This window comes from Flavobacterium zhoui (assembly GCF_042787235.1).
In the GTDB taxonomy this organism is placed as follows: Bacteria; Bacteroidota; Bacteroidia; order Flavobacteriales; family Flavobacteriaceae; genus Flavobacterium; species Flavobacterium zhoui.
This window is the reverse complement of record NZ_JBHZPY010000001.1, coordinates 576,714-634,384: the sequence shown is the minus strand read 5'-3', so window position 1 is coordinate 634,384 and position 57,671 is coordinate 576,714. Positions and strand designations below refer to the sequence as shown.

The following is a 57,671-nucleotide window of genomic DNA, read 5'->3' as shown; positions in this document are numbered from 1 at the left end:
TAAAAAAGAGTTTTAAAAAACACATCTGTCTGACAACTATTAAATTACAAATAAATTAAATTTAAAAATTTAATTAAGGATAAATTTGTCTTTTATTGAAAATAATGATTATTTTTGCTTAAATAAATTTTAATCGAAAACAGATATTATGGAAACTTTAGAGAAAATAACAATCGGAGAATACGTTGCAAAAGATTTTAGAACAGCAGCAATTTTTTCAAAATACGGAATAGATTTTTGCTGCAAAGGCAATCGAACAATCGAGGAAGCCTGCGAAAAAAAGGATATTGATATGGATCAATTAATGGACCAGATCAACACGGTTTTGGCAACCAAAAATGACAGTGCCATTGATTTCAAAACATGGCCTTTGGACTTATTGGCCGATTATATTGAGAAAACGCATCACCGTTATGTACAAGAAAAAACGCAAATTTTACTTCCTTTTTTAGATAAACTGTGCAAAGTACATGGCGCAAATCATCCTGAATTATTCGAAATCAATGAGCTCTTTATTGGTTGTGCAGGTGAATTAGCGCAACACATGAAAAAAGAAGAACTGATTTTGTTTCCTTTTATCAAAAAAATGGCAAAAGCGGCGCTTACAGAAGAACACATTGCGAAACCACAATTTGGAACCGTAAAAAATCCGATTGCCATGATGATGGAGGAACATGAAGCCGAAGGAGATCGTTTTGTTAAAATAGCAGCACTGACCAATAATTATACACCACCGGCAGATGGTTGCAGTACGTTCCGAGTGACTTATGCCATGCTAGCTGATTTTGAGCAGGATTTACACAAACACATTCATTTGGAAAATAACATTTTGTTTCCAAGTGCGATGCTTTTAGAAAAAAAATTCTCCGAACAAGAATAAAACATTGCAATAACCTAACCTTAAATCATCACATGCTATGGAAAAATATGTTATCAAAAGAAACGGCGAATACAAACCTTTTGAGAGTTTTAAAATAAAAGACGCGATTGAAAAAAGCTTTCAGAGTGTTTCCATAGCATTTGATGAAATTCTTTTTGAAAAAATTATTCAGGATTTACAATCCAAAGAAACCTGGGCCGTTGAGGAAATTCAGGATTTAATCGAGAAAAATCTTTTTGAAAAACAGTATTTCGAAGTTATGCGTTCCTTTATGTTGTTTAGACATACGCGCAAATTGCAACGCGAACATGTAAATGGTTTAAACGAAGACACCACTTATGTTGACAGCACGCAAACCATCGAAGAATACATAGAACAAACGGATTGGCGCATCAATGCAAATGCCAATACCAGCTACTCTAATGCGGGATTGGTCAACAATGTTGCCGGAAAAATCATTGCTAATTATTGGCTCGACAAAGTATATACAAAAGAGGAAGGATATGCGCATCGCAATGGCGATATCCATATCCATGATTTGGATTGTTTGACCGGATATTGCGCCGGTTGGAGCCTGCGGGTGCTGCTCAACGATGGTTTTAATGGCGTTCGCGGACGCGTGGAAAGCAAAGCGCCTTCGCATTTCAGAGAAGCTTTGGGACAAATGGCGAATTTCCTTGGGATTTTGCAAAGCGAATGGGCCGGAGCGCAAGCCTTCAGTTCGTTTGATACCTATTTGGCGCCTTATGTTTTCAAAGATGATTTATCTTTTGAGGATGTCTTGAAAGCCGTTCGCAGTTTTGTTTACAATTTGAATGTTCCAGCGCGTTGGGGACAATCACCTTTCACAAATATCACTCTCGACTGGGTTGTTCCCGATGATTTGAAAACCCAAATTCCGACGAAAAATGACTATCATTTTTTCGAAAATAATTTTGATTACGATCTCTTATTGCGGGCCAGAGAAAGAGGCGTTACAAAAGTAACCGAATTGCGTTACGAACATTTTCAAAAGGAAATGAACCTCATCAACAAAGCGTATTACACCGTAATGACCGAAGGCGATGCCAACGGACAGCCGTTCACCTTCCCTATTCCAACGGTAAACATCACCGAAGAATTTGATTGGGATGGAGAAAATACCGATTTACTTTTTGAAAACACAGCCAAAATCGGTTCTTCTTATTTCCAAAATTTCATTGGAAGTCAATATGTTTTGGATGAAAACGGCAATAAAGTAGAAAATGAAAACGCGTATAAACCCAATGCAGTTCGCAGCATGTGCTGTCGTTTACAATTGGATTTAAGAGAACTGTTAAAACGTGGAAACGGACTTTTTGGAAGTGCAGAAATGACAGGAAGCATTGGCGTAGTAACCATTAATATGGCGCGTTTGGGCTATTTATTCAAAGGAAATAAAGCAGAATTATTCAAACAATTAGATCGCTTATTATATATTTCTAAATCTACCTTAGAGAAAAAAAGAGTGTTTATCCAAGAAATGTACGACCGTGGTTTGTATCCGTATACCAAACGGTATCTGCAGCATTTCAGAAATCACTTTTCGACTATTGGTGTAAACGGAATGAACGAAATGATTGCAAATTTTACCGGAAATCAAGACGCCATAACCTCTTCAACAGGAATCGAATTTGCTGCTGAAATCTTGGAGCATATTCGGAATCGAATGAAAGAATTCCAAGAAGAAACCGGGAATTTATACAATCTGGAAGCCACACCAGCCGAAGGTACTACCTACCGTTTTGCCAAAGAAGACAAAAAACGTTTCCCAAACATTTTGCAAGCCGGACAGGGCGACAATATTTATTACACGAACAGTTCCCAGATTCCGGTGGATCACACCGAAGACCCTTTTGAAGCGTTGTTTTTGCAAGACGAATTGCAATGTAAATACACCGGAGGGACGGTTTTACACTTGTATATGAGTGAAAAAATCAGTTCTCCGGAAGCCTGCAAACAGTTTGTAAAGAAAGTAATATCCAATTTCAAATTGCCTTACATCACCGTTACACCAGTGTTTAGCGTGTGTCCAGTTCATGGTTATTTGAATGGTGAACACGAATATTGCCCGAAATGTGATGATGCTTTGGTTGAAGAAAAAAAGGTAGCCCGCAAGGATTTAATATAAAGACATATCATTATTTATAATCTCGCAAAGACGCGAAGACGCAAAGAAAACGGTTTTAAACTTTGCGCCTTTGCACCTTTGCGAGAAAACCTTTTTGCAGAACGTAATTTAAACTTTAAACCTTTTAAAAATATGAAAACAACCAACCCGATTTTAGAACAAAACCAACATTTGAGAACCAAATGTTTAGTGTACACAAGAGTAATGGGCTATCACAGACCCGTAGAAAGTTTTAATATTGGAAAAAAAGGAGAACACAAACAGCGAACTCATTTCAATGAAGGAAAATGTTAGCAATCCCATTTACAGCATAACGCCTTTCACTTTATTAGATTATGCGCATAAATCGGCTTGCATTCTTTGGTTTGCAGGCTGTAATATGCGTTGTTTGTATTGCTACAATCCTGAAATTGTGCTTGGAAAAGGAACAATTTCATTCGAAAAAGCGCTTACTTTTCTTCGTTCCAGAAAAAATTTATTGGACGCAGTGGTTTTTAGCGGAGGTGAATGCCTGTTGCATAAAAACAGTATTCAACTCATAACTGAAGTCAAAAAAATGGGCTTTTTAGTAAAAATTGACACTAATGGTTCTCGACCTGATATTTTGCAGAAATTACTTGAAAATCAATTAATCGATTATGTGGCGCTGGATTTTAAAGCCATGCCTGTACATTTTGAAAAGATAACGCAGTCCAATCTTTTTCTGTCTTTTGAAAAATCGTTGCATTTATTATTAGAAAGTGGGCTTCCGTTTGAAGTTCGCACCACGGTACATTCAGATTTGATAAATAAGAACCACATGAAAGCCATGATACGATATTTAGAACAGCAAAACTATCAGGGAAATTATTACATACAGCATTTTGTAAATGGAGCGAATACGTTAGAAAAATTGGGCTATTCTGTTAGGGAATTGGAAAAGGAAAATCTTTCTACCGGACGCATTAAAGTACATTTTAGAGGTTGATTCTAAAGTAAAGTTGCTGACAAAAGCGTATCTTTAAAAACAAATAAAATTTTACATGAACCATCATTTTTTGTTAATTATCCATCTTTTAAGTGCCACAGTTTGGGTTGGCGGCCATTTGTTGCTGGTCTTTGGTCATTTGCCACAAGCCCTTAAAGAGAAAGACCCGAGCATCATTTTAAATTACGAAAAAAAGTATGAGCCTGTAGGAATGACGGCCTTGGTTTTACTGGTAATTACCGGAATTTTAATGGCGTACAAATATGGCGTTACCATCGAGTATTGGTTCCAGTTTGCCACTCCTATTGAGAAAGTGGTTTCTACAAAATTACTTTTATTGTTTTTGACGGCAGCCTTCGCCTTGAGCGCACAGTTTAGGGTAATTCCCAAACTTAAAAATAATCCAGACAAATTGCCTGAAATGGCTTTTCACATACTATCCGTAACGACAATTGGTGTATTGATGCTCATTTTTGGCTCTTACATCCGTTTTGGCGGGTTTTAAATTTATACATTATGATATCAAATAAACCATTAAAAAGAGCTCCGGAATTACAACCTTTAAGCCACGATCATCATCATGGTTTGCAATTGTGTTGGAAAATACGAACGGGTTTTTCAAAGCAAATTGAACCCCATCGCATCAAAAAATATTCGGACTGGTTTTACAAAACGCATTTAAAACCGCATTTCGAATTGGAAGAAAAATACGTCTTTCCCATTTTAGGTGCAGAAAATGACCTTGTAAAAAGATCGTTGACGGAACATCGTCGTTTGAAACGTTTATTCAAGCAAACTACCAATATAGAAAAGTCTTTAGTACTCATCGAAGAAGAATTGGAATCACACATTCGTTTTGAGGAACGCATTTTATTTGTTGAAATACAAAAAATAGCTAACCAAGACCAATTGGCTAAAATTAAAGAAATTCATATTGAAGAATCTTTTAGAGAGAATAACGATGATCCTTTTTGGATTTAAAAAAATAGCCAACCCAAAGAATAAAGGATAGCAGTTATTTCTCTAAATTTGTAAAAAAACAACTATGTTTTCTAAAACCTGTGAATACGGAATTCGGGCCACCATTTTTATAGCATCCGAATCCTATCAAAATAATAGAGTTGGACTTAGAGATATTGCAAAAAAAATAGATTCTCCCGAGGCTTTTACGGCCAAAATTTTACAGATATTATCCAAAGCTAATATCATCCATTCCATTAAAGGAGTTGGTGGCGGATTTGAAATTCCAAAAGAAACTATGAGCCAAATAAAACTATCCCAAATTGTTACGGCATTAGATGGAGATCGCGTTTTTACCGGTTGCGGTCTGGGATTAAGTTACTGCTCCGAAGATCACCCTTGCCCGGTTCACGATAAATTCAAGTCCATCAGAAATGAATTGGCTTTCATGCTCGAAAACACCAATCTGGAAGAATTAGCAATGGGAATAAAATCAGGCGATACTTTCTTGAGGTATTAATCAATAGTAATCTTATATTTACAAAAACTATTTTGTGAGGCAAAGTCTACCTAAAGTGGGTAGATTGGAGCCATTTTATGGCACCTATAGACAAGTTATGCGCAAAACCAAAAATAATACCAAAGTCATCAATTAAAACATATGAAAAAGATTATTCAGATTATAGGATTTTGCCTTCTATTTTTTAACTTAACTGCTTTTAGTCAATCAGTTAGAATGGAAAAAGATTCTCTTTGGACAATAGACGAAATTTCTAATATGTCTGTTTATCTATATCAAAAAGTCACAGATACATCAGGAATAGGTGGAACTGGAACAATAATTAATCACAATAAACGATATTTTCTTTTGACCGCAAATCATGTAGCAAAGGAAATGAAATTAAATTCTCAAATTGTTTTTCGCATAACTGGTGATAAACCTATAATTTTAAATCTTTCCTTATTTACTCCTAATCATAAAATTGATTGGATTAATCACAACGAAGCAGATTTATCTATTATTGAACTTTTACCTTTTAATAATGATGTTCAAAAACGATTTGATGAATCATCATTTTCATCAAAGTTTATATACAAGGGACAAGATACTCTACCGAGAGATAATGATGTGACATTTTTTGGTTATCCATTACTTGATTTAGATCTTAAACATTTTTCATCGCTTAGTTTTACTGCATATCTTGCGAGTGGATTAATTACCAATAAAAGATATGATACTAAATCAAAATGCACTTTTTATTATTTAGATCAACCGAGTATGCAAGGAGCAAGTGGTGGTGGCGTATTTTGTTCAGTCAAAAAAGCAATGTATATGGGTTCTGGTAGGACTTTATTAATTGGAGTTGTTCACGGAACAGCTGGAGATAATACTGGTGGAAAATTAGCTGCAATTACACCATCATTTTACATTTGGGATTTATTAAATAAATTAAATTAAACTGCACACAACAGCTACAATTGATTTGGAAAATTGGCTTAATTTAAGTTGGTCTTGAACCTGAATTAAACTCTTTACAGACACATAAAAAAAAAACCTCTCCACCTTTCGAAAAACGAATGTGAAGAGGGTTTATTTTTAAACCTAAATATGCTTTATACCAATTCCAGTTCCGGAATTTTAATGCCAAACAATTCTTCTTTATAAAAGTGCAACAGATATTGTGTACTTTGATTCTTGTTTTCAGCTGAATCCGATGAAGAGAATAACGATTGATAATACGCGATTCCTTCCGCCAAATTGTTCTTGAACAAGTTCCATTTTTTTATTTGCGGAGCCGTAATTTCGGTAGAAACCGTTGCAATTTCGTTCTTCAAATAATCCAGATACATTTTCAATTCTTTGACAAACATATTCGGACGATTTTGAACAGTCAACACCGAAGTGTTTCCATAAATGTGCTGCACCATTTCAGAAAGTGAAACTTCATGGTCAAAATAAGCCATATTAGGCCCAGGACAAATGACAACACCTTGCGCCTGACCTTTAATCTTAATGCCATTTTCCAGATAAGAAGCATTGGCTAAGCCAACACAGAGACAAGATTTTTCGGTGATTTTGTTTTTTGCGTTTTCGAACATTTCAGCCGTCAAAGTATCTTTCTTGCTGTCCAATTCCTCTAATTTTAAATCTTGGAATTTTTTGGAAGCAGAACAAATTCCTTTTACTCCGTATTCTTTGCTTAACGCCAAAAACTTTTTCGGACAAGAACTTCCCGCATTATTATCGTGAATACGTTTTTGTTTCAAGTGCTCGTTGGTTGTTCCTCTCAAGGTATTAAAAGGAATTCCCAAAGGAGAAATATGACTCAGGTATAAATCTTCTTCTCTGGCTTTTGCCAATAATTTACGCGTGGCTTCATCTACAGAAGTGGCTTCGGGAACTAATAAAAATGGAGATCCCCAACCTACAGAATCCACATCATAATAATCTAATAAAAAGTCATGTTCTTCGGCTGTACCTACTCCGCCCTGAACCGTTATTTTTAATTCCAATGGATTTTCAGGAACGTGTAATCCTTTTTGCACTAAAGCTTTCACCATTAAATCGTGCGCAGACTGAATCAATTGTTCTTTTTTCTGTTTGAATTCTTCCAAAATAGGACCTAACAAATAGCCATCAGTGGCAAAAGCGTGTCCGCCACAGTTTAATCCGGATTCAATTCGGTATTCAGAAACCCAAAGTCCTTTTTTGGCCAAGAAGTTCCCTTGTATCATTGCCGAACGGAAATCGCTCACTTTAAGAATTATCTTCTTATTTAAAGTATTGTTGCTGTCTGGAAAAAAGACCTCGAAATTTTCGAAATAACTGTACAATCTTGGATTCATTCCAGCCGAAAGTACCACCGATGAAGTTAAGTTGCTATTAGCAAAACCACGAAGTGAAGCATGAGCATCATTAAAAGCTACCGGTAATTGTTCGTCTTTAATGAAATTGTCCTTATCGATTTTGGTCATAATATTTACATCAATCGCACCCGCACTCAGGTTATTTTCAAGATAATTTTTGATGTTTTCTTTAAAGGCAATTCCGTCATCCATTAGATTCTGAAGTCCTTTTTTTATCTCCGACTTGTTGGGCAACATGGCGATATAATTCTCTAATGCTAATTTACTTTCAGCCAGTTCATTCTTAAAACTTTCGAATTTATCTTTTACGATTTTGTCTACCAAATTTAGATACGACGTAATCCGCTCTGCTCGATAATCGTGCATTTTTTGAGAAATCTCCTGGTATGGAAGGCTGAATTTTTCGCTGTAAAAAGCATTCATTTTTTCTATCAGATCATCATCTATTATCGAAATTACGGAGGATATCCCATATTTTGCCACTCGAATAGGACTGTCTATGGTGTAAGCAAGTCCCATCACGGGAATATGAAAAGTATGTAACGGTTTAGTTGTTGTCATCATTATATATTTATTAAACAGGCAACAAATATCGCAAAATGGAATAGTTTAAAAGCTGATAAATATCATATCCAGTAGCCCGGTATTAAGGTACTTTTATAGATTTTAAAGCAACTTAAAATCAGAAAAATAAGAAATCCTTTCTGTAAGCATATAAATAGTAGAATCAGAAACATTAAAAAGTATGAATAGTCTCAAAAAACGAATATTGGCATTAAAAAAAGAGAAAAATGCGGTTATTTTAGCCCATTATTATCAGGAAGCCGCAATTCAGGATGTAGCAGATTATGTGGGAGATAGTTTAGGATTGTCAATAGAAGCCATGAAAACGGATGCGGATATTATTCTTTTTGCCGGTGTCCATTTTATGGCCGAAACCGCAAAAATTTTAAACCCAGCTAAAAAAGTAATTCTGCCCGATTTGAAAGCAGGATGCTCTCTTGCCGAATCCTGTCCTCCTGATTTGTTTCAGAAATTTATTGACCAGCATCCCGATCATATTGTCATTACCTACGTAAATTGTTCTGCCGAGATTAAAGCGTTAAGCGATATTGTTTGCACGTCATCTAATGCGGTAAAAATCGTAGAATCTGTACTAAAAGACAGGCCAATTATTTTTGCTCCAGATAAGAATTTAGGAAAATATATCATCAGCAAAACAGGGCGTGACATGTTACTTTGGGATGGTTCCTGTGTGGTGCATGAAGCCTTTTCTTTGGATAAATTAATAGAAGTCCACAAACTTCATCCCGATGCTAAAATCATTGCGCATCCCGAATCTGAAACGCATATTCTGGAAACCGCCAGTTATATTGGTTCGACAGCAGGAATGATTGATTATGTAAAAACAAACCCAAACAACAAGTTTATTGTCGCTACCGAAGCTGGAATTCTTCACAAAATGCAACAGGAAGTTCCTCATAAAATTCTGATTCCGGCACCAGCCCAAGAAGATAACACTTGTGCTTGCAGTGAATGTGGTTATATGAAAATGAATACTTTACAAAAAGTATATGACTGTTTGCTTAATGAAACCCCCGAAATTATTGTTCCGGAATACATTAGAGAAAAAGCATTACTTCCTATTGAACGAATGCTAGAATTATCCAAATAATGATCACAACAAACTATTTAGTCATTGGTTCAGGAGTTGCCGGATTGACTTTTGCAATAAAAATTGCAGACCGTTTTCCCGACAAAAAAGTGACTATTGTAACGAAGTCAAATGCCGATGAATCCAACACTAAATATGCGCAAGGCGGCATTGCCATTGTTACAGATGAAACCGAGGATTCGTATCAAAAACACATTGAAGACACCCTAATCTGCGGTGATGGATTGTGCGATGTTGAAGTCGTTAAAATGGTCGTTACCGAAGGCCCAAAACGATTGAAAGAACTCATAGCATGGGGCGCCAAATTTGATAAAACCGCCAAAGGAAATTTTGATTTAGGCAAAGAAGGCGGGCATTCCCAAAACAGGGTTGTACACCATAAAGACCAAACCGGCCATGAGATTGAACGTGCTATTTTAGACCAAGTGCATCAAAAAGAAAATATTACGGTTTTAGACCATCATTTTGCACTGGATCTGATTACAGAAGACAATCAGTGTCTGGGAGCTTTTGTTTTAAATCAAAAAACGAATGAAATTATCACCTTCCAATCTGACTTTACGTTGCTTGCCACTGGTGGAATTGGGCATCTTTATGGACACACCACCAATCCGATAATTGCGACAGGCGATGGAATTGCGATGGCTTTTCGTGCGAATGCGACCATTAAAGACATGGAATTTATTCAATTTCACCCTACCGCATTGTATGATAATTCCACCGGATCAAAGTTTTTAATTTCGGAGGCAGTTAGAGGTTTTGGAGCATATTTACGCACTAAAAACGGTAACCGATTTATGCTTGATTATGATAACAGAGCGGAATTGGCTTCCCGGGATATTGTTTCCCAAAGTATCGATTTGGAACTTAAAAAATCAGGTGACAAATGCGTTTATTTAGATTGCACACATTTGGATTTAGAGGCTTTTATAAAACATTTTCCTATGATTTATAAGCGATGCAAAAGCATTGGGGTTGATATTACAAAAGATTGGATTCCCGTGGTTCCTGCCCAACATTATCTCTGTGGCGGAATTGTGGTTGACAAAAACGGAAAAACGGCAATCGATAATTTATTTGCCTGTGGAGAATGTTCCCGAACGGGTTTGCATGGCGCGAACCGGCTAGCGTCAAACTCTTTGCTGGAAGCTTTAGTGTACTCGGACAAAATTTATAATTATTTGACAGATACAACTTTAAAAAAAAAGGGCTCAGACCCTATTCTTTCCGATTGGATATTAGTCGAAAAGCTTGAAATTAGTTACGATTATATTGCTAAGATCAAAGCGCAATTACAACTTGTAATGCGTCAAAATGCCGGAATTGTACGTTATGACAGTGATTTGTTAAAAACACAAGAAAAATTGATACAATGGCAAGACGAATTGAAAACAGTCCTTAAAAATTCTCTAATCAGTACAGAACTGTACGAATTGTACAACATGATTACTATTGCAAATCTAACCGTTCAACAATCTATAAAAAGAAATGAGAATAAAGGAAATTTTAAGAAAAAAATTCATTAAAAATACCATATTACTAAAAAAACAAATTAAAAATTACTAATTACACTTTTTTATGATTTAAATCATATTGAAAATTATTGTATATTTATAGGATCATTGGTCTATTTTAAATTTATTTATAGTTCAAAATAAAAAAAATTATTCAAAAAAACCATGCAAATAGACATAGATTTACTTTTCTCGTGGGGTGCAGTAGCCAAAAAATACAAAAAAAACGAAATCATTTTTGATGAGGATGAAGTGGCTCATTTTTATTACCAAATTATTGAAGGAAGCGTGAGAATGTTTAATTCCAATGATGAAGGAAAAGAGTTTACACAAGGTCTTTTTTGTAAAGGAAACAGTTTTGGAGAACCTCCATTGTTTATTGAAGAGCCTTATCCATCAAAAGCTATTACGATCCAGGACAGTACAATCATAAAGTTATCAAAAGACAAATTCTTGAAAATTCTTGACGAATATCCGTCCATTCAAAAATCCTTTTTGATTTTATTGGCAAACAAAATCCACTCTAAATCAAACACTTCAAAAGAGATTATAAATCAAAAACCCGAGTTTAGAATTGTCGCTTTTTTGAATACCCACAAGAAAAAATCCGAATGCTGTAACGAAAAAGTATTGATTCCTTACACGCGTCAGGAAATCGCGAATTTCACCGGTTTGAGAGTAGAAACAGTCATTCGCGTTTTATGCAAGATGAACACTTGCGATAAACTAGAGATTGTCAATCATAAAATATATTATTAAAATGAAATTAAATATAAAGTTTTGGCTAAAATTATCCTTGTTGAATCTATGTATTGTTGCCACATTAGGCCTTTTGATGCGTTATAAAATTGGTTTCGAATTTCCGTATTTAGACCAAAAACACCTTCAACATTCCCATTCTCATTTTGCTTTTTCTGGCTGGGTCAGTCACACTTTGATGACTTTGATGGTCTATTACCTTCAAAACAAAACAGTTGATTTTCAAGTAGAAAAATACCGAAAAATAATTATCGCCAACTTGATTATTTCTTATATAATGTTGATCTCTTTTATTATTGAAGGCTATGGACTTATTTCTATAATAGCTTCTACAGCTTCTATTTTAATTTCTTATGTTTTTGGCTATTATTACATTAAAGATTTAAGAAAAATTGACAGCGATTTATTATCGATAAACTGGTTTAAAGCAGCTATTGTATTTAACATTATCTCCTCATTCGGCACGTTTTATTTGGCATATATGATGGCAATTAAGGATATTGTTCAAGATTATTATTTATCATCTATCTATTATTTCCTGCATTTTCAATACAATGGCTGGTTTTTCTTTGGGTGCATGGGTCTAATTTTTGGTTTTTTAAACTTAAAAAAATCAGAGCATTCCTTTTATGAGACGTCCTATAAACTCTTTGCATTTTCCTGCATTCCGGCTTATTTTTTATCGACGCTTTGGTTACATTTACCAGTTTTGTTATATGTAATCACTGTTATTGCTGCAATAATTCAGGTTTTTGCATGGTTTAAACTTCTTTCTATTTTAATACCGGCGAAAAAGGAGTTTTTGAAAAACTTCTCCCCATTATTGCGCTACATTTTGCTCATTGCAACTGTAGCGTTGAGTATAAAATTATTGCTTCAACTGGGCTCTACCGTTCCGGTCATAAGTGATTTGGCTTTTGGTTTCAGGCCCATTGTAATTGCTTACCTGCACTTAGTTCTATTAGCCGTTATCAGCTTATTTCTATTATTCTACATTTATGCGAACCACCTGATATTTATCAGCAAAAGAATAAAAATTGGATTGCTCGTGTTTTCTATTGGCGTTTTATTAAACGAGTTAGTTCTGGCCGTTCAAGGTGTTGCATCGTTTAGTTACACCATTATTCCTTATGTAAATGAGCTTCTTTTTGCGGTAGCAATCATTTTGCTTTTCGGAATAGGATTCACTGCCTATTTTTCTGTAAAAAAAGTTAAAAACAACCCTCCTTTATGATTGAACTCATAAAATAAAGCGTTGATAATAAAGTGCTTTGTTATACAAAACTTAAGTAACCTTATTATGAAAAAATCTATTCAATTATTATTAGTTGTTAGTTTCTTAACCGCTTTTAGCTGTAAACAAAACAGTGAAACAACGGCTCCAACTACCACAGAAGAGGCACCTTCACAAAGTGCTGGACAATCCGCTGTAAAGGATGAATCATCAAGTCCAAACATCGTTCAAACCGCTTCCGTAAGCAAAGATCACACTACGCTTGTAACGGCAGTAAAGGCAGCCGGTTTAGTTGACGTTTTAAGCAATGCAGGTCCATTTACCGTTTTTGCTCCAACAAATGCAGCTTTTGAAAAACTTCCAAAGGGAACAGTTGAAGGATTATTAAAACCCGAAAAAAAAGATGATTTAAAAAATATATTGGAATACCACACTTATGTAGGTGCACTAAAAACAGAATACATGCAAGACGGCCAAGAGTTTGAACAAGTGAACGGCGGTAAAGTAAAAATCACAAAAAAAGGAGACAAAGTGTATGTAAATGGCTCCGAAATCGTAGCCTCAATCCCAACATCAAATGGAATTATTCATGTAATAAATGATGTATTACTTCCTAAATAAAATCATTAATTCTTCTTACTAATTTGAAAAAAGCGTGAACTACAGCAGTTCACGCTTTTTTTTATAAAGTATTTTTAACCTAATGTTTTATACATCATAGCAGTTGCAATATTTGCTGCTCTTTGTTTAATTTCTTCTGCTTTTTCCCCTAAAAATAATTCATTAACCGTTTCATCAAACAAGGCATTCCAATGCTGAAAATGAGCTTTGGTCATTGCACTTTTCTGGTGTAATTCCTTGTGTTTAGCCATAGGATTCCCGACAAAATCACCGGTAGAAAACATAATATTTTCCCAGAAATCATACATTCTAGGCAAATGTTTTTCCCAATTCACATGAGCTACTTCTGTAAAAAAATAACCAATTTTGGTATCGGTTTTTATTTTATCATAAAAGGCATTTATGAGTTTCTCAATGTCGGATCTGTTCTTTATATCTGTTTTCATTTGGAAATTTTATCCTTTAAACAATAGACACAAACTGTCTTCGATAGCTTCAACGGAATGAAGAACTGCTACCGGAATATCTTTTTCATCATATAAAAAGAGTTCTTCTTGTTGATTTTGCTCTTTATAGATCACATTTCCTTTTATCACTAATAATTTAGCGGGAACATCTGTTTTATGTTTTTTGAGTATCATTCCTTTTTTGAAAGCAATAACCATCACTTTGCTGCAAGAGGTGTTCTGCACAACCTGCGCTACCGGATTTACGGCCTTTTCTAGTTTTTGAAGAATTTCTTTAAACATTATAAATCTTTGTTTTTAAATTTTATTAATGAAATAAAAAACGGAACAACTACCCAGGAACACAATAGCAGAAATGAAATCAACAATCCCAATGAAGTGCCGAAAGAATCCTTGAAAATAGCTCCTGTATACCCCATCATTGCTGATGCGTCAAGCTGTAATAGAATTTGAATTCGCGCTAAATCAATTGGACTTAGCGCCGTAACGGCAACCATTGCTTTTTCTATAGGATAATCCGAAAATTGGAACAATAAAAACAATACAATTCCATCAAAAAGCAAAGCAAAATACAACCAGCTCATTATGGCAATCCCAATTCCTTTTGATTTATCTCTTGTAAGGATAGAACTCAAGAAAGCCAATGCCACGAAAACCAAAGAAATCAAACATCCTACAACCAGCATCATTATCCCAACGGAATCTGGTGCATAAACTAATAGCGGTATTCCAGCACCAATAAAAAAGGCCAAAACCATTGACAAAGACAATCCCAGAAACAAACTCAACCATATCTTTTTTCGCTTTACAGGCTGGCTCAACAGAAGCTCTATAAACTCGGAACTATTGTATAAATAGATTGTCGCAAAAAGGATGGAAACTAAAGGAACTGTAAATAAAACTATATTCAAAATGGTAAGCAATCCTTTGGCAGAATTATCTTCTAAACCAAATGAACTCCATGAAAGTATGCCTAAAATTATAGTGTAAGCCAATACAATTTTGTTTTTTAAAATATCTAAAAAAATAATTCTAATAATTCTATTCATTGCTTTGGTTTTTTAGAATTTTTGCAATTGCTTTCGATATTTTTTGTTCCTTAGTCGATTCCAGTAAATCAGCAATCGTTTTATGAAAATACACTTTTCCGTCCTGCATGAAAATAATCTGCGTAATCATATCGTCTAATTCGCTTAAAAGATGGGAGGTAATCAAAATGAGTTTTCCCTTTTCTTTCTCTTTAATAATTTTATCTTTCAATATTTCGGAAGCCAAAGGATCTAAACCCGCCGTTGGTTCATCTAAAATCAACACTTCAGGATCAAATAAAAAAGCCAATGTAGCACTCACTTTTTGGGTCGTTCCTCCGGAAAGTGTCCGCATTTGTTTGTCGAATATTTTTTCGAGATCAAACGCTTTCAATAAATCTTCGTCCAAAGTCTGATTTGAATTTCGGATTTTTTTAATCATTTCGATAATTTGACCAATAGTCATATAATCCGGATAACGCCCTATTTGTGGCATATACCCAATTTGTTCCCGATACAGATACTCCTTTAGAATAGACTTTTGATTGAATAAAACATCGCCTTTAGTAGGTATGACCATTCCTAAAATACTTTTTATCAACGTCGTTTTTCCACAACCATTAGGTCCAATTAGTGCGATGCATTCTCCTTTTTTGAAAGTAAGATTCACATCGCTCAAGACTTCTAATTTTCCGAACTTTTTGTTTAAATTTTTTATTTCAATCATAAAGCTAAAGAATGCATTAAAGGCGAATTATCAATGAAATTATCGGGTGTGATGCTGGGCAAAATTTTTTCTGATTTATCTAAAAGTGTGATCATGAAACTTCGAAAAAGCAACATGGCCGAAGGATTATTTTCGGTTAGCACGGCAAATAAACTCAGGGGATGAAATGGGACATCGCCCACTCCATTTTTGTCTAAATCATAGCCCTCATATTTATCCCAATAATTATTGTTGAATGTATTGAGCACCAAACTTCCATTGGTACTGATATCAAAAGTATTTCCTAAAAAATTATTATTTTTTATTACATTATCGGAGCAACTCGCCAGGATTTTCATACCCCAACCATTGGCTTCAAAAACATTTTTTTCCACTTGAATTCGGTTGGTTCCTTCCATGTGAATTCCTGAAGTATTTTTGCTGAATTTGTTTCCAATAATATAACTATCTGAGATTTCTTTAAGGAATAATCCGTAAGCTGCATCGCCCCAGTTTTCTTCAAAAAAGTTATTGAACATCTTCACATTTTTGGTAAACATTACGGCTACACCAGCACCGTTATTCTTAAAAATATTAGTAATATAAGCATCGTCATTAGAAAACATGAAATGCAATCCGTAGCGAATATTTCTGGTTGAAATGTTCCTCCATATTATCGAATTAGTTACAAATTCAAAATAAATCCCATCCCGATGTCCCGAAATAGTGTTTCCAATAATTTGAAGGCTGTCACTTTTCCAACAATGGATTCCATTTCCTAACTGTTGTTCTTCTGTTCCGTAAGCAACAAGTCTATTATTTTTAATGATACAGTGGCTTCCGTTTTGAATATAAATTCCAAAGAAATTATCATCCAGAACATTGTTTTGAATCACAACATTATTCCTGTTATATACTTTTATCCCGCAAGGATCTTCGAGTGTCGCATAACCCGATTTTATTACTTTAAAACCATCAATAACGACACTATCCGCTTTAATAGAAAGTACTTCATATTTTTTTTGACCATCTAAAACAGGTAAACCTTGACCTAGAAATACAATTCTTTTATTGATGATTATATTTCCTTCCTTATACAATCCTTTATAAACCAAAACCGTATCTCCAGCTTTGGCTAAAGAAATGGCTTTTTTAATTGATTTTATAGGTTTATTGGGCCCCACTTCAATCACATTGGCATGAAGCAAAGAAGAAAACAACAAACAGATATAGAGTACTATTTTCATTATTTCTTATCGAAAATTATATTAATAATAATGCATTTACTTTTTCAAAATAGCATCCCAGGTAATGAATTCGGCGTTTAATTTAGATCCAAATTCCTTAGCATCTTTCTCTGATGAAAAAGCAACAACTCCTCCTCTCATTGGAGTTGTTATTGTCCTTCCTGAAATGAAATGAGCAGTTGGAGCGGGAATTAAAACATTATCCTGAGTAAAATCATGAACATAATAAGCACGAATTTTTATGTTTGAATTCTCTTTACAATAATTCATCATACACATAATATCGTCAAATTTATAGGTTCTTCCTTTTTCGGTTACAACTTCTGCACCATATTTACCATCAGCAATGCTCATTTTACAAAAATCGCAATTATCTACATTTAATTTTATGGGAACCGCGTTAGTATTATTCGAACAAGACAAAAAGGACAAAGACAATAAGAATAATAGAACTGTTGCTGTTTTAGGTTTTCTAAATTTTTGCAAAAGATTGGATTCTTTAACAACAATAATAAACAACAATAATCCAGAACCAATCAACAGCCATCCGCCAACATCAGGAATAGAATAAGCCCCAAAATTAAGTAGCTGCTTGTATCCTATTAATGGTGGCTGGTAGGACATTCCGGGCACTTGTATCGCCGCATTCGGGTCTAAATTATGTCCGTATTCATAATTCCATCTGTAAAAATCGACAGCTGCTAATACTCCAAAAAGAACAAGAGAAACAAATAAAACATAAAGTACTTTTTTCTTTGCAATAATTGCTGTTGCCAAAGCAAATACAGCAAAAAAAACAAATATATAGGGTAACACAGTGAACTCAACAAAATCTTCTTTATGCAGGGTTTTCATTCCTATATAATGGTTTAATCCATTGATAATATCAACATCTCCTGCAATTTTATCAGCATGTAATTTAAGCACCAATCCTTCTGGATATTGTGGTGCGGATAACTCAATTCGCCACATTGGAACAAAAATAGAAGATACTAATAGTACCATCACTAACAAAAGCACGCCTTTTGAAAGTGTTGAAATTTTTAAATTGTTCATGTTTGTTGATTTAAAAAAGGGAACATAGTTATTATGTTCCCTTTTTATTTAAAATTAATAATTACTTGGTGGCAGGCAAGTTCGTTCCCAGACTAAAAGTTAGCGGAACATTGCTTCCTGCAGGAGATACTCTCACATATCCTGACATTTCCTGGTGCAATGCACTACAAAAATCAGTACAATAAAAAGGAGAAATTCCTACTTTTTTAGGTATCCATTTCAAGGTGGTAGTTTCACCTGGCATAATCAAAAGTTCAGCATTATCAGCGCCTTTTATAGCAAAACCATGCGGAACATCCCAATCTTGCTCTAAATTGGTAACGTGAAAATAAACCTCGTCACCCAACCTAATTCCTTCAATATTATCAGGTGCAAAGTGAGAACGAATGGAAGTCATGTACACATCTACTCGATTCCCTTGTCTAACCACTTTTGACTCTTTCTCTCCTTTGGTTACAAAAGGATTATTATTTTCTTCAATTTTGTAAAATTTCAATTGTCCATTATTCCTGATTAAATCAGCTGGCGCTGCCTGAGCGTAATGAGGTTCTCCAATAGTTGGATAATCCAATAACAATTTCATTTTATCACCGCTAATATCAAATAACTGTGCGCTTTGAGCTAATTCTGGTCCGGTGGGTAAATAACGGTCTTTGGTAATTTTATTGTAAACAATCATGTATTTACCAAACGGTTTTCTGCTGTCTCCGCCAGGAATACAAAGGTGGCCTGGAGAATAATAGGTTGGCGCACGGTCTAAAACCTTCAATGTTTTGATATCCCATTTCACCACTTCTGAAGAAACGAAGAAAGTAGTGTACGCATTTCCACGTCCATCAAATTCAGTATGCAATGGCCCTAAACCTGGTTTTTTAACTTCACCATGTAAAGCAGCTTCGTATTTAATAACTGGAATACCCTCGTATTCGCCATCAAATTGTTTAGCAGCAATCGCTTTTTGTATTTTATCAAAACTAAATACTGGAATTAAAGCAGCTAATTTTCCACTACCTACAATGTACTCTCCTGTAGGATCAACATCACAACCATGAGGAGATTTAGGACATGGAATCATGTAGCAAATGTCTTTCAACTCTTTAGAATCAAGCACTAAAACTGATGTTCTAATTTCTGATTTTGCAGTATGCGTTTTTTCATCCCAAGTATTGTGGGCATATTTCGCAGCTACTTTTTTACCTTTACCTGCTTTGATATACTCTTCGGCTTTTTTCCAGTTTACGGCCATGATAAAATCTTTATCTTTTTGTGAAGCATTAACTTCCAAAAGCGTATTGGCTTGCTCTGTATTGTAACAAGAGAAGAAAAACCAACCATGAGATTTACCTTTTCCGGCATGACTCAAATCAAAGTTTACCCCTGGAGCCTCAATTTGAAAGGCAATATCCATTTCTCCTTTTGCGCCTACTTTTACAAAACTCAAATAAGCTTTGAAATTTTTCTTGTAAGTATTAATAGGAACATCTCCATTGGCATTATCGGGAGGAACGCTGAAACGAGTTCCTGCCACAACATATTCTGTGTTTTCCGTAATAAAGGGAGAGGAGTGATTTCCTGCACTGTTTGGCAACTCTATAATCTCTGCCGTCTTGAACGTTTTTAAATCGACACGTGCGATTCTGGGAGTATTATTGGCATTGGCAAAAATCCAACGACCATCAACTTCTCCCTTGGTTTGTGATAATTCCAAATGGTGTTGATCATCCCAAGGCACAAATCCATTTGAAGTATTCAACATCGGTTTTGTTTCCTCACTGTATCCATAGCCGCTTTGAGGGTCTACGGAAAATATAGGAATGACTCTCAATAAACGAGCACTTGGCAATGCATAAACACTCATTTGACCACTAAACCCTCCGGAAACAAAATTATAAAACTCATCATATTTTCCAGGAGCAACATATACTTTTTGCGCCGCATCGCCACTTACGGCATCACTGGAATCTTTTGGCTTGCAAGAACTAAAAAATGCGCTTACTAAAATAATTGCAAAAGTTGCTTTTACTAATTTATTTTTACTCATAGTTTCTATTGCTTTTTTTGTGTTCGTGAATCTTTGATTTCATATTACTATTATATAATTAAAATTATTGGCTGAAAAAACTATTTTACACCATCATTTTTACGCATAAACTCGAGTAAGCTTCTGGCATCTTTATCAGCAAGGGCTTGATTTGGCATACGAACTAAACAAATTTCTAGCTGAGCCTGAAGTTTAGGATCTTTATCAATCATTGGGTCAGGATTGGTGATGAAATTCATAATCCATTCTGGTTTATGACGAGAAGTAACGCCTTTCCAACCTGGTCCAACTAATTTTTCATCTGTCATCTTGTGACATGAAGAACATTTAACGGATTGGATTTTTTCTCCTTCAGCAGCCATAGCCACGTCTAGTTTGTCACCTAAATCAACCGTAGAAAATTTGCCAAGACCTCTATTTGGGTCATAAGTGGCAGCATCCGGAGCCGCTTCAGCAGCTGCTGGCATTCCTTCATCAGATGAAGTCGTCGTTGTCGCATTCTCCTCGGATTTGGTTTTTTTATCGCCACATGAAGTTAGCATTACAAATGCAACTAGAAAAAAAGATAATTTGTACATAAGATTAGTTTTAAAATTTCTTTAACAAATTTCCACTTATATTAACGTACTGATTATGACTTCAATCATACTTATATACGTTTCTTTTTTTCAAAAAACGAAATGACAAACTTTTGTTAACAGTTAAACCTTAGTCAGCTATTTGCATCTTATAACTATAACTTAAAAACAATAAAAATGAAAAAATTAATAATTGTCGCATTATTGGTTGTTGGAATGACAAGCTTCGCTCAAGACAAAAAAGAAATGGGAAGACAGCATCGAGATGAAATGGAAAAATTCACTCCAGAGCAACGAAATCAATTAATGTTAAAAAAAATGACATTAGAATTAGATTTGAATGCGTCGCAGCAAAAAGAAATGAGTAAAATCATTGCTGAAAAAAGTGCTAAAAGAGAGGCAATAATGAAAGAAATGAAAGCAAACAAAGATTCTAATACAAAACCTACTTCAGATGAAATGTTTGCTCGAAAAAACAAAATGCTCGATGAGCAAATTGCTATGAAAGAAAGAATGAAAAAAATTCTTAATCCAGAACAATTTAAAAAATGGGAAGACATGAAAGGTAAAAGACATCACGGAATGAAAAACAGAATGATGCACCATAATGACGGAAAACCAGCAAATATGGATGACAAAAAATAATCCATTCACTTGAAATACTTCATCTTATTTCATAAAAAAAGACCCAAATTTGACTATTGTCTGAACAAAAAAAATAGACAAAGTGTTTAAACACGAATTTCACTAATTTCCGCGAATTAATTGGTGGAAATTAGTGAAATTCGTGTTTGTTTTTTTAACCATTACACAAAACCCCGCTTAGTCTGTCTTATCTGTGTTCTTATTTGTACTTGTCTCTAGACAGTAGCCAGATTTTTTTCTTTTTCGTTTAAAATGTTTTAGAAACTTTATCTACCGCCTGAATGGTAAAATCTAGGTCTTCATAGGATAATGCATCCGTTATAAACCAGGTTTCGTAAGCAGATGGCGCAATATAAATTCCCTCCTGCAATAATCCGTGGAAGAATTTTTTGAAAGTTTCATTGTCACCTTTTGCCGCCGATTGAAAATCAACTACAGGTGCAGCATCAAAATGAACCGAAACCATAGAACCTATTCTATTGATAGTAAAAATCACATTATTAGCTTTTAATACTTTTTCCATTCCGGCCGCCAGATAAGCTGTTTTTTCTTCTAATCTTTGAAAAATAGCACGGTCCCTATCTAAGGCTTGTAACATTGCCAATCCTGCCGCCATTGCCAAAGGATTTCCTGACAAAGTTCCTGCTTGATAAACCGGACCTAATGGAGCCAGATAATTCATAATTTCTTCACGGGCAGCAAAAGCTCCCACTGGCAAGCCTCCTCCTATTACTTTTCCGAAGCAAACAATATCAGCATTGATATTAAATAATTCCTGAACACCTCCAGCAGCAAGTCTGAAACCGGTCATTACCTCATCAAAAATAAATAGAATTCCGTTGTCAGTACACAGTTGACGCAGTCCTTCCAAGAAGCCTTTATTTGGCGGAATACAACCCATATTTCCTGCAACAGGTTCTACGATAATTGCCGCGATTTCGTTTTTATTGGCTTCAATTAATGCGGCTACATTTTCAAGATCATTGTATTTTGCCAACAAAGTATCTTTTGCAGTACCAGCCGTAACGCCAGGGCTGTTTGGTGATCCAAAAGTAATTGCACCACTTCCCGCCTGAATCAGGAAAGAATCAGAATGACCGTGATAGCAACCTGCAAATTTTATTATTTTATCTTTTTTAGTAAATCCGCGAGCCAGTCTTACGGCGCTCATGCAAGCTTCAGTTCCTGAATTTACGAATCTTATCTTATCAATATTTGGAACCATCGATACGGCTAAAGCAGCAATTTGTGTTTCTAATTCGGTGGGCATCCCAAATGAAGTTCCTAATTTAGCTTTTTCAATTACGGCTTGCACCACCGGTTCATAAGCATGTCCTAAAATCATTGGCCCCCATGAATTGATATAATCGATTAAACGATTTCCATCTTCATCATATAAGTAAGCACCTTTGGCACTTTTGACAAAAATAGGGGTTCCACCAACTGCTTTAAAGGCTCTTACGGGCGAATTTACTCCTCCTGGAATTACTTTTTCTGCTTCAGCAAAAAGCTGACTACTTCTTGTATATAACATTTTAAAATTTGGATTTTATATTTGATTTCTTTTGAAGAATGAATTGATAAATTTAACAAATAACTACAGTTAAATTTTCAACTGTTGCCCTACCGAAAGGGTATTGGCTACCAGATTATTTTTTTCTTTTAGCTCATTAATTCCTAAATTGAATTTTTTGGAAATAGAATATAACGTATCTCCTTTTTGAACTTGGTAAAAAGATACTTCACGAGTTGTATTTTTTATCGTCTCCATAGGAATTTTTCCGGTCAATTGCTTTTCTAATACTATATTCTCATTCCCTAAAACCTGATCATCATATTGATTCAAATTATAACGTTCGATGTAAGAAATCAATTTATTTGGATATTTTGGGTCTGTAGCATAACCCGCTGTCCTTAATCCTCTTGCCCATCCTTTGTAATCTCCTTTTGACAAAGCAAATAAATTAGAATATCTTCCTCTGGTAGTTAAAAACAATGCATGATCTTTGAAAGATTCCGAGACATTATCATACTTCCTGAAGCATTCCTGAGCGGAATCATCATCATGTTTTATCGTTTCTCCGGTCCAGTCTTCATGGCATTTTATTCCAAAATGATTATTGGCATTTACCGCTAAATCACCTCTTCCGGCTCCCGATTCCAGAATTCCCTGAGCTAAAACAATACTGGCCGGAATACCATAAGTCCTCATGTTATCCATGGCGACATTCTTAAATTGAGCCACATAATTAACTACAACATCACTACTGACAACTGTTTGTGAAGTTGAAACTATTACTTCCGTTGATTGATTAGGATAGTCTTGTTTAGGTGAATTTGTTACAACCGGTTTTTTCAAAGGTAGTTTTGCAACAACTGGTTTTGTGACAATTGCTTTTGTAACAATTGGCTTTTTAGCAGTACGAACTAATTCCGTTTTTGGCTTTGAAGGTATTTTCTTCGTTGTTATAATAACAGGCTTGGTGGCATTACAGCCAACCAAGGTCAGTATTACTACAATCAGTATATATTTTTTAAACATTGATATCTATTATTGGTAATTGTCTATTCCTTAATTTCATATTCATTCCATGAATTCCTTGTATGCCACCAGTGTGAATAAGTAAAATTTTCGATTTTGGGGGGAAATAGTTCTTGTGTATTAAATCTATAACGCCAAAAACCATCTTTCCAGTATAAATGGGATCCAAAGGAATGCTATTTTCTGCATAAAACTGGTTAATAAATGCGATTAACTCAATATTAACTTTCCCATATCCACCAAAGTGATAATCAGTCACTAAATCCCAATTATTATTTTTTACAATATTACGAATTTCCTCTTTTAAAAAATCCCCTTTTAACGCTGGAAATCCCAAAACTTTTTGATGTGGGAAAATACTGTTTATAATTCCGCAAATAGTCCCGCCTGTTCCCACTGAACAGCCGATATAGTCAAATGCGCGATCTTCCTCAGTCAAAATTTCTTCGCACCCTTTGATTGCCAACTCATTAGTTCCTCCTTCAGGAATATGATAAAAATTGCCGAATTTCTGTTTTAAATCTTCTAAAAATGAAATTTCATTTTTTAAGCGGTAATTTTCCCTGCTAACAAATTCGAATTGCATTCCGCAATTTTCGGCAAATTGCAAGGTTGGATTTTCCGAAATTTTACCTCGTAGTTCGTCACCTCTAATAACACCAATGGTTTTAAATCCTTTCTCCTTTCCAGCAAAAGCTACTGCCGCAATATGATTAGAATAGGCTCCGCCAAAAGTGAGCAGCGTTTCTTGCTGTTCCTGTTTTGCCTGAAGCAAATTATACTTTAACTTTCTAAACTTATTTCCAGAAACAAAGGGATGAAGCAAATCTTCCCGTTTGACATCTACGGTGATTCCGTTTGGAAATTGCATTGTTAACTGTTGATTCAAACCAAAAAAATTTTGGACAAAGGTAAAATTTATAAATAATAAAAGTGCAACCTTAACAGATTGCACTTTAGTTTTTAGTTTTGAAATAAATTTAGTTTTTAATGATAATCTTTTTTCCTACTTCGATTTTGTCTTTTGTTGCAAGCTTAACGATATAAATACCGTCACTTAAGCCCGAAGTAGGGAATTTATACGAGGCATCTGCACCTAAATCTTTTTTGCTGAAAATTATTTTCCCAGCTACATCATACAAACTGCAAGTAGCAAGATCCATTAGTAATGAATTACTTATTGTTAGACTTTTCTCGGTGTTATTTTGATAAACTACAAAATTTTGAATTGCTTTTTCTTCCAAACCTAAAGATACTTTAGTCTTAAAAGTAATTTCATATTGTTTATTATTGACTCCCGAAGGCAAAGTCAACTCGTGAAAACTATTCTTGATGTCATAATATAAATCTGCAACCTTGTCGTGTAAGTAAACGTTTGAAGCACCAGTAAAATTTAAAATTTCTTTAACCGTAATCTTATAATTCGCTTCTCCGGTATTTCTAAAACCAATGGGAATACTTTTATCAATATCAAATTTTAAAGCATTAATCACAAATTCTGAATCATCTAACACAAAATATACATCCGCTGCCGAATCATCACTTGAAGACATGGCGTCCATAGCACGATCCACCCCATCTGTCGCTTCCGGAATAAATGCCAAAGCTAATTGACGAACTCCTTCATTGTTTAACAAAGTATTAAAACGAATTTGAGGTGTAGGAGCAATACTTACTTTTGAATAATCATATCCAGAAACAGATTGAATTGGAGACATATACCCCGAAGTATTCTTCGTTTTATATTGATTTGAATTTTTTTCAAATTGAGAATAATTAGTCGCTCCTTCCTTAACGAAAACTCGGTAACTATTTTTCATCTCTACCGTTCCGTTAGCGTTTCCATCAATTAGAAATCCTTGCCCAACGGGACAAAAACGTCTTTCATACGTTCCTCCTGTCCCTGCAATACTAACTTCATTCCCCAAACCATCATACGAATAAAAAGTGGCAGGAGCATAAACCCCCATGCCAGTCAGTCCACCGGGAGAAAAAGCGCCATATCCTCCTTTATACTCAGCAATATAATGTGAATTTACCAGCTTATCCTGTTCCCAGAAATAAGCGATACCTGTAGTACTACTAGTAGCTCCAACTAAAAAAGCGGATAAATCTATGGCTGAGGGATACGGATTCCCTGTCAGTGTAAATTGTTCAATGCCGACTGGAATAGAAATAGTTCCGTCATTTGGTTTTCCTCTAAAATCGTAGCGTTGCGCACTACCAGGATTATTTTGAACCCCATTTACGGTAATTAAATTAGTTCCAGACGTTCCTTTCATGGTAAATCCTTCTCCGGCATTCAAGTTTGAGGAAGAACCCACTTGAACCCAATCCGCATATCCTCCAGTAGCTACTAATTTATTAATCCAGTAAGGAGCTATCGCAAATGGACTAGCGGTTCCATTATAATTATTCATGGCTAAAGGAGTAGAAGTAGCACTGTTAGTCAAATCAACAATATCTCTAAGTTGTGTAATCCCAAAAGAGGCATTCCCAGCACTGGCCAAATTTCCACCGACGGGCGAACACCAGTAATTAAATTGAAAATTATTAGTACTTCCCTCTTGAAAAACAGATAAGTTCCCTAACCCTTTATTGGCTCCGGCCGCAGCGGTACCCTGAAGTAACTGTGCATCTTTTCGTAAATAAAAATTACTGGACGCCGCATTTAACTCTACCGCTTTTTGAACATAAACTACTTCGTTGTTCACGAACACATCCGTATTTGCACTTACAAAAAGCTGGGCATTGGCGTAGCTCTGAAACAAAAAACCAGTTATAAAAAGGAATGATCGATTAAGTATTTTTGAGCTCATAATCTGGTAATTTTAATTAAAAATCCTTTTATGCTTAGCTGTAATCTTACCTGTTTAAAAAACAAATCTGAAATACACAGATCCTTTTTTTTCATAATTTCCGATTTATAATACTTTTCAGACATCTGAAAATCAAGATATTGCCCTTAACTGAATCGATTTATCAGTATATTTTTAAGAAATGGAAAAGTAATTTTAGGTAAAATTTACAAATAGGCACTATTTTTTGTTAAAGTTACGACAAAAGTAGAATAAGGAAAGGTAAAAAATACGTTAAAAGGTTAAAAAAATCGTTGAAATGCACTAATTTAAATATAACATGTGGTTTTTCTTATATTTTAAATCGACAAAAAAGAGACAAAAAAGAGACAAAAAAACGATAAAAATTAAGCTTTAAATTTTACATACGAAAAAAGGAAAAAATTTAGGTCAAGAATTAAGATTACAAACAATTGATGTTCATTATTATTTGATATTTTAAATAAAAAAATAATTAAGATTTTAAGTATAAAACCGCTAGTATTTATAATTTACTGCAAAAGGATTTAAAAAAATACAATATGACTGTCCGCTATAGACCCCAAGCTACATCTTACGAATAAAATGTAGCTGTTTTGTCATTACGACGAAGGAGAAATCACATAACGAGAGCAACTAATGAGATTTACTTCGTCAGTTCGCTTTGCTCGGGTCTACTTCGTCGAAATGACAAACTTAAATACATTGGTATAGTACGGACAGTCCTAGAATATTTTTGAAAAAATGACTCTTGTTTGTATTACGGATAGTCATAAAATATAATTATTCTCGTAAAGTCGCCAAGACACAATTCATAGACTGACTTTGCGGCTCTGCGTCTTTGCGAGATTTCTTTGCCTATAATCTTAATGAAAAGACAACAGTATTTTCAAAATAAATGGAAAAACATTCTATCAACATCAATTGCAACCAGCTAAAAAAAAATTCACTTTTGTAAGACCAAATAATTTAAAAATCGCAAAAAACAACGGCTTTTTAAATAGGTTAAATTTTCTTCATTAGCGTAGGCTTCCCGTTCAAAACTAATGTTTCTATAGGCTAAGTCAGCATTTTTATACTGAACCAATCGAACCAAATACTCCAGAAAATACCAAATAAAAAAAGGGAGAACCAATAATTCCAACTGCTGCCGAAGGTGAATTTTTTCATGATTTATAAAGACTAAATTTTTTTTATCGACCCGATGTTTTATAAAAACAAAGGGAAAAGCCGCTAATCCGCGATACCCTTTTGGAATTAAATATTTAGTGACAATTAGAAACATGCAGTCAACAAAATTTTGAATTAGAAACAGAATAGCACAAAGTAATAAAAAACATTTGAATTTGTTTCATTGCCTTTTACTTCTTAAAAACAGCTCTTTGCAGATCCTCACAAAAACTAAACGTAATTTACTTCTAAAGTAACGGTTTTTTTATTACCAATAGTCAAAAATATGGTAGGTAAAACGCCTTTTTCAACAAAATTTTAAGCAACATCCTACCTGCAAGCTAAATTTAACCACGCCAAACTCCTAAAAGCATAATTTTTTATCTTTTTTTCAGTAATAATAGCTAACAATCTCAATATCATCGATGAAATGCATAAAAAATTAGATAAAACGTATAAAATAATATAACATTTATGACTAAGAATGTGATTTTGTAACAAAAAAAAATTATTTTTGTCGCACCAAAACCAAAAATACCACAAAGAATAACCTATGGAAGAACATTACTTAACCAATAATACCGATTCCCTAAATCACACACTGAATCTTGATATTAATTCTTCCTCAATTGTTGCAAAACAGAAACTATATAATACCCAGTCGATAATTGCTTTTTTGAGCTTCTTAATGATGTTTTTCTTTACAGGGAATATTATGAATGCACAAGTTACAATAACAAAACCTAATTTATCCATTCCAGTTTGTTCAGGCTTTCCATCTTCCTACTATTCTTTAGATGATATAATAATCACCGAAACAAGTACAAGCAATTTTTCTTCAGGAACTAATATTACATTAATTCTCACTGCACCAGCTAATTTTGAATTTAAAGCTAATACCGGTTCTGTATCTGCTATTGGCGGCGGTGACTTCAGCTCAATTTCATCATTAACCGTTTCTTCAAGCGTTATTACTTTGACATACAGTGTTGATTCACCTACAAACAAAGCGGACAGATTAACTTTTAGTCAATTACAAATAAGAGCAATAAATGTTGCAAGTACTGGTAATATTACCCGCACTGGAGGAACGGGAACAATATCCGGTTTAATTAGCGGAACAACCGTAACAAACACACTAACATCTGTCACAGGAACATCTCCATCTACAGCCAATGGAGGTTCAAACCAAACATTGGCGGCTTGCGCAACAACCACAACCTTAGCAGGAAATACCCCTACTTATGGCACCGGATCTTGGTCAGTGGTTTCTGGAACAGCAACAATAACAACACCATCTTCTTCAACTTCTGGGGTGACTGGATTGGTTTTAGGAACAACTGCAACTTTACGTTGGACTATTTCGAACGGTAGTTGTCCCGTTTCTTCAAGCGATGTTACAATTACTACATCAACTGGCCCTGCTTGTTTGGTTTATTGTACTCCAATACACACTACTTCCTGCGCTTCAAACAAAATAACAAACGTAACTTTTAATACGATTAACAATAATTCAACCTGTAGCGACATAAATGGAACGTCATACACCAATTATAATTTATCAGGAACTCCTACTACCAGTTTATTCATTGGTTCTACCTATAATTTAAGTATCACAACTGGAACTAATGCCATTGTTTCTGCATGGATAGATTTCAATCAAAATGGATCCTTTGAAGCATCAGAATGGAAACAAGTTTATACTAGCGGAACTAACGGAACAATTAGCATTTCTATACCCGGTACAGCACTGGCAGGAAACACAACCCTGCGCATCAGAAGTAGAGTTAACACTTCGGCAAATGGCTCGACAGACGCCTGTACTTCATTTGCTAGCGGGGAAACTGAAGATTATACAATTACCCTTGTAACACCCGCAGCATGTGTGACACCAACCGCACAACCAACTGCATTAAGCTTAACTCCAAGTGGAACTTCAATTGCAGGCTCCTTTGTAGTTGCAAGCCCTCCATCTGATAATTATTTGGTGGTAATGAATATAACAGGAACCCCACCTACCATTGTCAACGGAACAACTTATAGTATTGGAGGAACTGTAGGCGCAGGAAATATCGTGGTAAACACTGAAAATGAAAATACTTTTACTGCAACTGGACTAACGCCAAACACAAAGTATTATTTCTTTGTTTATTCGTTTAATTCCACATGTACGGGAGGGCCATTATACTATACCACTTCTCCATTAACAGGAAATACAACAACCACTTCCTTCTCTTTTTGTCCACCTACATCAAATGTAAGTACACGTTATATTAATAGTGTTCAAACAGTTGGAAATCTTACCAACATGAGCAATTTAAATACAAATCGATCTACAAATGGTTATGGTGATTATACAACACTACCCACAACTACGCAAATTCCTGGAGGGGGCATTAATCTCGATGTTACATTAGCAATATCAAGACAATACTTAAAAGCATGGGTAGATTGGAACAATGACGGAACACTTACAGACTCTGGGACTGAACTAGTTTACTCTTCCAGCGGCGTTTTGTCTATCGCCACTTCATTTGGTTTTGTGGTGCCTTTGGGAACTACTCCCGGAAATTACAGGTTAAGAATACGTTCTTATGAAGCCTCACAAACTTTTACGCCTTGTGGCAATCTAGCCACTGGAGAGACCGAAGATTATACAATTACTGTTGTACCTGATTGCCCAGCGATTATTTCCACAGTAACAGATAACTCACGCTGTGAATCTGGTACTATAAATTTAGTGGCTACTGCATCTGGAAGTCCTACCCAGTTCCGGTGGTATAATGCCCTTACTGGCGGTTCCCTTGTTGGAACTTCTCCAACTGGAAGCTGGACCACTCCTTCGATAAGTAGTACAACTAATTATTATGTAACCGCATATAATGGTACTTGTGAATCACTAATACGTACTAAAATTATCGCCAAAGTAAACTCTTCCTCAATTATAAACGTAACTCCATCAACTCCTGAAGTTTGTGGTGAAGGAAATATTGTGACTGTGATGGCATCCGGCGATAATATGGTAGATGATTTAATCAACGAAAATTTTCAAAGCGGATTAGGAAGCCTTTCATCCGTAATAATCGGCGGTGCGGGTGACGCTAGTACTCAATGGCAAAGTAAAACAAGTACTTTCGTTCCTAGTTTAAGTGTCTGGAAACCTGCAATCAGTTCACGAAGTATCAGTGATAAGTTTGCTTTTTGCACTTCGGACAAAAACCTATTAGTGAATACTTCATTAGAATCAGCAAATTTCAGCACGGTTCCCTACTCCGATTTAACATTAACGTTTAGACAATATTATTCCTATTATGGTGTACCTACAGACTACGCTTATGTAGAAGTTTCAACCAATAATGGAGCATCTTGGAGCGCGGTTCGCACTTATGTAGAGGATCATGCTATTGCCACAGATTTTGAAAATGTAACAATAGATTTAACTCCATATATCAACAATGCTAATTTCAAAATTCGATTCAGGTATAATGCGCAGTTCTGCGATGGCTGGGCTATTGACGATGTACGCTTATTTGGAACAAAACTAATGAATACTACCTTTTCTTGGAGCGGAGGAACCGTCGATGCCTACATTGATTTAGCTTGTTTAACTCCTTACACAAATCAGTCTGTCACTACAGTTTACATCAAACCTACCCCTACTCAATTATCATCAACATCATGGTCATTTACGGCTAGCGCAACTCTTTCTAACGGCTGTCCTGTTTCAAAGCTAGTTACCATTTATAACAAAACTAAACAGTGGCTGGGCACGACCTCTAACTGGAACGACGCTAACAACTGGAAACCGGTAGGAGTGCCTGATTTAACAAATTGTGTTTTTATACCTAACACATCTGTAATTCCAGGAAGCAACTATAATGCCTATGCAAAAAACCTTACCGTTAAATCAACCGGTAACTTGGAGCTTACTTCCACTAGTAACCTTACAGTTACCGATTTTGTAAATGTAAATACAAATGGTATTTTCAACATAAGAGACAAAGCAAGTCTAATTCAAACAAATAATGTTGCCAATTCTGGAATTGTAAATATTGAAAGAGTTACGCCACCGATATCTAAACTTGATTATACCTATTGGAGTTCACCTGTATCAGGATTTACTTTAGGACAATTATCTCCACTTAGCTCCTATATGTTTTCTTGGATACCAACAATTCTATCAGGTACGGATTGGGGACCTGGTAACTGGAATAATGAATCAGCGGCCACGACAATGGATCCAAGAAAAGGGTATATTGTACGTGCCCCTAATACTTTTAGCAGCTCTACTAAAACACCTTATACTGCGACTTTCATAGGAACACCGAATAATGGTACTATAACGGCTCCAATATCGAAAGGTACTTTAACTGGAACCGTCGCACTAGATAATGCTGAGGATGACGAATGGAACCTTATCGGAAATCCATATCCATCAGGGATTGATGCTGCAGCATTCTTAAATTTTGCTGATAATATACCAATTATTGATGGGACAGTTTATATCTGGACCCACAATTCACAACCAAGCACTATCCCACCCGATCCATTTTATGGTGATTATGTTTTGAATTATACGGATAATGATTATGCCGTTTTTAATTCAACAGGAGGAACTGCAATCGCATCAACAGGAGGGACTTCTTCAGGTTTTATAGCAAGTGGGCAATCATTCTTTGTGAAAGCGGCAAATACCATGGCAAATGGTACAACTGCTGTTGTAACTTTCAAAAATACTGTGCGTATTGCAGGAAAAAATAGCGATTTCTTTAAATTGACTAAAAACAATAAAGACGAAGCCATTCCAAAGAGTGTTACAGACATAGAGAGACATCGTATTTGGATAAACTTAACCAATAATTCCGGAGCTTTCAGCGAAACATTGGTAGGGTATGTTGCGGGTGCTACCCAAGAATTAGACAGGAGTTTCGATGCAGAATCTTTGGGAGGAAATGATGTTAGCTTCTACTCTATTATACCGGGAGCGGAATTAACGATTCAAGGACGTGCGTTACCATTTGATGAAAATGATCAGGTTATTTTAGGATATAATTCGGAAATTACTGGGGAACTATCAATTAGAATTGATCATATTGATGGACTTTTCAATACTCAAAACATCTATTTAGAAGATAAAGAACGGAGTGTAATTCATAATTTAAAAGAAAAACCGTACGTTTTTAACACAGAAAAAGGTGATTTTAACGATCGTTTTGTACTCCGATACAGCAACAAAACCTTAGGAACGAATACCTTTAACTTGAAGTCTGATATGACAAATGTGATTGTTAATCAAGACGTTACCGTTCAATCTTCTAGCCAACTGATAAAAAACATTGTAGTATATGATTTACTAGGAAGAAAAATTGACAGTTATAAAAAAGTAAATGCGTTAAAATATACTTTGAGTCATTTAAACAAAACGACAGCAGGCTTAATTGTAAAAATCACTTTAGACGATGATACCTTAGTTTCCAAAAAAATAATATACTAGTTAATAAATAGCACTGTAAAATCCACTCCTGACCGAGTGGATTTTTTTGAAAAATTCAAAAATATTTATGACAATCAAATGATTTAATTTGTTTCAAAAAATAGGAAGGGATTCATTCTAACTTAGATTATAAAATTTATAAATTTGTACTACTAAAATAATTTCTTTAACGAAAAACGCAATCGTTTGAGTAAATTGTATAAATTGAAATATTCTAACTATTTTTCACAATAGAATACCCGAACATGATTGACGAGAATAATGAAAATAAATTAATTGAAGGCGAAGACTTCTACTTTACACCTGAAGGTTATAAATGCTTTACCGAAAAACACCATTTAAAAAGAGGGTACTGTTGCAAAAGCGGCTGTCGTCATTGTCCGTACGGTTATGATAAGAAAACGGGAACTTTAAAAAAGTAGAGAGAGTTCAGTCACAAAATCAACTCACCAATAAAAATGGATATTCAATCTCAGAAATATAGAATCAAAATTCATAAATCCTACCACAGGTCGGATATTCGTTATCCATAACCATTTTTTTTATTGACTGCATTACTTATTTAAAATGAGGAACAAAATGCAAATCGAGTATAAATACAATTCGAAAACGAGTTAATTTGAAGACATAAAAATGTGAAAAACATTGCTATTTCTTTAAATTTTTCAATATTTAAATTTTTCAATAAAAAAACATGACTTTCCAAGAACAAATAAAACAAGGAATTCCTACAATACTACCTCAACTTAAACCGTATGAGGCAGACATTAATCATGCTCCAAAACGGAAAGAAATCTTATCTGCAGAGGAGAAAAAACTGGCGCTTCGTAATGCTTTGCGTTATTTTGAACCTGAACATCACGCCGTGCTAATACAGGAATTTCGACAAGAATTAGAAACATACGGTCGCATTTACATGTATCGCTTTCGTCCGGATTATGAAATGCGTGCGCGTCCAATTAATGAATATCCAGGAAAATGCGAACAGGCAAAAGCAATAATGCTGATGATTCAAAACAACTTGGATTATGCCGTGGCGCAACATCCCCATGAATTGATTACCTATGGTGGCAATGGAGCCGTTTTCCAAAACTGGGCGCAATATCTATTGACCATGCAATATTTATCGGAAATGACCGATGAGCAAACATTAACCATGTATTCAGGTCACCCAATGGGATTGTTCCCTTCACACAAAGAAGCGCCAAGAGTTGTCGTGACCAATGGCATGGTAATCCCTAATTATTCTAAACCTGATGATTGGGAAAAAATGAATGCGCTGGGCGTTTCACAATACGGACAAATGACTGCCGGAAGTTATATGTACATAGGTCCGCAAGGAATTGTACACGGAACCACCATAACTGTTCTGAATGGTTTCCGTAAAATAAAACGCAGTCCAAAAGGAGGTTTATTTGTAACTTCCGGATTGGGCGGAATGTCTGGCGCACAACCAAAAGCCGGTAATATTGCCGGTTGCATCACCGTTTGCGCCGAAGTAAATTCAAAAATTACTCATATTCGTCACAGCCAAGGCTGGATCAATGAAGTGATTGAAGATATTGATAAATTAGTACAAAGAGTCGCTTTGGCGCAAGCCAATAAAGAAATTGTTTCAATCGGGTATCTTGGAAATGTAGTTGACGTTTGGGAAAAATTTGACGAAGAAAATATCCATATCGATTTAGGATCAGATCAGACTTCCTTACATAATCCTTGGGCAGGAGGGTATTATCCCGCGGGTATTTCCTTTGAAGAAGCGAATGAAATGATGGCTGAAAACCCCAATTTATTCAAAGAAAAAGTACAGGAAACATTGCGCCGTCATACCACGGCAATTAATAAACACACGGCAAAGGGAACCTATTTCTTTGATTATGGGAATGCTTTCCTGCTGGAGGCTTCCCGCTCCGGAGCTGATGTTATGGCTGAAAACCTTATTGATTTTAGGTACCCGAGTTACGTTCAGGATATAATGGGACCTATGTGTTTTGATTATGGTTTTGGTCCTTTCCGTTGGGTTTGCGCCTCAGGGAATCCAGAAGATTTAGCTAAAACAGATTTAATTGCTTGTCAGGTTCTGGAAGAAATGGCAAAAACGGCTCCCGAAGAAATTCAGCAACAAATGCAGGATAATATTCACTGGATAAAAGGTGCGCAGGAAAATAAATTGGTCGTAGGTTCTCAAGCCAGAATCCTTTATGCTGATGCCGAAGGGCGTGTAAAAATTGCCCAAGCTTTTAATCAGGCTATTGCCAAAGGTGAAATAGGAATTATAATTTTAGGCAGGGATCATCATGATGTTTCCGGTACCGATTCTCCATACAGAGAAACTTCTAATATCTATGACGGCTCCCGTTTTACTGCTGATATGGCGATACAAAACGTCATTGGAGACAGCTTTCGCGGTGCCACTTGGGTCTCCATTCACAATGGAGGAGGAGTTGGCTGGGGCGAGGTAATTAATGGTGGATTTGGAATGGTTCTTGATGGTACAAAAGAAGCTTCCAGACGTTTAGAAGCTATGCTTTTTTGGGATGTCAATAACGGAATTTCCAGAAGAAGCTGGGCGCGTAATGAAGGCGCTATTTTTGCCATAAAAAGAGCGATGGAAGCACAGCCACTATTAAGGGTAACCCTTCCCAATAGAGTTGCCGACAATTTGTTGGATTTATAAAAATTTGGACGTATCTTTATAATAAAGAATTAACAATCAAATACTTATATCATGAAAGCGATTAAACTTATTCCGATACTATTCCTTTTTATATTGGCGTCCTGCAGCTCGATTAGAGTAAATTCTGATTACGATAAAAGTATAGATTTTAACCAATACAAAACCTATGCCTTTCATAAACAAGGGATTGACAAAGCGCAAATCTCAGAATTTGATAAGAAAAGAATTCTTCATGCCATTGATAATGAACTTTCTAAAAAAGGAATGTCCAAAAGTGAAAATCCTGATTTATTGATAAACATTCTCACAAAAGAAAGAGAACGAATAGATGTAGACCAATACAACGCCGGATGGGGTTATGGCTGGGGCTATGGATGGAACCCATATCTTTGGGGAGGACGTACTTATGTATCATCATCAACAGAAGGCACTCTTTATATCGATTTAATTGATGCCAAGAAAAAAGAACTCGTTTGGGAAGGTGAAGGCGTGGGATACTTAACGGAAAATCACAATCAAAAAGAAAGTCAAATCAATGAATATGTTTCTAAAATTTTGGCACAATTCCCGCCAAAATCTAAATAGTCAAAGATTCATTTTTCCATATAAATGGCCTACCTTTGTGTAGGCTTTTTTTATACCCAAATTATGACAATCCTTACAGATATTACAACTCTAGAAGACATAAAATTACTCGTTGATACTTTCTATGCTAAAGTGCAAAAAGACGAATTTATCGGACCCATATTTATCGAAAAAATAGGTAACCGCTGGCCGGAGCATTTAACCAAAATGTACCGCTTTTGGCAAACTATTTTACTCGAAGTACACACCTATTCCGGTAGTCCATTTCCGCCGCACAAACAATTGCCTGTTTCTAAGGAACACTTTGCACAGTGGATGGAAATTTTCATTGAAACCACCGATAGTTTATTTCTAGGTCCGGTAGCTGAAGAAGCGAAATTACGCGCCAAAAATATGGCCGAAATGTTCAATTATAAAATTGAGTATTTCAGGAATATAACAGAAAATCTCAAGCTTTAGTTCAAAGATTTTAAATGATTGTTAAATCTATATTTCTCTTAAATCATTACAATAACACTATGCGTAAAATACTTTTCCTTGTCTTTATTCAAACTGTTTTTTTTTCTTGTTCCAATTTAAAACAGACTACTGGAAATACCGCAACTCCTAAATTAAAACTAGTCAGCACCATTGAAATTCCTTTTGACAAAACTTTTGAAGGCACCAAGGTTGGCGGATTATCCGGAATCGACTACGATGCAAAGCAAGATCTATACTACCTAATCTGTGATGACAGATCCGTTTTTAACGATTCAAGATTTTATACCGCAAAAATTAATTTGCCCCAAGACAAGATAAAAAGCATTGATTTTCAAAACGTCACTTATTTGAAAGATGAAGCCCGAAAAAATTATGGCAACTGGAATACTACCCCAACAACAGCTTGTGATCCGGAAGATATGCGATACAATCCAAAAACAAATTCCTTAGTATGGAGTAGCGAAGGAGCGCGAGTGATTAACGCAGACAAGGAAATTTTACAGAATCCTTCCCTAAATTTTATAGATTTGAATGGTAATTTTCTTGGCAAAGCTAAATTACCAAAGAATTTAGAAATACAAAAAGAAGAAAAAGGACCAAGAAATAACGGAACTTTAGAAGGAATCTCTTTCGATTTTAAATACAACAATATTTACACCAATATTGAAGAACCGCTTTTTGAAGATGGCGACCAAGCCAATACCAGAAAAGGAGGATTGATCAGATTGTATCAATTTAATGCCAAAACAAAGAAGAATACAGCTCAATACGGCTATCAAATGGAACCTATTGCACTTGAACCCAATCCGAAAGGTGCTTTTGCCGTCAATGGTGTTTCGGCAATTCAGTATTATGGTAAAAACCAGTTATTGGTTGTGGAACGCTCCTACTCTACCGGTACGCAAGCCTGCACGGTAAAAGTATTTTTATGTGATTTGAAAAAAGCTACTGATGTAAAAAACTACAACTCGTTGCAAAATCAAAAAATTGAATTGGCTTCAAAAAAGTTAATTCTAAACATGGATGATTTGGGGATTTTTATTGATAATGTTGAAGGACTTACTTTTGGACCAAAATTAGCCAATGGTAATCCATCGATAATTTTTGTTTCGGATAATAATTTTTCAGACAAACAAAAAACGCAGATTTTAGTGTTTGAATTGGTGAAATAACCTATTTACTTATATAAATATTCAAACGAATAAATCAAAAATTGTAATCATGATATTACTGTTCATTAATATTTTTTTAGTTTATCAGGATTTTGTTTCCCGTTAAAAATGTCTAAAATTAGCACTCCATTTTTAGTTCGCTCGTAGATAATTTTGTAATCCCAAATGGATAAATGACGAAACCTCTCTTTGTTAATGATTGGATCAATGGCAAATTCATAACGTTCATCCTGTAACGACTCTGCCAAATCAATTATCTTGTTCAAGACTTTCTCGGCATTTTGTGGACTATCCTCAAAAATGTAATTATAAATTTCAGAAAGCGATTTTCTAGCTTCCTGAGACCAAATTACAATCATTTTTTTTGAGATAAAACATGACTGCGAACTTGTTCTGAAGTATAGGTTTCTGCTCCATCTGCAACAGATTGACTAATAGATTCTATATGCTCTATGTACTGTGATTTAGTCAAAGATTTACCTTCAATAGTATTTGCAACAATAGAATTCCCGTTTAAAACAGACTCTATTTGCTCTAATAGCTTTTCATCTTGAACAGCTATTAGTTTTTTGATTATCTGATTTTTATATGCCTCGATATTCATTTTACTTTTTTTTAATATAGTAAAGATACGAATTTTATATCGCACTGCTAAACAGAAATAACTCCTTCATTTGACCCTATATCCTAAGAAATAACAAACCGAAACAGTTATAAACACCGTATAAAATTGGAAAGAGACTGTTTCATAAATCCGTAATTCCCCTAGCCCCGAGTGGAATGAAAAGCTTTTTGCGAAAACCGTTTTAGTTTTTCTTGTTGCTGCAGAGCGACCAAAGAAAGCTCCTGCGGAAACATTAGAAAAACAAACGGGTTTGCAAAAACTTGCAATGAAAAGCGGGAAATAGCTCCTTAAATTCGTACTTTTGCAGTAGAACTACAACGTTTTCGATATGAACTCAACTATAGAAAGCAATCCATTATTAGACCGATTGCCAAAGCACTTAAAACAATTCATTAAACCTCAGGATTATAGCGATTATACGCCAATAAACCAAGCGGTTTGGCGCTACGTGATGCGTAAAAATGTGGATTACTTATCAAAAGTGGCACATAGTTCCTACTTGGAAGGTTTGAAAAAAACAGGTATCGAAGTAGATAACATTCCAAGCATGTACGGCATGAACCGAATTCTGACTGAAATAGGTTGGGCTGCTGTTGCGGTGGACGGTTTTATTCCGCCCAATGCATTTATGGAATTTCAGGCGTATAACGTACTTGTAATTGCTTCCGACATTCGTCAACTCGAACATATAGAATACACGCCTGCACCAGATATTATTCACGAAGGTGCCGGTCATGCGCCCATTATTGCCAATCCGGAATATGCGGAATATTTGCGGCGTTTTGGAGAAATAGGCTGTAAAGCAATTTCTTCGCACAAAGATTACCAAATGTACGAAGCCATCCGATTACTTTCTATCTTGAAAGAGGCTGAAGATACGCCGCAAGCTGATATTGATGCTGCCGAAAAAGCGGTAGAAGATTTGCAGAACAACATGGGTGATTTATCTGAAATGGCGCAAATCAGAAACCTGCATTGGTGGACCGTGGAATATGGCTTGATCGGAACTGTTGACAATCCTAAAATTTACGGTGCCGGACTGCTTTCGTCTATAGGGGAAAGTGCTTGGTGTATGACAGATAATGTAAAGAAAATTCCTTACGACATATCAGCTGCAAACCAGAGTTTTGACATTACCAAACTACAACCACAGCTTTATGTAACTCCAGATTTTGCTTATTTAAGTTTGGTTTTAGAAGAGTTTGCCAATAAAATGGCCCTGCGCACCGGAGGATTATCAGGAATTAATAAACTGATTCATTCCAATGCTCTAGGAACAATTGAATTGAGTACCGGAATCCAAATTTCGGGAGTTTTCACTAATGTAATTGAAGAAGAAGGAAAACCCGTTTATATCCAAACCACTGGGAAAACAGCATTATCCTATAGAGAAAAAGAATTAGTAGGCCATGGAACGATCAAACATCCGGAAGGATTTGGAAGTCCTATTGGAAAATTAAAAGGGATAAATCTCGCTATTGAAGACATGAGTCCAAGAGATTTAAGCGCTTATTCTATCACCGAAAACCAAAGTGTAACACTGGAATTTGAAGGAGATATTACGGTAAAAGGAGAAATTATTACAGGTTCCCGAAACCTGCACGGTGAGATTATTTTGATTAGTTTAAAGAATTGTACCGTAACTCATGGAGAAACTATTTTGTTTCAACCGGAATGGGGAATTTACGATATGGCTGTTGGTAAAAAAGTGATTTCGGCATTTTCAGGCCCTGCTGATGTAAACAGTTTTGATTTAATTTCGCATGTTCCAACAAGTAAAACCATCAAGGCGAAACATACCGCAGAACGTGACGATTTAGAGGTTTTATACCAAACCGTTCGAAACATAAGAGAAACCAAGGATACAGAAACTTCTTTGGTACCAATTTTTGACAAACTACACACCAACCACCCAAACGATTGGTTGTTAGCTGTTGAAATTACTGAGCTTTTGAAAGACAGAAACGAACCGCAATTGTTACAGGAAGTAATGACCTATCTTGATCAATTAAAACAAAAAAGACCCGAAGTAGCTCATTTAATTGCTGGTGGTTTGGATTTGATTTTTGACAAGGAGAAAGCTTAAAACCTAATAAAAATAAACACTAATTTCACGGATTTTCACGAATTAATTTGTGCCAATTCGTGAAATTAGTGTTTAAAATTTCTCCTAAAGCTTTATTTGCTTTCCAAAATCTTTCTCGCTTTCGATTACTTTTCCTTCGTATTGCAATTTCCAACCCATGGTATTGGTCAGAATTAATATTTTAGATAATTCACTAATTAAGCGATTTTGAGCATTCTCTTTCAAGGATGACTTTTCAATTTTCTTGGCTAAATTCGCTTTAACTGACTTATTGATTTTATTGTAATCATCTCCCGTAAACGGATTCAGTTTACTTTGCTCCACATTATAAAACTGAATATCCGGACTTATTTTTATCTCTTCTTTCGGAATGCTAATAATCGTGATGGTTTTGTTTTTTTCATCGATATCGTATTTCATTTTGTGCAAATCATACGCAACAGTCACATCGGCATTGACAACAACCAACGCTTTTTTCTCGAAAGAAAGCATATCCAGTAAATATTTCTGTTGATTTTTATAGGTAATCACTTCCGAGAAATGTCCTTCGGTAACCACCAGTTTACCAACGTTTACAATTTGTTGCTGGATGAGATTAGTATTGTAACTGATATCCTGATCATCATTTTTCTTGAAATCGCAGTATTTGAACAATAAAAATATTCCGATAATAACTCCTATTCCAATACCTATTCTTCTTAGCATAATTAAAATTTCATGAATGAATATTTATTTTCCAATTTAATGATTTTTTCTCTGACTTTAGATTCAAACTTCACATGACTTGTTGAAGCAGGATTGAAAGGTTTGTGCGACAAACTCTTTTGAATACTTTCCACATCATCCATCGTAGAAAAAGCAGTTTCCGAAATTGTGGTTTCTTTGAAACGGTTCCAGATATAATCGATTGCCACTTGATTGGGATGCAACATATCTTCCGCATAAAAACGATAATCACGAAGCTCATCCATCATGATCTCGTAGCTGGGAAAGTAATTTATAGTCGAAAGTCGAAAGTCAAAACTCTCATGAAGCGCACTAATTATATTGGCTTTGCTCCATTGATTTTCTACAAAACCATCCTTGATGTGTCGTACTGGTGAAACCGTGAAAATAATCTTGCAATCCGGATTTACAGCATGGATTAATTTCACTGTATTAGTAATACTTTTTCTTATTTTCTCAACAGAAAGCAATTCTTTCTTAAACTGCTTTTGTGGCAATTTATGGCAATTTGCCACAATAGAATCGCTTTCAGTATTTCGATATACCCACGACGTTCCGTAAGTGATAATAATATGGGAAGCTTCTTGTAATTGCAGTTTTGTAGATTTGATTATTGCATTTAAAGATGCTAATAATTCCACTTTATTTGAATTACTCAAATCAGAATGCACATCAAAACAATGCCAGCATTCATTGTGAAAAAAGATATCGTTATCCGTAAATTGCTTTTCGGAAACAGCAAAATCAATTAGCTTTTCAATTGCCAACGGATGGAATAAAATCCCAACTGGGTTACAGCTATTTTGAAACTTAAAATAGTCCAGCTTCTCCGCCATATTTACTGCAAAACATGAACCCAAAGACACAATCTTTGAATTGTAATCTACTAGATGATTACTTTTAGGAATGGGTATTTGGGTTCTGAAGTTCATATTTATTTCTCGCAAAGTCGCAGAGACGCAAAGGTTACAGATTATTTACAATTCTTGTAATTCCGGTTTTAATTAGTGGTTCGTTGAAATTAATTAACAAGCCCAAATTTATTCCTGTAATTTTCAGATACGTTAAAAGTTGCTTCGGATGCACATTAGCAATTTGTTCAACTGATTTTATTTCTAAAATGACTTTATTTTCTACGATTAAGTCAGTTCTGAATCCAATATCTAATTTTACTTCATCCCAGACAACGGGAAGTGGTTTTTGACTTTCAACTAGTAGTCCTCTTTTCGTTAACTCATAAAACAAAATAGCTTCATAAACCGACTCTAATAAACCTGGGCCAAGCTTAGTGTGTATTTTGTAACAAACATCAACAACAATTTTTGAAATCTCGTTTTCAGTCATTTTTTTATTTCTCGCTAATATATTAAAAAATCTTGCAAAGTCGCAGAGACGCAAAATGTTAATAAATATTTTTCACTATTCTTCCCAAACACTTTCCTCTTTAGCATCTTTCAGACAGTCATTTTTTTTCTTCTCGGTAATTTATTAAAAAATCTCGCAAAGTCGCAGAGACGCAAAGCTATTGTTAACGGATATTTTCAGACATTTATCCACAAACACTTTGCGTCTCTGCGGCTTTGCGAGACAAAAAAACTTTACGAGACTATTACTTTACAAACTCAACAGCTTTCGCCAAAGCTTCCTGAATTCCTGCGACATTTTTCCCTCCTGCTGTCGCAAAAAATGGTTGTCCGCCTCCGCCACCTTGGATAAATTTACCCAATTCACGAACAACTTGTCCTGCATTTAGTTTTTTCTCAGCAACTAATTCTTTAGAAATATAACAAGTTAACATTGGTTTTTCTTCGTCGGCTGTAGCCAAAACAAGAAATACGTTATTCCCTAAATTTCCTAATTCATAAGCCAAATCCTTTGCTCCTTCCGGATTCAAATCGACTTGTTTCGCCAAGAATCGTACGCCGTTTATTTCCTGTATTTCAGCTATTAAACTCGCTTTCAAATTTTTAACTTTATCTTTTACCAAAGCCTCAATTTGCTTTGCCAATTTGGCATTTTCTTCTTGCATCGAATGAACGGCTTTCAAAATATCCTGAGGATTTTTTAACGCTATTTTTACTTCATTCAATGTGTTTTCATAGGATGCAAAATGTGTCTTAACAGCATCACTTGTAATGGCTTCGATACGACGAATCCCTGATGCAACCGCTCCTTCCGAAACGATTTTGAAATGCCAGATTTCAGCGGTATTTTTCACATGTATTCCACCGCATAATTCCATGCTTTCGCCAAATTTTATCGCACGAACATTATCCCCGTATTTTTCACCAAACAATGCCATTGCACCTTCTTCTAGAGCTTGTTGGATTGGAATGTTTCTTCTTTCAATTAATGGTAATTGCTCTTGAATTCTTTCGTTTACAAAATCCTCAACTTGTTGCAATTCAGATTCTGTCATTTTAGCAAAATGAGAAAAGTCAAAACGCAAATAGTTTGGATTTACTAACGAACCTTTTTGTTCTACGTGAGTTCCCAAAACACTCCTCAAAGCTTGGTGCATCAAGTGCGTAGCCGAGTGATTTCTGGAAGACAAACTTCTCAAATCTTGATTTACTTTAGCAGCAAAACCAGCGTTTAAATTTTCCGGTAATTTTTTTGCAAAATGCAAAATCAGGTTATTTTCTTTTTTAGTGTCGATAATTTCGATGGTTTCATTTGCCGAAACCAACGTCCCTTTATCACCTACCTGCCCTCCTCCTTCTGGATAAAATGGCGTATTATCTAAAACGATTTGGTATAAAATCCCGTCTTTTTTACTGTCGACTTTACGGATACGAGTAATTTTCACGTCATTTTTTGTTAGATCATAACCTACAAATGTTTCAACATTTCCTGGAATCAATACAGACCAGTCTTCGGTAGAAACTTCTGATGCGGCACGCGAACGCGCTTTTTGTTCTTGCATGGCAGTGTTAAAACCAGCTTCGTCCAATTCGAATCCTTTTTCTCTAAGAATCAATGCAGTTAAGTCAATTGGGAATCCAAAAGTATCGTATAATTCAAATGCTTTTGTTCCAGAAACAGTTGCTCCTTTAGTTTCGGCAACTACATTTTCTAATAATTGCAATCCTTGGTCTAAAGTTCTCAAGAAAGAAGCTTCTTCTTCACGAATCACATTAGTAACCAATTGTTGTTGCAATTTGATTTCTGGGAAAAATTCACCCATTTGATTGGCCAAAACGGCTACCAATTGATTAATAAAAGGTTCCTTTGTATTCAAGAAGGTAAATCCGTAACGAATGGCACGACGCAAAATTCTACGAATCACGTAACCAGCGCCTGTGTTTGACGGCAATTGTCCGTCAGCAATAGCAAAAGCTACCGCACGAACGTGATCAACAACTACACGAATAGCAATATTGATTTTGTTTTGCTCTTCGCTGATATTTAAAACTTCGTTTGAAGTGTATTTTAATCCTGTAATTTGCTCTACTTTTTCAATAAGCGGCGTAAAAACATCGGTGTCATAATTAGAGGTTTTTCCTTGTAATGCCATGCATAAACGCTCAAATCCCATTCCTGTATCAACGTGTTTCGCCGGGAGTTTTTCAAGAGAACCGTCCGCTTTACGGTTGAATTCCATAAATACGTTGTTCCAAATTTCCACTACTTGCGGATGGTCGTTATTCACCAAACTCTTTCCAGAAACTAAAGACTTTTCTTCTTCTGAACGTAAATCAACGTGAATTTCAGAACAAGGACCGCACGGACCTTGATCTCCCATTTCCCAGAAGTTGTCTTTCTTGTTTCCAAGAATGATTCGGTCTTCGTCAATCAACTCTTTCCAAATATCCCATGCTTCTTGGTCGAATGGTACGTTTTCTTCTTCATTTCCTTCAAAAACGGAAACGTATAAGTTTTCTTTTGGAATTTTATAAACCTCCGTCAAAAGTTCCCAAGCCCAGTTGATGGCTTCTTTTTTGAAATAATCACCAAAAGACCAGTTCCCCAACATTTCAAACATGGTATGGTGGTAGGTATCAAAACCAACATCCTCTAAGTCATTATGTTTTCCTGAAACACGAAGACATTTTTGTGTGTCGGCAATTCTATTGCTTTTTGGCGTGGCATTCCCAAGGAAATATTCTTTGAACTGGGCCATTCCTGAGTTGTTGAACATCAAGGTTGGATCATCTTTTAGAACTATGGGTGCTGATGGAACGATTAAGTGTCCTTTTGAAGCGAAAAAATCCAGAAATTGTTTACGTACGTCTTGTGATGTCATTTTTATTGTTTGTTCGGTTATTTGTTAATTTGGTTAATCGGCTAAATCGCATAAACGAATAACCAAATTAACAAATTAACATTTTTTTGCCCCAGATAGAAGTGAAAAGCTTCGCGGTTTTGAAATTTATTTTTTCTTGAGATGGCAGAGCGACCGTAGGAAGCTCCTGCTGGCTCATAAGAAAAAAAGATTTCAAGACGAGAACTTGCAGCGAATAGCTGGAATAGGCACATTATATTATTTATTCCTGAAAAAAGGGTTGAACAAATGAAACATTTATTAAATTTGTTCGACTAACCTTTTACGAGGTGCAAAAATAGGGTATTTTAAAATATGGCGAAAGTAAAATATTATTACGATTCCGAAAATCTAGCATACCGAAAAATAAAAGTAAGAAAAAGAAAGAAATTTGGTGTTGCAGCCCTATTTTTAGTGGCATCGGCTTTGTTTGGATTTTTGTGTTTCATTGTATTATTGAACACTCCTTATTTTGAAACGCCAAAAGATCGTTTGCAAGCGCGCGAAATTGACAATTTGAAGTTGAATTTTGCTATTTTAAATAAAAAAATGGATCAGGTTGATGATGTCGTTGAGGCTATTGAGGATAGGGATAATAATATATATCGTGTATATTTTAACACCTCAGCAATTCCGGACTCGGTAAGAAAAGCAGGTTTGCCGGGAATAAATAGGTACAAGGCTTTACAGGGTTATGATAATTCCCAACTAGTAACTAATACGACTAAAAGAGTTGACATGCTGTCGAAAGAATTAGCAATTCAGTCGAAATCACTGGATGTCATTTTAAATTTAGCCAAAGCTAAAAACAAACTGTTGGCTGCGATCCCTGCCATTCAACCTGTAAGGAACGAGAATTTAAAACGTTTGGCTTCCGGTTTTGGGTACCGTACAGATCCTTTTACAAAGGCAAGAAAAATGCATGAAGGAATGGATTTTTCGGCAAATGTAGGAACTCCTATTTATGCGACTGGCGATGGAGTAGTCAAAAATGCAGATAACAATACGTCGGGATTTGGAAATCACGTTGTAATTAGACATGGATACGGATACGAAACACTATACGCGCATTTAAGTAAATATAATTGTAGAGCAGGACAAAGAGTAAAACGCGGTGACATTATAGGTTATGTAGGCAGCACCGGAAGATCTGAAGGTCCACATTTGCATTACGAAGTGCACAAAGACGGAAATGTCGTGAATCCGCTCAATTTTTATTACGGAAATATTTCGGCAATTGAGTATGTTGCCATTTCAAAATTAGCGAACCAGGAGAATCAATCATTAGACTAATACAAAAATAGTATTTAGTATTCGGTTCGCAGTGTTCAGATAAAAGATCATAAAATACTATTCAGTGACAATTCAACTGGACAAAAAATAAAAAACAGATATGCATATTGAATTATCTAAAGACAAAAGATATTACAGCATTGGCGAAGTAGCCAAAGCATTTGATGTGAATGCCTCGCTAATCCGTTTTTGGGACAATGAATTTGACATTCTGAAGCCTAAAAAGAACGCTAAAGGCAATCGAATGTTCACCCCTGAAGATGTGACTAATTTACAACTCATCTTCCACTTAGTAAAAGAAAGAGGTTTTACTCTGGAAGGTGCCAAAACGCATTTAAAAGAAGGTCAGAAGAAAACCTTGGATAAATTTGAAATTATTCGAAAACTGGAAACAATACGAACACAATTAACAAATATTAAAAATCAACTGTAGCATTCTGATTACAGATGAACGATTTTCAAATTGCAGATTTTATATAAATAAATACTAAACTTTAAATTAAAAAAAAATGGATTTTAAAAAATTTTTACCTTGGATTATCGCAGTAGTTGTAATTATTGGAATTTATGGCTGGGTTAAAGGAATTAACAATACGGCAGTAACTTTAAATCAAAATGTTGAACAATCTTGGGGAGATGTGCAAACAGCCTACCAAAGAAGAAATGACTTAATTGGAAACTTGGTGAACACCGTAAAAGGAGCTGCTGATTTCGAAAAATCAACCTTGACTGCAGTAATTGAAGCACGTGCCAAAGCGACCTCAACTACAATTGACCCAACAAATATTACGCCTGAAAAATTAGCAGAATTCAATAAAGCGCAAAGCGGTGTTAGCAGTTCATTATCTCGATTATTGGTTACAGTAGAACAATATCCTGATTTGAAAGCCAATCAAAATTTCTTAAAACTGCAAGATGAATTGGCTAGTACTGAAAATCAAATTCTAACGGCTAGAACTCGTTTTAACGAAGCGGTAAAACCATACAACTCACACATTAAAACGTTCCCAAATTCTTTATTTGCTGGTCTGTTCGGTTTCAAAGAAAAAGCATATTTTAACTCTGTTGAAGGTGCAGACAAACCTGTTGAAGTAAAATTCTAAAGGTAACTTTTTAGGAGGAAAAAATAAATTTAATTTTAAGAGACAACCTTTAAAAATAAAAGATTTTTGATTGCAGATTAAAAAATTCTGAAATCAAAAATCTTTAATCTTAACTCAAAAATATTCCAATGTCAAAAGTAGAAGGTTTTTTAACCCAAGAAGAAGAACAAGCAATTATTGAAGCTATTCGCGTGGCTGAAAAAAATACTTCTGGCGAGATTAGAGTACATATAGAAAAAACAACTTCCGAAGAACCTTTTGACAGGGCTTTGGAAGTTTTTCATGAACTCAAAATGGACGAAACCCAGCTTCAAAATGGCGTTTTGATTTATCTTGCTATTGCCGATAAAAGATTTGTGATTTGCGGAGACAAAGGAATAAATGATCTTGTTGCAGATGATTTTTGGGAAACCACAAAAGAAATTATGAAAAACCATTTTAAAAACGGAAATTTCAAACAAGGACTTATTGATGGGATTTTAATGGCTGGCGAACAATTACAGAAATATTTCCCTTGGCTGGAAGGCGACACAAATGAATTATCAAACGAAATATCTAGAGGATAATGCTATTACAAAAAAAGAACACCCAAATTTTCCTGAAGCTATTAGTTTTTTTATTATTCACACAAATTAGTTTTGCGCAATTTACTATTCCTGAAAAACCAACTTCACAGACTTCTGTTTACGATTATGCGAATGTTTTAAGCGCGACAGAAAAAACACAGTTGGAAGAAAAGCTGATTAAATATTCTGATTCTACCACCACTCAAATTGTGATAGTAACCGTAGAAAGCCTCAAAGGAGAAGATGTAAGTCAATTAGCAACAAAATGGGCGCAAACTTGGGGCATAGGTCAGGCAAAAGAAGACAACGGTGTCATTATTTTATTGGCTAAAGGCGAAACTAAAATTGCAATAAATCCAGGTTACGGATTAGAAGATCGACTGACAGCCGGTATTGGGGGAGAAATAATCCGAAACATTATTATTCCTGAATTTAAAGCAGGAAGTTATTACAACGGGCTTGATAAGGGAACGGATGCTTTATTTGATGTTTTTAAAGGAAAATATAAAGGCGAGCGTGTTAAAAAAACCAAAGATAAAGGATTTCCCATCTTACCATTAATTGTTATTGTCATTATTATACTGGTGCTGATATCTCGAAACAAAGGTAGTGGTGGAAATTCTGGTAACAGCGGCAGTGGTGTAGGCTCAAGTCTACTGGATATCATTATTCTAAGCAGCCTTGGCAGAAACAGTGGCGGAGGTGGTTTTGGCGGCGGTTCCTCTGGTGGTGGATTTGGCGGAGGAGGTTTCGGCGGTGGATTTGGTGGCGGAGGCTTCTCTGGTGGCGGATCAAGTGGAGATTGGTAATATTCAGTTTGCATATTTATCAAAAAGAACCGAGATTCAAAAAAACAAAAGCTCTTTTTAATATTTGTCATTCCTACTCTATTCAAAAAACATAAATCAATTACAGTAAATGCTTTCACATAAAGCCAAATATGCACTAAAAGCGTTACTGTTTTTAGCGCAACAAGACGAAAATCACATTTCAAGAACGATCGAAATCGCTGAAGCTGCTAATATTCCAAAAAAGTTTTTGGAGCAGATATTATTGGACTTAAAGCGTGGGCATTTTGTAGGAAGCAAACAAGGGAAATTTGGCGGTTATTATCTTTTAAAATCTAAAAACGACATTACTTTAGCCGACATTCACAGGCTTTTTGATGGCGCAATCGCATTGCTTCCATGTGCATCCCTAAATTTTTACGAGCGTTGTTCTGATTGCACAAGTGAGTCTGAATGTCTGTTACGACATGGACTTATGACTATTAGAGACGAGACTTTAAAAGCTATGCAAGGAATAACTATAGCTTCATTAGTGAAAAAATAAAAAAATATTTTTTAAACTCTACTAATTTTATAGAATTAGTTATATATTTGCCGTGAATTTAATAATTAATTAACAATCCAAATTTAAACATATGAAAACGTATGTAAGCACGTTCGTTATTTTAAATGAACAAAAAGGAAATAAACAACTAATTGCAAATAAAGAAAAGAGTAATCAAATGATGTATATGTGTCAGTAAAAAAAATTTAATTTAAACTCTACTAATTACATATAATAAACATACAATGAAAACAATTTATACGAAAGCAATTAAAACACTATTATTACTATTCATATCCTCTTTATCTTTTGCACAAACTGCGGTTACAGGTATAGTGACAAATAGCCAAAATATACCTTTAGAAGGTGCAAATGTGATATTAAAAGGCACTAGATATAATTCAACTACAGATGTCACCGGAAAATTTACTGTTGATACACAAGAAAAAATTCCTTTTCCTCTGATCATACAATACGTAGGATATCAATCTAAAGAAGTTACAATAACTGAACTAAGAGATACGCCATTAGAAATAATCCTTTCGGAGGAGAATCAACTTATTGAAGTAGTCATCACATCCAGACGTAGAATTGAAAAAGCACAGAACGTTCCCATTCCAATTTCAGTAGTAAGCGGAAAACAAGCTGAGGAAGCTGGCGCTTTCAACGTGAACCGTTTGAAGGAATTAGTGCCGTCCGTTCAATTATATTCTTCAAATCCAAGAAACACAACTATCAATATTCGCGGTCTGGGTTCCACTTTTGGACTTACCAATGATGGAATAGACCCCGGAGTTGGATTTTACGTCGACGGCGTTTATTACGCTCGTCCTGCAGCTACAACATTAGACTTTATTGACATCGACCGAATTGAAGTATTACGTGGACCACAAGGAACCTTGTTTGGTAAAAACACCACTGCAGGGGCCTTTAACGTAACCACTCGCAAACCTAGTTTTACTTCAGGCGCTAACTTTGAGGTTAGCTTTGGAAATTACGGATTTCTTCAGGCTAAAGCTTCTATTACGGGAGCATTAAGTAAAAAATTTGCAGGGCGCTTATCTTTTTCAGGAACGCAGCGGGATGGTTTAATTGAAAATGTAGCAACCGGAAAATCAGTAAACGATCTGAATAATCAAGGAGTTAGAGGGCAGTTGCTTTATAAACCAACAGAAAATACGGATATCACACTAGCAGCAGATTTTTCGCGTCAACGTCCAGATGGATATGCGCAAGTAATTGCTGGTGTTGCCCCAACGAAACGTGCCGCTTACCGTCAATTTAACCAGATTATTGCTGATTTAAACTATAGTCTTCCAAGCCAGAATGCATTCGACCGTAAAATTGACCATGATACTCCTTGGCGTTCAGGACAAGATTTAGGCGGTATATCATTAAATATGGAAACTAAAATTGGAGAAGGAACTCTTACCTCAACTTCAGCTTGGCGTTATTGGAATTGGGATCCATCCAATGATAGAGATTTCACAGGACTTCAAGTACTTAAACTATCACAAGCTACATCAAAACACCAACAATGGTCGCAAGAGGTACGTTATGCAGGAGATTTCTCCCGCAGATTAAGTGGTGTAATTGGTATATTCGCTATCGGACAGGAACTTAAAGCAGATCCTATCCAGATTGAAGAAGCAGGTTTGGCACAATGGCGCTTTTCTCAAGATACACCAAACGATTCCAATGGTTACTCCTTATGGCAGACGCCTGGCCTTTTAGACGGATACGGAATCAAAACCAAAAATACACTCAACACATTCAGCGGGGCAATATTTGGTCAACTTGATTGGGAAATTACAGAAGGTCTTCACTTATTGCCTGGCCTTAGGTATAATTATGATCAGAAAAAATTAGACTATAGTAGAGAAACCTACGGAGGTCTTCAAACAACCGATCCAGCTTTACTTGCCTTGAAAAAGAAGGTTTATTCAAATCAGGCTTTCAAAGTGGATGTAGACGACACCAACTTTTCAGGAAATTTGACATTGGCTTACAAAGCTTCTGATCGTATCAATACTTTTGCAACTTATGCGCGAAGCTACAAACCTGTAGGTGTTAATGTAGGTGGAATTCCTACCGATGCCAATGGACCGATATTAGCACTTGCCGAAATAAAACCGGAGGAAGTAAATCATCTTGAAGTTGGAGTGAAAACCTCCCCTTTTGACCGTACTATATTGAATGTGACACTTTATAATACAGATATCAAAAACTTTCAGACATTAGTCCAAAGTCCTGACGTGAGTCTAAATCGCGGATATCTTGCTAACGCAGAAAAAGTACGTGTACGCGGCGCTGAACTTGACGCTAGTGTTGCTGTCAACAAATACTTGTCGTTCAACGGTGCGGTATCTTACACTGATGGTAAATATGTTTCTTTCAAGAATGCACCGTTGCCACTAGAGGAAACGGGATTAAAAGATGCAAATAATAATTCAATCTATGCTAAGGATATTTCGGGTGGTGCCCTTCCTGGCGTATCAAAATGGGCAGGATCTTTAGGTGGTGAAATCTCTGATTCAGGTAAATTCTTTGGTAATGTTGGGAAGTTTTTCTTCGCTTTAGATAGCTATTATCGCTCTTCTTTTTCTTCGAGTGCATCTCCATCAAAATATTTAGTGGTAGATTCATACGCCTTACTTAATGGTCGTGTCGGTTTCCGTGCTTCAGAAGGTTTATCTTTTTACTTATGGGGACGTAACCTATTGAATAAGGATTATTTTGAACAATTATTACCTGCGGGCGGTAATGCCGGACAATATGCTGGTGTATTAGGAGATCAAAGAACGTATGGCATCACTTTGAGATATTCATTATAAAAAACTTTCAAAAAATTAAAATTTGAAACATCACTCTTAAAACTTAGATTTTAAGGTGCTGTTTTCTTTTTTCTAAAACATTATTAAACTGATATAATAAAATATTTCTTAAAAACACTAAACAATACCTATAGGATTTATAGACTTTATGTAAATTTGCAAAAATTGAAGTAAAGCTCCGTGAAAAAATTTAGAGTCATTTTATTCTTACTCCTGTGTGTTCTTTGCCAAGCGCAAACGGAGGAAAAAAATATAGATCATCAAAGTATTCTTTGGACTCGCTATTACAATCAATTGCTGCTAACCGAAAAATGGTCTTTGCATTCTGAATTTGACAACCGACTTTTTCTAAAACCAATGCAAGAAAATTTATATGTCATGCGAATTCAAGCTCGCTATAAAATTAATGAAAGTTTAGAGACAGGTGCTGGCTTTGCTTATTTTTCTGTTGATACACAATTACCTGAAATTAATCCTGATTACAATACCCCTGAATATAGAGGACAACAGGATCTTACTTGGAAATTAAAAGTTAATACGGTAACGCTGATGCAACGTTTTCAATTGGAAGAGCGATTTATTCATAATGCTAATAAAGAAGAGCTGCTCTCTGGCACTACATTTTTTTGGAGATTCAGATACAGACTCCAAGGTGACTATGCTTTTTGGAAAAAAGAAAAACAATTGTTAAAAGCCATACTGTCTGATGAGATAATGTTCAATTTTGGAAAAAAAATAATTAAAAACACTTTTGATCAAAATAGAATTTATGCTGCCATACATTATGGCCTCAATAGCCATTTGGCATTCGAACTCGGTTACCTAAACAGTTTCCAAAGAAGAAGCAATGGAATCGATTATTTCAACAGAGACATTATCCGCTTCAGCATTTTTCATAAAATTAAAATCGCAAAAAAAGTATAAACAATATTTATAATTTGCTACAATTAAATAATTATAGATATTTTAAGTATTGATTATAAGTACTTTAACTTGTTTTTTAAATTTCGAGGCGTAACTTTAATAAAAAGATACAGCCATGAAAAATTTCGCAATCAAACTCGTGTGGTTTACCACCATTTATGTTTTTGTATTTGCCGGTTTATGTCAAACTAATGTTTCTTTATCGGTAATAACGACCCTGTATTGCATTGGTATACCGTTAATCTTGTATATGGTATATACCGTTTTGCATGATGATTATAATACAATAAAAACTTTTAAGGATTGGTATGGTGACCATCCTATGGAAACTTTAGAAGAAGAAGAAGAACAGTAATATCCTCTAAAATCGATTTAAACAAAAAAAATCCCAATTTCTCGGGATTTTAAATTCTATGAATATCAATCTGTACTACTAAAATTCAACATTATCTCACCTTGCTTTTCAACACAAAATGATGCAGCATTTTAGGAAAAAATCGTTTTAAATAAATGCCTAAAACCTCTTTTCCTCCAATATAGGCTTCAAACTTTTTGGATTCAACGGCGTTGACTAATTTTTTAACAAAAGCAGCCGTTGGCATACCATTTAAAGTAGCTTCATCGTCTGTATTTTGTTTAGACCCATCAGCAGTAAGTGCATTTATAGCCACATTAGTTTGGATAAAACCCGGACAAATTAAGGTGACATTGACGTAATCTTTTTGATGTTCCATCCTTAGTACGTCAAAAAAGCCATGCAAAGCATGTTTCGCACCACAATAGCCCGAACGATATGGCGAACCAAACTTCCCCATCAAACTGGTTACAGTAACAAAATGTCCTTTCTGATTTTTGATAAAATGAGGTAACAAGGCTTTTGTGACAGCAACAGTTCCCAAATAATCAACTTCAATAAGTTTTTTATCCACCTCAAAATCAGTATCGACTAAAAGCGAACGTTGACTAACTCCGCCGTTATTTACAAGAATATCAATTTTTCCGAAAAAAGAAATGGCCCTTTCAACATGTTCTTTAGCATTATCAAAGTCCGTTAAATCAAAAGGGAAAATCATAACGTCCGAACTTGAACACCTAGATTTTACAGATTCTAAAGCTTTTATATTACGTGCCGAAAGAATGAGTTTACAATTCCTAAGAGCCAATTCATAAGCCAAAGCCTCTCCTATTCCGCTTGAAGCTCCAGTAATCCAAACAACTTTGCCATTTATTGCACTCATTTTTTTCATAAAAATAAAAAAAGTTTATCGAGCTTTTACAAACTCAATAAACTTTCTAGTATAATTATGGAAATAAAGACTATTTCTCTCTGATATAAATATCTATTGGCACTCCTGAAAAGTCCCAGTTTTCTCTAATTTTATTTTCCAGATAACGTTTGTAAGGCTCTTTTACATATTGTGGCATATTGGCAAAAAACACAAATTGTGGTGTTGGAGTTGGCAATTGCATACAATATTTAATTTTTACATATTTCCCTTTTGTTGCTGGCGGTGGGTATGCCTCAATAACTTTCAACATAAATTCGTTGAATTTTGAAGTTGCAATACGCTGTTGTCTGTTTTCAAAAACTTTCACTGTTGCTTCTAATGCTTTCAATAAACGTTGTTTCGTTAAAGCCGAAACAAAAAGAATAGGCACATCCGTAAATGGCATTAATTCTTCTCTGATTTTCGCTTCATAATCACGAGTTGACATCGTTTCTTTTTCGACTAAATCCCACTTATTTACTAAAATGACAACACCTTTACGGTTTTTCTCAGCCAACCAAAAAATACTTTGATCCTGCCCTTCAAATCCACGAGTGGCATCAATAATCAAAATACAAATATCAGCATGCTCAATAGCACGAACAGAACGCATTACTGAGTAAAACTCTAAATCTTCCTTTACTTTAGCTTTACGACGAATTCCTGCCGTATCAACTAAGTTAAATTCGAAACCAAAACGGTCAAATTTGGTATCAATAGAATCGCGGGTTGTTCCTGCAATGTCTGTAACAATATAACGTTCTTTACCAATTAAAGCATTGATAAAGCTCGATTTTCCTGCATTAGGACGTCCTACAACCGCAAAACGAGGCAATGTAACTTCTTCCTGAGTTGGCTCTGGTTTTATAGGAAAAGCATCAATCAATGCATCCAATAAATCTCCAGTTCCACTTCCTGAAATACTAGCAAATGTGTAATATTCACCTAAACCAAGGTTATAAAACTCAATAGCATCTTTTTCACGCATTGCATTATCCACCTTGTTTACAGCAAGTAAAACCGGTTTAGTCACCTTACGCAACAATCTTGCAACAGCATCATCCATAGGAGTAATCCCTTCTTCCACATCAACCACAAAAATGATAACATCAGCTTCATCAATAGCAAGTTCCACCTGTTTACGGATTTCTCCTTCAAAAACATCATCAGAACCACGTACATATCCGCCGGTATCAATTACAGAAAACTCTTTTCCGTTCCACTCGCTTTTACCATAGTTTCTATCTCGGGTCACCCCAGATACTGAATCTACAATAGCTTCTCTTCTTTGTATCAGCCTATTAAAAAGGGTTGATTTCCCTACATTAGGTCTTCCTACTATCGCAACAATGTTATTCATAATACTAAATTCAAATATTTTGCAAAGGTAGTGTTTAATACCATGATTATCAATTTTTTTGGTATATTAGCAACACCTTATCATTTAATTCTTACAATAATATTATTATGGATAACAATAATGAACTAAGACTCCGCCTCCGATTTTACAGAGATGTTCCTGAAAACGTTGACAGTTTGTGCCTTAAATTCAAAAATCATACCAATAGAATCTCCGACGATTATGCAATCAAAATCGAACGATCTCATATTTGGCTTGATATAAAAGGGCCAAAAAAAGCGTACTATTCCCCTCACTTGCACTTACAACTCGAACCTAAGAGCGACACGGAAACTCACATAAGAGGTTTATTTGGTCCTGACCCAACTTTATGGACCTTTTTCATGTTTCTTCATTTTATAATTGCCGGTGTATTTATAATTTTTGCCGGAATAGCTTATTCTGATTATATTTTAAAAAACTCCGTAACATTTGATTTGACAGTCATGGCATTAATGGTTTTCTCCTGGTTTTTATTGTATCTGATTGCAAAGCAAATTCGGCAAAATGGCAATAATCAAATGAATGAACTAGAAAATTTATTTTTAAAAATTATAAAATCTTAATTTTTATCAGGAGCAATTCCAGCACTTCACTGCAACTCCTCGTTCGAAAAGCTTTTTTTCTAATGCGTTTTCAGGAGCTTCCTTTGGTCGCTCTAAAAACACAAGAAAAAATAGCGTTCTCACTCCGGGGTTTCCATTTCGATCTGGGCTAAAAAAAAAATCAATACCGGAAAATGAATTCCAATATTGATTTTAAAAATTTTAATTTGTTTAGGATTTACTGGTTGTAACCAAAACGCTTCAACATATTTGCGTTGCTTCTCCAGTTTTTATTCACTTTCACGTACAACTCAATATGGATTTGTTTTCCAAAGAATTTTTCTAAATCGGTGC

The 57,671-nt window shown here is 35.3% G+C and carries 54 protein-coding genes (1 of these 54 only partly in view); 31 read left to right on the top strand and 23 right to left on the bottom strand.

Going from position 1 to position 57,671, the window contains the following annotated elements; all coding sequences use genetic code 11:
• Positions 1 to 148: 148 nt before the first annotated feature.
• The 8 genes from ric (at position 149) to ACFX5F_RS02835 (ending at position 6,415) form a co-directional block, all read left to right on the top strand.
• A complete protein-coding gene (gene ric / locus ACFX5F_RS02870) occupies positions 149 to 880 on the top strand; it encodes an iron-sulfur cluster repair di-iron protein (RefSeq protein WP_379849712.1) in 732 nt (243 codons plus the stop codon).
• Between the two features lie 37 nt (positions 881 to 917).
• A complete protein-coding gene (locus ACFX5F_RS02865) occupies positions 918 to 3,029 on the top strand; it encodes a ribonucleoside triphosphate reductase (RefSeq protein WP_379849710.1) in 2,112 nt (703 codons plus the stop codon).
• Between the two features lie 132 nt (positions 3,030 to 3,161).
• Entirely contained in the window at positions 3,162 to 3,323 is a 162-nt protein-coding gene (gene nrdD / locus ACFX5F_RS02860; protein WP_073203594.1) for an anaerobic ribonucleoside-triphosphate reductase, read from the top strand.
• Positions 3,307 to 3,996: an anaerobic ribonucleoside-triphosphate reductase activating protein gene (locus ACFX5F_RS02855; protein WP_379849707.1), complete on the top strand. Its 690-nt coding sequence runs from the start codon at positions 3,307 to 3,309 to the stop codon at positions 3,994 to 3,996. Before nrdD ends, ACFX5F_RS02855 begins: the two co-directional genes overlap by 17 nt.
• 55 nt (positions 3,997 to 4,051) lie before the next feature.
• The gene (locus tag ACFX5F_RS02850) at positions 4,052 to 4,501 is read left to right on the top strand and encodes a CopD family protein (RefSeq protein WP_379849705.1); all 450 of its coding nucleotides are present in this window, start codon (positions 4,052 to 4,054) and stop codon (positions 4,499 to 4,501) included.
• Between the two features lie 11 nt (positions 4,502 to 4,512).
• Positions 4,513 to 4,977 carry a hemerythrin domain-containing protein gene (locus ACFX5F_RS02845; protein WP_379849703.1) on the top strand — a complete coding sequence of 155 codons (465 nt, stop codon included), beginning with the start codon at positions 4,513 to 4,515 and terminating at the stop codon, positions 4,975 to 4,977.
• 64 nt (positions 4,978 to 5,041) lie between these two features.
• Positions 5,042 to 5,476: an RrF2 family transcriptional regulator gene (locus tag ACFX5F_RS02840; RefSeq protein WP_379849701.1), complete on the top strand. Its 435-nt coding sequence runs from the start codon at positions 5,042 to 5,044 to the stop codon at positions 5,474 to 5,476.
• Between the two features lie 141 nt (positions 5,477 to 5,617).
• Complete coding sequence (locus ACFX5F_RS02835; RefSeq protein WP_379849699.1) at positions 5,618 to 6,415, top strand: S1 family serine peptidase; 798 nt, start codon at positions 5,618 to 5,620, stop codon at positions 6,413 to 6,415.
• 155 nt (positions 6,416 to 6,570) lie between these two features.
• Here the strand turns inward: ACFX5F_RS02835 and ACFX5F_RS02830 are convergent, their stop codons facing one another.
• Positions 6,571 to 8,385, bottom strand: coding sequence for a hypothetical protein (locus tag ACFX5F_RS02830; protein WP_379849787.1), 1,815 nt, complete (start codon positions 8,383 to 8,385; stop codon positions 6,571 to 6,573).
• Between the two features lie 184 nt (positions 8,386 to 8,569).
• Between ACFX5F_RS02830 and nadA the strand changes: the two genes are divergently transcribed.
• From nadA to ACFX5F_RS02805, 5 genes are all read left to right on the top strand, one after another.
• Complete coding sequence (gene nadA / locus ACFX5F_RS02825) at positions 8,570 to 9,499, top strand: quinolinate synthase NadA (RefSeq protein ID WP_379849697.1); 930 nt, start codon at positions 8,570 to 8,572, stop codon at positions 9,497 to 9,499.
• A complete protein-coding gene (nadB, locus tag ACFX5F_RS02820; RefSeq protein ID WP_379849695.1) occupies positions 9,499 to 11,025 on the top strand; it encodes an L-aspartate oxidase in 1,527 nt (508 codons plus the stop codon). The genes nadA and nadB overlap by 1 nt, the downstream gene beginning before the upstream one ends.
• Positions 11,026 to 11,178: 153 nt before the next feature.
• Positions 11,179 to 11,772 (top strand): Crp/Fnr family transcriptional regulator, encoded by a 594-nt coding sequence (locus tag ACFX5F_RS02815; protein ID WP_379849693.1) that lies wholly within the window; start codon positions 11,179 to 11,181, stop codon positions 11,770 to 11,772.
• Between the two features lies 1 nt (position 11,773).
• Entirely contained in the window at positions 11,774 to 13,006 is a 1,233-nt protein-coding gene (locus ACFX5F_RS02810; RefSeq protein WP_379849691.1) for a hypothetical protein, read from the top strand.
• 66 nt (positions 13,007 to 13,072) lie between these two features.
• The gene (locus ACFX5F_RS02805) at positions 13,073 to 13,627 is read left to right on the top strand and encodes a fasciclin domain-containing protein (RefSeq protein ID WP_379849689.1); all 555 of its coding nucleotides are present in this window, start codon (positions 13,073 to 13,075) and stop codon (positions 13,625 to 13,627) included.
• Between the two features lie 74 nt (positions 13,628 to 13,701).
• On the opposite strand, the gene ACFX5F_RS02800 is transcribed toward ACFX5F_RS02805, so the two are convergent.
• The 8 genes from ACFX5F_RS02800 to ACFX5F_RS02765 all read right to left on the bottom strand — a co-directional run bounded on the left by ACFX5F_RS02800 (position 13,702) and on the right by ACFX5F_RS02765 (position 20,750).
• A complete protein-coding gene (locus ACFX5F_RS02800) occupies positions 13,702 to 14,073 on the bottom strand; it encodes a group III truncated hemoglobin (protein WP_379849687.1) in 372 nt (123 codons plus the stop codon).
• Positions 14,074 to 14,082: 9 nt separating this feature from the next.
• Positions 14,083 to 14,376: a cupin domain-containing protein gene (locus ACFX5F_RS02795; RefSeq protein ID WP_379849685.1), complete on the bottom strand. Its 294-nt coding sequence runs from the start codon at positions 14,374 to 14,376 to the stop codon at positions 14,083 to 14,085.
• Positions 14,376 to 15,143 carry an ABC transporter permease subunit gene (locus ACFX5F_RS02790; RefSeq protein ID WP_379849683.1) on the bottom strand — a complete coding sequence of 256 codons (768 nt, stop codon included), beginning with the start codon at positions 15,141 to 15,143 and terminating at the stop codon, positions 14,376 to 14,378. The genes ACFX5F_RS02795 and ACFX5F_RS02790 overlap by 1 nt, the downstream gene beginning before the upstream one ends.
• Positions 15,136 to 15,849 carry an ABC transporter ATP-binding protein gene (locus ACFX5F_RS02785; RefSeq protein ID WP_379849681.1) on the bottom strand — a complete coding sequence of 238 codons (714 nt, stop codon included), beginning with the start codon at positions 15,847 to 15,849 and terminating at the stop codon, positions 15,136 to 15,138. The genes ACFX5F_RS02790 and ACFX5F_RS02785 overlap by 8 nt, the downstream gene beginning before the upstream one ends.
• A complete protein-coding gene (locus ACFX5F_RS02780) occupies positions 15,846 to 17,075 on the bottom strand; it encodes a nitrous oxide reductase family maturation protein NosD (RefSeq protein WP_379849679.1) in 1,230 nt (409 codons plus the stop codon). Before ACFX5F_RS02780 ends, ACFX5F_RS02785 begins: the two co-directional genes overlap by 4 nt.
• A gap of 36 nt (positions 17,076 to 17,111) precedes the next feature.
• Positions 17,112 to 18,131, bottom strand: a complete 1,020-nt coding sequence (locus ACFX5F_RS02775; protein WP_379849677.1) for a nitrous oxide reductase accessory protein NosL — start codon at positions 18,129 to 18,131, stop codon at positions 17,112 to 17,114.
• 61 nt (positions 18,132 to 18,192) lie between these two features.
• On the bottom strand, positions 18,193 to 20,172 hold the full coding sequence (nosZ, locus tag ACFX5F_RS02770) for a Sec-dependent nitrous-oxide reductase (RefSeq protein WP_379849675.1): 1,980 nt from the start codon (positions 20,170 to 20,172) through the stop codon (positions 18,193 to 18,195).
• A gap of 80 nt (positions 20,173 to 20,252) precedes the next feature.
• Positions 20,253 to 20,750 (bottom strand): c-type cytochrome, encoded by a 498-nt coding sequence (locus ACFX5F_RS02765; protein WP_379849673.1) that lies wholly within the window; start codon positions 20,748 to 20,750, stop codon positions 20,253 to 20,255.
• A 177-nt stretch (positions 20,751 to 20,927) separates the two neighbouring features.
• On the opposite strand from ACFX5F_RS02765, the gene ACFX5F_RS02760 reads away from it, so the two are divergent.
• Complete coding sequence (locus ACFX5F_RS02760) at positions 20,928 to 21,395, top strand: DUF4890 domain-containing protein (RefSeq protein ID WP_379849671.1); 468 nt, start codon at positions 20,928 to 20,930, stop codon at positions 21,393 to 21,395.
• Positions 21,396 to 21,642: 247 nt separating this feature from the next.
• Here the strand turns inward: ACFX5F_RS02760 and hemL are convergent, their stop codons facing one another.
• The 5 genes from hemL to ACFX5F_RS02735 form a co-directional block, all read right to left on the bottom strand.
• Positions 21,643 to 22,929 (bottom strand): glutamate-1-semialdehyde 2,1-aminomutase, encoded by a 1,287-nt coding sequence (gene hemL / locus ACFX5F_RS02755; protein ID WP_379849669.1) that lies wholly within the window; start codon positions 22,927 to 22,929, stop codon positions 21,643 to 21,645.
• A gap of 69 nt (positions 22,930 to 22,998) precedes the next feature.
• The gene (locus tag ACFX5F_RS02750; protein WP_379849667.1) at positions 22,999 to 23,937 is read right to left on the bottom strand and encodes a glucosaminidase domain-containing protein; all 939 of its coding nucleotides are present in this window, start codon (positions 23,935 to 23,937) and stop codon (positions 22,999 to 23,001) included.
• On the bottom strand, positions 23,930 to 24,808 hold the full coding sequence (locus tag ACFX5F_RS02745) for a 1-aminocyclopropane-1-carboxylate deaminase/D-cysteine desulfhydrase (protein WP_379849785.1): 879 nt from the start codon (positions 24,806 to 24,808) through the stop codon (positions 23,930 to 23,932). Before ACFX5F_RS02745 ends, ACFX5F_RS02750 begins: the two co-directional genes overlap by 8 nt.
• 109 nt (positions 24,809 to 24,917) lie before the next feature.
• A complete protein-coding gene (locus ACFX5F_RS02740; RefSeq protein ID WP_379849665.1) occupies positions 24,918 to 26,756 on the bottom strand; it encodes a T9SS type A sorting domain-containing protein in 1,839 nt (612 codons plus the stop codon).
• Positions 26,757 to 27,720: 964 nt separating this feature from the next.
• On the bottom strand, positions 27,721 to 28,059 hold the full coding sequence (locus ACFX5F_RS02735) for a hypothetical protein (protein ID WP_379849663.1): 339 nt from the start codon (positions 28,057 to 28,059) through the stop codon (positions 27,721 to 27,723).
• A 438-nt stretch (positions 28,060 to 28,497) separates the two neighbouring features.
• On the opposite strand from ACFX5F_RS02735, the gene ACFX5F_RS02730 reads away from it, so the two are divergent.
• From ACFX5F_RS02730 to ACFX5F_RS02705, 6 genes are all read left to right on the top strand, one after another.
• On the top strand, positions 28,498 to 33,438 hold the full coding sequence (locus tag ACFX5F_RS02730) for a DUF8693 domain-containing protein (RefSeq protein ID WP_379849661.1): 4,941 nt from the start codon (positions 28,498 to 28,500) through the stop codon (positions 33,436 to 33,438).
• Positions 33,439 to 33,683: 245 nt separating this feature from the next.
• The gene (locus ACFX5F_RS02725) at positions 33,684 to 33,860 is read left to right on the top strand and encodes a C1orf53 family protein (protein WP_379849659.1); all 177 of its coding nucleotides are present in this window, start codon (positions 33,684 to 33,686) and stop codon (positions 33,858 to 33,860) included.
• A gap of 272 nt (positions 33,861 to 34,132) precedes the next feature.
• Positions 34,133 to 36,115 carry a urocanate hydratase gene (hutU, locus tag ACFX5F_RS02720; protein ID WP_379849657.1) on the top strand — a complete coding sequence of 661 codons (1,983 nt, stop codon included), beginning with the start codon at positions 34,133 to 34,135 and terminating at the stop codon, positions 36,113 to 36,115.
• Positions 36,116 to 36,166: 51 nt separating this feature from the next.
• Positions 36,167 to 36,700: a DUF4136 domain-containing protein gene (locus ACFX5F_RS02715; protein ID WP_379849655.1), complete on the top strand. Its 534-nt coding sequence runs from the start codon at positions 36,167 to 36,169 to the stop codon at positions 36,698 to 36,700.
• 63 nt (positions 36,701 to 36,763) lie between these two features.
• On the top strand, positions 36,764 to 37,159 hold the full coding sequence (locus ACFX5F_RS02710) for a group III truncated hemoglobin (RefSeq protein ID WP_379849653.1): 396 nt from the start codon (positions 36,764 to 36,766) through the stop codon (positions 37,157 to 37,159).
• 59 nt (positions 37,160 to 37,218) lie between these two features.
• On the top strand, positions 37,219 to 38,352 hold the full coding sequence (locus tag ACFX5F_RS02705; RefSeq protein WP_379849651.1) for an esterase-like activity of phytase family protein: 1,134 nt from the start codon (positions 37,219 to 37,221) through the stop codon (positions 38,350 to 38,352).
• 65 nt (positions 38,353 to 38,417) lie between these two features.
• Here ACFX5F_RS02705 and ACFX5F_RS02700 read toward each other — a convergent pair whose 3' ends face one another.
• Both ACFX5F_RS02700 and ACFX5F_RS02695 read right to left on the bottom strand, forming a co-directional pair.
• Positions 38,418 to 38,711: a type II toxin-antitoxin system RelE/ParE family toxin gene (locus tag ACFX5F_RS02700; RefSeq protein ID WP_379849649.1), complete on the bottom strand. Its 294-nt coding sequence runs from the start codon at positions 38,709 to 38,711 to the stop codon at positions 38,418 to 38,420.
• The gene (locus ACFX5F_RS02695; protein WP_379849647.1) at positions 38,708 to 38,956 is read right to left on the bottom strand and encodes a hypothetical protein; all 249 of its coding nucleotides are present in this window, start codon (positions 38,954 to 38,956) and stop codon (positions 38,708 to 38,710) included. The genes ACFX5F_RS02700 and ACFX5F_RS02695 overlap by 4 nt, the downstream gene beginning before the upstream one ends.
• 349 nt (positions 38,957 to 39,305) lie before the next feature.
• Here ACFX5F_RS02695 and ACFX5F_RS02690 point away from each other — a divergent pair, with 349 nt between their 5' ends.
• A complete protein-coding gene (locus ACFX5F_RS02690) occupies positions 39,306 to 41,063 on the top strand; it encodes an aromatic amino acid hydroxylase (protein ID WP_379849645.1) in 1,758 nt (585 codons plus the stop codon).
• A gap of 84 nt (positions 41,064 to 41,147) precedes the next feature.
• Here the strand turns inward: ACFX5F_RS02690 and ACFX5F_RS02685 are convergent, their stop codons facing one another.
• From ACFX5F_RS02685 to alaS, 4 genes are all read right to left on the bottom strand, one after another.
• Positions 41,148 to 41,768 (bottom strand): DUF4230 domain-containing protein, encoded by a 621-nt coding sequence (locus ACFX5F_RS02685; RefSeq protein WP_379849643.1) that lies wholly within the window; start codon positions 41,766 to 41,768, stop codon positions 41,148 to 41,150.
• A gap of 2 nt (positions 41,769 to 41,770) precedes the next feature.
• Positions 41,771 to 42,721, bottom strand: a complete 951-nt coding sequence (locus tag ACFX5F_RS02680; protein WP_379849641.1) for a GSCFA domain-containing protein — start codon at positions 42,719 to 42,721, stop codon at positions 41,771 to 41,773.
• Between the two features lie 34 nt (positions 42,722 to 42,755).
• Entirely contained in the window at positions 42,756 to 43,133 is a 378-nt protein-coding gene (locus ACFX5F_RS02675) for a GxxExxY protein (protein WP_379849639.1), read from the bottom strand.
• A 265-nt stretch (positions 43,134 to 43,398) separates the two neighbouring features.
• Positions 43,399 to 46,035, bottom strand: a complete 2,637-nt coding sequence (gene alaS / locus ACFX5F_RS02670) for an alanine--tRNA ligase (protein ID WP_379849637.1) — start codon at positions 46,033 to 46,035, stop codon at positions 43,399 to 43,401.
• A 333-nt stretch (positions 46,036 to 46,368) separates the two neighbouring features.
• Here alaS and ACFX5F_RS02665 point away from each other — a divergent pair, with 333 nt between their 5' ends.
• From ACFX5F_RS02665 to ACFX5F_RS02625, 9 genes are all read left to right on the top strand, one after another.
• Positions 46,369 to 47,346, top strand: a complete 978-nt coding sequence (locus ACFX5F_RS02665) for a M23 family metallopeptidase (RefSeq protein WP_379849635.1) — start codon at positions 46,369 to 46,371, stop codon at positions 47,344 to 47,346.
• Positions 47,347 to 47,446: 100 nt separating this feature from the next.
• Positions 47,447 to 47,779 (top strand): MerR family transcriptional regulator, encoded by a 333-nt coding sequence (locus ACFX5F_RS02660; protein ID WP_035670311.1) that lies wholly within the window; start codon positions 47,447 to 47,449, stop codon positions 47,777 to 47,779.
• Between the two features lie 76 nt (positions 47,780 to 47,855).
• Entirely contained in the window at positions 47,856 to 48,449 is a 594-nt protein-coding gene (locus tag ACFX5F_RS02655; protein ID WP_379849633.1) for a LemA family protein, read from the top strand.
• 128 nt (positions 48,450 to 48,577) lie between these two features.
• Positions 48,578 to 49,015 (top strand): TPM domain-containing protein, encoded by a 438-nt coding sequence (locus ACFX5F_RS02650; protein WP_379849631.1) that lies wholly within the window; start codon positions 48,578 to 48,580, stop codon positions 49,013 to 49,015.
• Positions 49,015 to 49,824 (top strand): TPM domain-containing protein, encoded by an 810-nt coding sequence (locus ACFX5F_RS02645; protein ID WP_379849629.1) that lies wholly within the window; start codon positions 49,015 to 49,017, stop codon positions 49,822 to 49,824. Before ACFX5F_RS02650 ends, ACFX5F_RS02645 begins: the two co-directional genes overlap by 1 nt.
• Positions 49,825 to 49,933: 109 nt before the next feature.
• The gene (locus ACFX5F_RS02640; protein ID WP_379849627.1) at positions 49,934 to 50,347 is read left to right on the top strand and encodes an RrF2 family transcriptional regulator; all 414 of its coding nucleotides are present in this window, start codon (positions 49,934 to 49,936) and stop codon (positions 50,345 to 50,347) included.
• Positions 50,348 to 50,592: 245 nt separating this feature from the next.
• Positions 50,593 to 53,181, top strand: coding sequence for a TonB-dependent receptor (locus ACFX5F_RS02635; RefSeq protein WP_379849625.1), 2,589 nt, complete (start codon positions 50,593 to 50,595; stop codon positions 53,179 to 53,181).
• 180 nt (positions 53,182 to 53,361) lie between these two features.
• Entirely contained in the window at positions 53,362 to 54,105 is a 744-nt protein-coding gene (locus ACFX5F_RS02630) for a DUF2490 domain-containing protein (RefSeq protein ID WP_379849623.1), read from the top strand.
• Positions 54,106 to 54,220: 115 nt separating this feature from the next.
• Entirely contained in the window at positions 54,221 to 54,460 is a 240-nt protein-coding gene (locus ACFX5F_RS02625; RefSeq protein WP_379849621.1) for a hypothetical protein, read from the top strand.
• A 91-nt stretch (positions 54,461 to 54,551) separates the two neighbouring features.
• On the opposite strand, the gene ACFX5F_RS02620 is transcribed toward ACFX5F_RS02625, so the two are convergent.
• Positions 54,552 to 55,343 carry an SDR family oxidoreductase gene (locus ACFX5F_RS02620; protein ID WP_379849619.1) on the bottom strand — a complete coding sequence of 264 codons (792 nt, stop codon included), beginning with the start codon at positions 55,341 to 55,343 and terminating at the stop codon, positions 54,552 to 54,554.
• Positions 55,344 to 55,422: 79 nt separating this feature from the next.
• On the bottom strand, positions 55,423 to 56,733 hold the full coding sequence (gene der / locus ACFX5F_RS02615) for a ribosome biogenesis GTPase Der (RefSeq protein ID WP_073203747.1): 1,311 nt from the start codon (positions 56,731 to 56,733) through the stop codon (positions 55,423 to 55,425).
• Between the two features lie 107 nt (positions 56,734 to 56,840).
• On the opposite strand from der, the gene ACFX5F_RS02610 reads away from it, so the two are divergent.
• Positions 56,841 to 57,338 carry a hypothetical protein gene (locus ACFX5F_RS02610; RefSeq protein WP_379849617.1) on the top strand — a complete coding sequence of 166 codons (498 nt, stop codon included), beginning with the start codon at positions 56,841 to 56,843 and terminating at the stop codon, positions 57,336 to 57,338.
• A 217-nt stretch (positions 57,339 to 57,555) separates the two neighbouring features.
• On the opposite strand, the gene era is transcribed toward ACFX5F_RS02610, so the two are convergent.
• Positions 57,556 to 57,671: the 3' end of a GTPase Era gene (gene era / locus ACFX5F_RS02605; RefSeq protein WP_379849615.1), read on the bottom strand. 766 nt of this gene lie beyond the right edge of the window; the window shows 116 of its 882 coding nt (coding positions 767-882); its start codon lies beyond the right edge, outside the window; the stop codon is at positions 57,556 to 57,558.

Coding starts and splice junctions, on each gene's coding strand:
- ric (WP_379849712.1), top strand. CDS start 149: ATGGAAACTTTAGAGAAAATAACAATCGGAGAATACGTTGCAAAAGAT.
- ACFX5F_RS02865 (WP_379849710.1), top strand. CDS start 918: ATGGAAAAATATGTTATCAAAAGAAACGGCGAATACAAACCTTTTGAG.
- nrdD (WP_073203594.1), top strand. CDS start 3,162: ATGAAAACAACCAACCCGATTTTAGAACAAAACCAACATTTGAGAACC.
- ACFX5F_RS02855 (WP_379849707.1), top strand. CDS start 3,307: ATGAAGGAAAATGTTAGCAATCCCATTTACAGCATAACGCCTTTCACT.
- ACFX5F_RS02850 (WP_379849705.1), top strand. CDS start 4,052: ATGAACCATCATTTTTTGTTAATTATCCATCTTTTAAGTGCCACAGTT.
- ACFX5F_RS02845 (WP_379849703.1), top strand. CDS start 4,513: ATGATATCAAATAAACCATTAAAAAGAGCTCCGGAATTACAACCTTTA.
- ACFX5F_RS02840 (WP_379849701.1), top strand. CDS start 5,042: ATGTTTTCTAAAACCTGTGAATACGGAATTCGGGCCACCATTTTTATA.
- ACFX5F_RS02835 (WP_379849699.1), top strand. CDS start 5,618: ATGAAAAAGATTATTCAGATTATAGGATTTTGCCTTCTATTTTTTAAC.
- ACFX5F_RS02830 (WP_379849787.1), bottom strand. CDS start 8,385: ATGACAACAACTAAACCGTTACATACTTTTCATATTCCCGTGATGGGA.
- nadA (WP_379849697.1), top strand. CDS start 8,570: ATGAATAGTCTCAAAAAACGAATATTGGCATTAAAAAAAGAGAAAAAT.
- nadB (WP_379849695.1), top strand. CDS start 9,499: ATGATCACAACAAACTATTTAGTCATTGGTTCAGGAGTTGCCGGATTG.
- ACFX5F_RS02815 (WP_379849693.1), top strand. CDS start 11,179: ATGCAAATAGACATAGATTTACTTTTCTCGTGGGGTGCAGTAGCCAAA.
- ACFX5F_RS02810 (WP_379849691.1), top strand. CDS start 11,774: ATGAAATTAAATATAAAGTTTTGGCTAAAATTATCCTTGTTGAATCTA.
- ACFX5F_RS02805 (WP_379849689.1), top strand. CDS start 13,073: ATGAAAAAATCTATTCAATTATTATTAGTTGTTAGTTTCTTAACCGCT.
- ACFX5F_RS02800 (WP_379849687.1), bottom strand. CDS start 14,073: ATGAAAACAGATATAAAGAACAGATCCGACATTGAGAAACTCATAAAT.
- ACFX5F_RS02795 (WP_379849685.1), bottom strand. CDS start 14,376: ATGTTTAAAGAAATTCTTCAAAAACTAGAAAAGGCCGTAAATCCGGTA.
- ACFX5F_RS02790 (WP_379849683.1), bottom strand. CDS start 15,143: ATGAATAGAATTATTAGAATTATTTTTTTAGATATTTTAAAAAACAAA.
- ACFX5F_RS02785 (WP_379849681.1), bottom strand. CDS start 15,849: ATGATTGAAATAAAAAATTTAAACAAAAAGTTCGGAAAATTAGAAGTC.
- ACFX5F_RS02780 (WP_379849679.1), bottom strand. CDS start 17,075: ATGAAAATAGTACTCTATATCTGTTTGTTGTTTTCTTCTTTGCTTCAT.
- ACFX5F_RS02775 (WP_379849677.1), bottom strand. CDS start 18,131: ATGAACAATTTAAAAATTTCAACACTTTCAAAAGGCGTGCTTTTGTTA.
- nosZ (WP_379849675.1), bottom strand. CDS start 20,172: ATGAGTAAAAATAAATTAGTAAAAGCAACTTTTGCAATTATTTTAGTA.
- ACFX5F_RS02765 (WP_379849673.1), bottom strand. CDS start 20,750: ATGTACAAATTATCTTTTTTTCTAGTTGCATTTGTAATGCTAACTTCA.
- ACFX5F_RS02760 (WP_379849671.1), top strand. CDS start 20,928: ATGAAAAAATTAATAATTGTCGCATTATTGGTTGTTGGAATGACAAGC.
- hemL (WP_379849669.1), bottom strand. CDS start 22,929: ATGTTATATACAAGAAGTAGTCAGCTTTTTGCTGAAGCAGAAAAAGTA.
- ACFX5F_RS02750 (WP_379849667.1), bottom strand. CDS start 23,937: ATGTTTAAAAAATATATACTGATTGTAGTAATACTGACCTTGGTTGGC.
- ACFX5F_RS02745 (WP_379849785.1), bottom strand. CDS start 24,808: ATGCAATTTCCAAACGGAATCACCGTAGATGTCAAACGGGAAGATTTG.
- ACFX5F_RS02740 (WP_379849665.1), bottom strand. CDS start 26,756: ATGAGCTCAAAAATACTTAATCGATCATTCCTTTTTATAACTGGTTTT.
- ACFX5F_RS02735 (WP_379849663.1), bottom strand. CDS start 28,059: ATGTTTCTAATTGTCACTAAATATTTAATTCCAAAAGGGTATCGCGGA.
- ACFX5F_RS02730 (WP_379849661.1), top strand. CDS start 28,498: ATGGAAGAACATTACTTAACCAATAATACCGATTCCCTAAATCACACA.
- ACFX5F_RS02725 (WP_379849659.1), top strand. CDS start 33,684: ATGATTGACGAGAATAATGAAAATAAATTAATTGAAGGCGAAGACTTC.
- hutU (WP_379849657.1), top strand. CDS start 34,133: ATGACTTTCCAAGAACAAATAAAACAAGGAATTCCTACAATACTACCT.
- ACFX5F_RS02715 (WP_379849655.1), top strand. CDS start 36,167: ATGAAAGCGATTAAACTTATTCCGATACTATTCCTTTTTATATTGGCG.
- ACFX5F_RS02710 (WP_379849653.1), top strand. CDS start 36,764: ATGACAATCCTTACAGATATTACAACTCTAGAAGACATAAAATTACTC.
- ACFX5F_RS02705 (WP_379849651.1), top strand. CDS start 37,219: ATGCGTAAAATACTTTTCCTTGTCTTTATTCAAACTGTTTTTTTTTCT.
- ACFX5F_RS02700 (WP_379849649.1), bottom strand. CDS start 38,711: ATGATTGTAATTTGGTCTCAGGAAGCTAGAAAATCGCTTTCTGAAATT.
- ACFX5F_RS02695 (WP_379849647.1), bottom strand. CDS start 38,956: ATGAATATCGAGGCATATAAAAATCAGATAATCAAAAAACTAATAGCT.
- ACFX5F_RS02690 (WP_379849645.1), top strand. CDS start 39,306: ATGAACTCAACTATAGAAAGCAATCCATTATTAGACCGATTGCCAAAG.
- ACFX5F_RS02685 (WP_379849643.1), bottom strand. CDS start 41,768: ATGCTAAGAAGAATAGGTATTGGAATAGGAGTTATTATCGGAATATTT.
- ACFX5F_RS02680 (WP_379849641.1), bottom strand. CDS start 42,721: ATGAACTTCAGAACCCAAATACCCATTCCTAAAAGTAATCATCTAGTA.
- ACFX5F_RS02675 (WP_379849639.1), bottom strand. CDS start 43,133: ATGACTGAAAACGAGATTTCAAAAATTGTTGTTGATGTTTGTTACAAA.
- alaS (WP_379849637.1), bottom strand. CDS start 46,035: ATGACATCACAAGACGTACGTAAACAATTTCTGGATTTTTTCGCTTCA.
- ACFX5F_RS02665 (WP_379849635.1), top strand. CDS start 46,369: ATGGCGAAAGTAAAATATTATTACGATTCCGAAAATCTAGCATACCGA.
- ACFX5F_RS02660 (WP_035670311.1), top strand. CDS start 47,447: ATGCATATTGAATTATCTAAAGACAAAAGATATTACAGCATTGGCGAA.
- ACFX5F_RS02655 (WP_379849633.1), top strand. CDS start 47,856: ATGGATTTTAAAAAATTTTTACCTTGGATTATCGCAGTAGTTGTAATT.
- ACFX5F_RS02650 (WP_379849631.1), top strand. CDS start 48,578: ATGTCAAAAGTAGAAGGTTTTTTAACCCAAGAAGAAGAACAAGCAATT.
- ACFX5F_RS02645 (WP_379849629.1), top strand. CDS start 49,015: ATGCTATTACAAAAAAAGAACACCCAAATTTTCCTGAAGCTATTAGTT.
- ACFX5F_RS02640 (WP_379849627.1), top strand. CDS start 49,934: ATGCTTTCACATAAAGCCAAATATGCACTAAAAGCGTTACTGTTTTTA.
- ACFX5F_RS02635 (WP_379849625.1), top strand. CDS start 50,593: ATGAAAACAATTTATACGAAAGCAATTAAAACACTATTATTACTATTC.
- ACFX5F_RS02625 (WP_379849621.1), top strand. CDS start 54,221: ATGAAAAATTTCGCAATCAAACTCGTGTGGTTTACCACCATTTATGTT.
- ACFX5F_RS02620 (WP_379849619.1), bottom strand. CDS start 55,343: ATGAGTGCAATAAATGGCAAAGTTGTTTGGATTACTGGAGCTTCAAGC.
- der (WP_073203747.1), bottom strand. CDS start 56,733: ATGAATAACATTGTTGCGATAGTAGGAAGACCTAATGTAGGGAAATCA.
- ACFX5F_RS02610 (WP_379849617.1), top strand. CDS start 56,841: ATGGATAACAATAATGAACTAAGACTCCGCCTCCGATTTTACAGAGAT.